We start from the raw sequence: 56146 nt of genomic DNA on the forward strand, positions 1-56146 counted from the left end.
TCTATTTCTACTCTGCCCCCCCGTCCCGCGGGGGCGCCTCGCCGCGGGGGCGGGTCGGCGGGTCGGGCTGGGGGGCCCGCGCCGCCCCCCCCCCCCCCGCGACTACGGCATCGTGTAGCCGCCGCTCACGCTGAAAAGCTGGCCGGTGACCTGCCGCGCGGCCGTCGGCGACGACAGGAACACCACGCTGTTGGCGACGTCCGCCGCCGATGTGAGCCGCCCGAGCGGCGTGTCCTTGAGCAGGTACTCCGCCTGGTCGTCGTTGAAGACGGCATCCTTCCCGACCGACCAGAGGCTGGACGCCCCGACCGCCTCCGGGCCGTCGGGTACCACCAGGCCCGGGCAGACGATGTTGCTGCGGATGCCGTGTCGTCCGTGCTCGCGTGCCGTGGTGCGGGCGAGCGCGACGACGGCCGCCTTCGTCGCGCCGTACACGCCCTGGCGGATCTGGCCGAAGGCCGACTCGCTGGAGACGAAAACGATCGATCCACCGCCGTCGGCACGCATGGCATCGATCGCTGCCTGGGTCGCGGCGATCGCGGTGTAGAAGTTCACCTCGACTGTCTTTTGCCAGTTCGCCCGGTCGCGGTTCTTCGCGATGAACCCTGGGACGCTCCAGCCGGCGTTGTTGACCAGCACGTCGAGCCCACCCCACGCGTCCACTGCTGCGGCGACAGCGTCATCGGCCACGTCCGGCTGGGTGAGGTCGCCGATCGCAAGCCGCACTTCTGGCGCTCCAAGGTCGATCGCCTCGGCCTGCACACGCTGTGCCTGTGCGCCGTCGACGTCGCTGAGAACGATGCGGCACCCTTCGCGAGCGAACGCGTGCACGATGCCCCGGCCGATGTTGGACGCGCCTCCGGTGACCAGCACACGGGCATCCCTGAGCCCCAGGTCCATGTGTATACCCTCTCGTCAAATTTGAAGTCAGATTAGATGAATCGCCGGCGGAGTGCGAGCGCCAGCTACCATGGCGCGCCGCCAGCGCCGCCAGCGCCGACACTCGATCCGGCCGGCGCACAGCAGCATTGGCTCCGGCTGCCACGTTCGTGCCCCACCTTGGAGCCGGGAACAGCACTCCCCGAAGTCGGGCTCCGGGACAAGCGCTGCAGGACAAAGCTGCCGGCTTCGGGCTAGCCTGGTCCTGGAGGCAGGCATGAGACCACACCACGACGATGGCGAGAGCCCTGATTCGGGTGGGGAGGCTCAGTTCAGCGCGAGCTATGACGAGCGGGACGGCCAGACCCAAGCGCGCACCCGGAAGGGCTGGGACGCCGACATCGAGGCCGCCATCGCTGATCTCGACCTGTCCGCTGAGTTCCGCGCGGCCGGACGGACCTGGGCCGAGGCTGACGAGAAAGGCCAAGTGTTCCGCCGACGCTGACCCGAAGCCGGGTTCTTCATGCCCGGTTAGTGGAAGCTGTGGCCTGTCCCGGCCCGCGGACGGAGCATCCCCAACCCCTCGTTGTCCGTGGTGAGTTGTCGACGGCGGCGGTCGGGACGATGAGCTCGCGCCCGATGCTGATCGCCTCGCCGGCCAGGCCGCTCAGCAGCCGTTCCGAATCGGACGCGGCGGCGTTCTCCGATCGTGTCGGGTGGCTTCCTTAGCGACACCGCTTGCCGGGATGGTTGCGGCCGCGACGTTCCAAAAAGGTCGCGACACGTTCCCGTATGCGGGCACCGCCGCGGCACCAAGAACGCGTTTCGCCTGAATAGAACTACTGTCCGCATGTCCCAGAGGCCCGGGACGGGCGGACCCGTCGGTCCGGCCATCGGAGGGCTGTCACCAGCCCGGCGGGCCCATCATGCCCGAGCCTCGGCGGCAGTGCTCGGACGGGCGGCCGTGGCGGCGCCGGGCCACACCCGTCGGCTTTCGGGACCCGCCACGAAGCCAGCATCCTTCGCGGTCCGTCACCCGCCGCGCAGTCGGCCGGTCCTATCGTCCGATCGTCCAGTGGCTGCGGAACCACCCGGTCGTGTGGGCCTCGCCGTCGAACTCGTAGAGATAGCGGATCCTGGAGGCCCGTCCGGGGCTCTCGCTGGTCCTCCTGACGGTGATGCCGGTCTCCTCCCACGCCGGGTCGGCCGAGCCGCCGTCCTCCTGGCACACGCGGTCGACGGTGTAGTCGTCAGCCGTGAAACCCATGTGCTTGCTGTCGAGACGGCCGAGGTGGGATCCGTAACCGCCGTACTCCGGCGGGCGCGCGCGGACATCGACGATCTCGAGCCCGGTCGATGCCGGGTCGAACTCGGCCCCGGTCAGGGTGGCGACTCCGGGCTTGGTCAGGCACAGGTGCTTCGACACGAACGAGTACAGCTGGCCGGGTTCCACCGAGGTGTCCCGCTCGCGGATGACGGCGGTCTCCCCATCCGGGACGGACAGGACGAGGAGCCCGTCCCGGTCGGGCCGGGCCGGACCCGGCGTGTCCGTCTGGCAGGCGCCCAGGAGAAGCCCGGCGCCACTGAGGATCGCCGCCAGGGCGACCGCGTGGTTCCGTGCGGTACCGGTTCTCCTCGAGCTGGGCTCCACTCGAGGCATCCAAGCCATTCACGAGACGTACGGCGAGTGGCGTCTCACACCACGGAGCCCGGCGGCAGTGCTCAGGCGGGCGCCGGCGCCGGTCACCGCCGCAGGTGGTCGAGCAGCACGTCGGCGAGCTGGTCGCCGGCCTCCTCGGCCATGTGGTGCCCGGAGTCGATGACGGCGGACCGCACCGGGAGTCGGCACCACGACTCCCACACCCGCGCGGGGTCGCCGTACAGCTCCTCCATGTCGTCGTGCCGCGACCACGCGACGAGCGTGGGGCACTCGACGAGCAGCCCGGCGGCGCGCGCCTCCTCGTCGTGCCGACGGTCGGTCCGGAGACCGGCGCGGTAGTCGGCGACCATCGCGTGCACCGTGCCCGGCCGCTGCAGCGCGCGGAGGAGGTCGGCGTGGTTCTCGGGCCCCATCGCCTGGGGGTCGGGTCGGTACCACGCGAGCGGGTCGGCGCTGATCACGCGCTCCGCGTGCGGCGACGCACCCAGGAAGAACCAGTGCCACCACGCCTCGGCGAAGCGGGCGTCCGCGCGCTCGAGGGCCTCGAGGACCGGGACGCTGTCGAGCACCGCGAGCCGCGTGACGCGTTCGGGGTGGTCGAGCGCGGTGCGGTACGCGACGTAGCTGCCCCGGTCGTGGCCGACGACGGCGAAGCGCTCGTGACCGAGAGCGGCGGCCAGGGCGACGGTGTCGGCGGCCATCGAGCGGTCGCAGTACGTCGTGTGGTCGGCGTCGTCCGGTGGTGCCGAGGACTGGCCGTACCCGCGGAGGTCGGGGCAGATGACCGTGCGGCCGGCGGCGGCGAGGCGGGGCGCCACGACGTGCCAGGTCGTGTGCGTGCGGGGGTGGCCGTGGAGGAGCACGACCGCCGGTCCGGAGCCGCCCACCCGCACGCGCAGGTCGATGCCCGGGGCGACACCGACGGTGCGGAGCTCGAAGCCTGCGAACACACCTCCAGCCTGCCAGGCACCAGACCGCGTCCGAGTCGACGAGCTCCGGGGATCCGTCGCCCGGGCGCTGCGCGCTCCTCGTCGCCGCAGGGCTCAGTCGGTGTTGGGCGCAGTCGCCGCAGACCTCGACCCAGGGACACCGGCGGAGGTCGAACGACGCGACCGGTCGCCGAGCACGGCCCCTACGTCCCGTCGACGTCACGGCCGCGATGTCGTGCGTAGCCCGGGCTGGGCCGGCCGGTCAGGAGTACCGGTGGTTCTTCTCCGCGTGGCCGAGCGGGCGGGTGCAGGTCCGGCCGCTGATGGCCCGGTGGCCGCACGCGGACTCCGACGGCGCGGCTCCGCCGGCGGGATCGGCGGCGGGCTTCCGGGCCGCCGGCTTCTTCCTGGCGGGCACGACGGCGCCCGGCACCCCGGTCGGGCGGGCGGTCCTCGGCTCCGCCGGCGCGCGCACGGCACCGTCCGCCGACCCGGCGCGGGCAGCGCGGTCCTGCTCGTAGCGCGCCTCACGGAGGGCGCGCAGGTTGTCCATCTTGCTCATCGGCGATCCACCCCAGGGAGCCTAGGTGGAGCCACCGACGATCCGCCGCAGCCCGCGCGCGGGGCCCCGGCTCAGTCCGCGACCGGCTGCCAGCGCTCGTCGGTCACGAAGGCGAACGCCCGGTCGCGGGGGAGGACCGTGTCGTCGACGGGGTTCCACGTCACCCGCACCTCGTACTCCGGACCTGTGCGGACCACGTCCCAGCCGCCGCCCCACTGCGCGCGCAACCGCCCGACGAGCACCTCGGTGTCGCCGTACGGCACCAGTCGGCACGCCGTGTAGCGGTCCGCCGGGCACCGGTCGGCCGGTGTGTCCGCGGCGACCGGGTGGGCGTCCCACGAGAGGTCGCCGCGGTAGTCCTGGCCCGACATGAGGGTGCCGCGCACCGACGGCAGGGCGGTCCCGGCGCCGACGACCGCCATCGCGAGCTCCTCGCCCGCGCCCACCAGGACCTCGCGGCCGACGTCGGCGAACGACTCGGCGTCGATCGGCGCCGCGGCAGCGCCGACCGCCTGGCCCGGCAGGCTCAGCCGCGGATCGGCCGCCGCAGCCAGCAGGTCGTCGGCGTCGACGTCGAAGGTCGGGACCGGCACCGTGGAGTTGTTGCCGAACAGCGGATCGGCCGTCACGACGACCACCTCGCCGTCGGCCTGCCGCAGGGCGACCGACGTCACGCCGTCCCGCTCGCCGACCCGGGCCTCGTCCGCGCCGGGGACCTCGGCCGCCCGGCAGGTCCAGCCGTCCCGCGACGGCCCGCGGCAGGGGTAGAAGGCGTCGCCCCAGCCGGTGCTGACCGAGACGACGAGCATCCCCAGCCCGTCCTCCCCGGGGACCCGCCACCCGAAGCGCGAGCCCAGCGACGTCAGGCCGGCCCGCCCGCCGGCCGACTGCTCGTTGGCGTTCTCGTCGCTGAAGCGGACCAGGTGCTCCCACCCGGGGTCGACGTGCTCCGCGAGCACCTCCTGCCAGCCGGCGAGGGTGTCGCGGTGGTCGTCGGCCACGTCGAACGGGTTGGTCGAACGGCCCTCGGTGCGGGCGACGCGGCGGCCGGCCTCCGGCGAGGGGGTGACGGTGGTGTCCGCGACGTCGGGCGTCCGGCCGGCCTCGGCGCCGCCGCTCGGCAGCACGGTGGCCCCGAGGCCCACCGCGCCGGCGGTGAGGAGGGCGGCGCCGCCGACGACCAGCCGACGGTGGCGCAGGCGCCGGCGTCCGCGGCGCAGGTCGTCGCCGGCGGGGACGCCCGGCAGCGGCGCGGCGTCCGCGAGCTCGTGCAGACGGCCGTCCAGGCCCGGCAGGCCCGGGTCGGCAGGGCCGTCACGGTGGTCGGTGCTCATCGGCACCCGCTTCCGCTCTCGTGCCCGGACGGCCTCAGGGCGGCGCGCAGCCGCGCCAGGGCGTCCGAGGTCTGGCTCTTGACCGTGCCGGGGCTGATCCCCAGGTCGGCCGCGGTCTCCTCGACCGAGAGGCCCCAGTAGTGCCGGAGCACCACCACGCGCCGCTGGCCGGGGGCGAGGCGCCGCAGCGCGGCCCACAGCTCGTCGCTGTCCGCGCCGACCGGGCCGTCCTGGCCGTCCTGGCCGGCCGGCTCGGGGCGGTCCAGCAGCCCGTCCTCGGTCGGTCGCTCGCGGTGCCAGGGGCGCCGCACGTCGTCGAGGTGGCTGTTGACCACCACCCGCCGGGCGTAGGCGTCCAGGGAGCCGCTCCGCGCGGCGCGCGGCCACGCGACGTACAGCTTGGCGAGCGCCGTCTGCACGACGTCCTCGGCCCGGTGGGGGTCGCCGCACAGCAGGTACGCCGTGCGGTACAGCTGCGCCCGACGCGCCACGACGTACGCCGTGAACGCCTCGTCCCGCGATGTGCGCATGGTCCCCGTCCGTGTCCGATGGGTGGTCGATCCGGGCCTCCCGGGCCTCTGCACACCAGACGCGGCCGGGCCCGGATCGGTTGGGTCGCAGGTGCCCTCCAGCCCCGCCGGACGGCCCCGCGGAGGGCCGCTCCGGCGGTGCCTGTCACGCGCGCGTCGCAGAACCTTCATGCCCCGGTTGCACAGATCTCGGTCCGAGGGGTTTGCAAGCGGCCTGAGGTTGGTACTGTCGTGCCTGCAACAGGTGCAAGTTCCAGCTGGTCTGACGCCCGCGGAGTTTGTGATCCAACGGCGTTTTCGGTTTGTGGTGTAACCAATCACGGGTCGGAGCGACGTGTCACCGCATCTGGTGCGGGCCGCCGAGGTGGCGGCTCTCGCCCCGACGAAAGAGGATTGAGCACAATGGCTCAGGGCACCGTGAAGTGGTTCAACGCTGAGAAGGGCTTCGGCTTCATCGCGCAGGAGGACGGCGGCGACGACGTCTTCGTGCACTACTCGGCGATCCAGACCCAGGGCTACAAGTCCCTGGACGAGAACCAGAAGGTCGAGTTCGACGTGACCCAGGGCCCCAAGGGTCCCCAGGCCGAGAACGTCCGCCCCGTCTGATCCTTCGAGCCTGACTCGAAGCTGACGAGAGCGCCGGGCAGCACCTGCCCAGGTCTCATCGCGAGGCCCCACCCGTTCCGGGTGGGGCCTCGTGCCGTTCCCGGGCGACCTCGCGGCCCGGGTCCCACGGCCCCCAGGCCGGATGCACGAGGGGGGTGGCGGGAACCACCCGTCCGGGCCACGGTCAGGCTGGAGGTTTGACCGTAGACTGGGAGGGGAAGGTTGGAGCGGATGAACGAGGAACCGCGGACCGCGAGCGAGCTGAGGGAGTCCGGCGTGCACGACCAGTTCGACGTGACGCTCGAGGACGCCGACCTGCTCGGCGAGGTCGAGCTGACGACCAACCTCATCATCGCGGCCAGCGAGTCCGAGGAGCACCTCAGCAACGAGGAGATCGACCGGATCCTCGGCGTCACCCCCCGACCGCGACACGAGGGCTGAGCCCCGCCCAGCGACGTACGCGCACCCGAGCCCGCCCGACAGCGATGTCCGGCGGGCTCTCGTCATTTCTGCAGCAGTGTCGTCCGACTTGATACCACTACCCCCTAGGGGTACCGTTGGAGGTGTGGACGACCAGACCGCCGCTCCGGCGCAGCACCAGCACGGCTACATCTCCCAGAAGGACGACTACCTCAAGCGGCTGCGCCGCATCGAGGGGCAGGCGCGCGGGCTGCAGCGGATGGTGGAGGAGGAGCAGTACTGCATCGACATCCTCACCCAGGTCGCCGCCATGACGAAGGCCCTCCAGGCCGTCTCGCTCGGGCTGCTCGACGAGCACCTGCACCACTGCGTCGTCGACGCCGCGCGTGCCGGGGACGCCGAGGGCCGGGAGAAGGTCGACGAGGCGATGGCCGCCATCGCCCGCCTGGTGAAGTCCTGACCGGACCCACCGCACACGCGCACACCCCGCCGAGAAGGAGACAGACCCGATGAGCACGAGCACCACCTGGACCGTGACCGGCATGACCTGCGCCCACTGCGAGGCCTCGGTCCGCGAGGAGGTCGGCGAGATCCCCGGCGTGGAGTCGGTCACCGCCGACCACACCACCGGCGAGGTCGTCGTCACCAGCGCCGAGCCCGTCGAGCGGTCCGTGGTCGCCGCTGCGGTCGCCGAGGCCGGGTACGAGCTCGGCTGATGCGTACGTCGACGCGCGTCCTCGGCTTCGTCCTGGCCCTCGTCCTGGTGCTCGGCGCCGGGTGGGCGGCCGGCCGCTGGCTCGGCTCGGACGAGGAGTCGGTGACCGCCGCCTCCGACCACGGGCACGAGGCGGGTGCCGGTGAGGCGGCAGCCGGTGGGCACGGAGCGCACGGCGCGACCGCGTCGGCCGCCGCGCTCGGCGGGCTGCAGGTCAGCGAGCACGGCCACAGCCTCACCCTGGCGCGGAGCACGCTGCCCACGGGGCGCCAGGAGGTGGCGTTCACGATCGAGGGCGAGGACGGGCCGGTGACGGCGTACGACGTCGAGCACGAGAAGGAGCTGCACCTCGTCGTCATGCGGCGCGACCTGACCGGCTTCCAGCACGTCCACCCCACCCGGGACGCCGACGGCACCTGGCGGGTCGACGTCGACCTCGAGCCCGGCCCGTGGCGGGTGCTGGCCGACTTCAAGCCGACCGGCGGCGAGGCGCACGTCCTGGGCGCCGACCTCTTCGTGCCTGGCGACTTCGAGCCCGAGCCGCTGGGGGAGCAGGAGCTGGCGGCGAGCGTCGACGGGTACGACGTGAACCTCGGCGGGAGCCTCACCGCGGGCGCGGCGACCACCCTGACCGCGACCGTGAGCCGCGACGGCGAGGTCGTCGACGACCTGCAGCCCTACCTCGGCGCGACCGGTCACCTGGTGGCCCTGCGCGCCGGCGACGTCGGCTACCTGCACGTGCACCCCGAGGACGGCTCCTTCCACACCGAGTTCCCCTCGGTCGGCACCTACCGCCTGTTCCTGGACTTCAAGCACGAGGGCGTCGTGCGCACCGCGGCGTTCACCGTGCAGGTCGACGGCGCCGGTCACGACCACGGCACCCACAGCCACGAGAACCCTGACGAGAACCCTGACGAGAACCCTGACGAGACCTCCGGCGGGACCGGGAGCGAGGACGGCCACAGCCATGACCACTGACGTCGAGCTGGCGATCACCGGGATGACCTGCGCCTCGTGCGCGAACCGGATCGAGCGCAAGCTCAACAAGCTCGACGGTGTCGAGGCGAGCGTGAACTACGCGACCGAGAAGGCCCGCGTGCGGTTCGCCGAGACCGTCACCCCGGAGGACCTGCTGCGCACGGTGGAGGCGGCCGGGTACTCAGCCGCGCTGCCGCGGCGCGACGGCGACCCGGAGCGCCCGGAGGACGACCGCGACCCCGAGCTGGACGCGCTGCGCGACCGGCTGGTGGTCAGCGCGCTGCTGACCGTGCCGGTCATCACGATGGCGATGGTGCCGGCCCTCCAGGTCGACTACTGGCAGTGGCTCTCGCTCACCCTCGCCGCGCCGGTCGCGGTCTGGGGGGCCTGGCCCTTCCACCGCGCGGCGGTGACCAACCTGCGGCACGGCGCGACGACGATGGACACCCTCGTCTCGCTCGGGGTCCTGGCGGCGTTCGGGTGGTCGCTGGTGGCGCTGCTCGCGGGCACGGCGGGCGAGCCGGGGATGACGCACGCGTTCGAGCTCAGCGTGGACCGGTCCGACGGGCTCTCGAACATCTACCTCGAGACCGCCGCCGGCGTCACCACGTTCCTGCTCGCGGGCCGGTGGTTCGAGAAGCGCTCCAAGCGGCGGGCCGGCGACGCGCTGCGGGCGCTGCTCGACCTCGGCGCCAAGGACGTCGTCGTGCTGCGCGACGGCGTCGAGACGCCGATGCCGGCCGACCGGCTGGCGGTCGGCGACGTGTTCGTCGTGCGGCCGGGGGAGAAGGTCGCCACCGACGGCGTGGTCGAGACCGGGACGTCCGCGGTCGACGCCTCGATGCTCACCGGCGAGCCGGTGCCGGTGGAGGTCGGGCCCGGCGACGCCGTCACCGGGGCGACCGTCAACGCCGGCGGCCGGCTCGTGGTCCGCGCGACCCGCGTCGGCTCCGACACCCGCCTGGCCCAGATGGCGCGGCTGGTCGAGGACGCCCAGAGCGGGAAGGCGCGCGCCCAGCGGCTCGCCGACCGCGTCTCGGGGGTCTTCGTCCCGGTCGTCGTCGCGCTCGCCGTCGGCACGCTCGGCTTCTGGCTCGGCACGGGCGTCGACACCTCCGCGGCGTTCGCCGCCGCCGTCTCGGTGCTGATCATCGCCTGCCCCTGCGCGCTGGGCCTGGCGACGCCGACCGCGCTGCTGGTCGGCACCGGCCGCGGCGCCCAGCTGGGCATCCTGGTGCGCGGTCCCGAGGCGCTCGAGCAGACCCGGCGCGTCGACACCGTCGTGCTGGACAAGACCGGCACGGTCACCACCGGCCGGATGGCCCTCGTCGACGTCGTCGCCGACGAGGACGTCGCGCCCGGCGACGTACGACGCGTGGCGGGGGTGCTCGAGTCGGCCTCGGAGCACCCGGTGGCGCGGGCGCTGGCCGAGGGCCACTCCGGCACGGTCGAGGACTTCACCAACGTCCCGGGCCGCGGGGTCCGCGGCGCGGTCGAGGGCCTCGACGTGGTGCTCGGCCGGCCGGCGCTGCTGGCCGAGAGCGGGATGCCGCTGTCCCCGCGCCTGACCGAGGCGGTCGACCGGGCGGAGGCGTCCGGGCGCACCGCGGTCGTCGTCGGCTGGGACGGCCGGGCCCGCGGCGTGCTGGTCGTCGCCGACACGGTCAAGGACACCTCGGCCGAGGCGGTCGAGCGGTTCCGGGCGCTCGGCCTGTCGCCGGTGCTGCTCACCGGCGACAACGAACGGGCCGCCCGCGCGGTCGCCCGGGAGGTCGGCATCGACGACGTCGTCGCCGGTGTCCTGCCCGAGGACAAGGTCGAGCACGTCCGCCGCCTGCAGCAGCAGGGGCGCGTCGTCGCCATGGTCGGCGACGGCGTCAACGACGCGGCAGCCCTCGCGCAGGCCGACCTCGGCATCGCGATGGGTGCCGGCACCGACGTCGCGATCGAGGCCAGCGACCTCACGCTCGTGCGGGGGGACCTCCGGGTCGCCGCGGACGCCGTACGGCTCTCCCGGCGCACGCTCGGGACGATCCGCTCGAACCTGGTCTGGGCGTTCGGCTACAACGTCGCGGCGCTCCCGCTGGCCGCCGCGGGGCTGCTCAACCCGATGCTGGCCGGTGCGGCGATGGCGCTGTCGTCGGTGTTCGTCGTGGCCAACAGCCTGCGGCTGCGGACCTTCCGGTAGCGGCGGTCCTCAGCAGGTGGCGAAGAGGACGGGGCCGGTCGAGAGGTCGGAGAGCACGTAGCTGCCCTCGACCGGCGCCAGGTCCATCGTCACGACCTCGTCCTCGGCGACGACCCGGCCGAGCTCGAAGCGGTCGGCGAAGTCGCCGCCCTGGCCCGGGGCGGGCCCGGCGGCCAGCGTCGCCCGGCTGTCGGCGTCCTCCCGCGCCTGGTCGGCGGACTCCAGCGCCATCGCGACGCGTACGTCGCCGCCGGGCTGCACCGCCATGACGAACCCGGTCAGCGGGTGCACCCCGCCGGCCTCGTCGACCAGCCGCTCGCCCTCGGCCGCGTCCGTGGGGTCGGCCTGGGACATCGCCAGTGCGCTGCAGACGTTGTCGGCGGTGTAGACCGCGGCGGCAACCGGCTCGCCCGCCTGCGCGACCGCGTCGTCGAGGTCCTCGTCGTCGAGACCCTCCAGGACGGCCCCGTCGCCCCCGAGGAGCCCACGGAGGTACTCGACGTTGTCGCTGGCGACCACCAGGCCGGCGTCGGCGTCCAGCGCGACGTGGGCCAGCTCCGGCGTCACGTCGCCGATCCCCGCCAGCAGGGTGTCGCCGCCGGTCCAGACGCCGTCGTCGTCCTCGGGCTCGGTGTACCCGATCTCGCGGAGCCGGTCGGCGACGTCGTCGGTCCCGGCGTCCTCGCCGAGCCGCATGACGACCGCGGCCCCGGACGCCCCCTGGCTGAACAGCTCCCACTCCAGGCTGGCCGGGGAGAAGCCGTACCGGCTCTGCAGCTGCTCGCTGCTCTCCACCAGCGCCGACGTCGCCGCGAGGTCGGCGTCGAAGGCCTCGTCGAGCATCGCCCGCACGTCGCCGGCGGGGGAGTCCGCGTCGACGTCGCTCCCGAGCTCGGCGCGCACGGCGGCCCAGTCGGTGAAGGAGAACCGCTCGCCGTCGCTCGGCGCCACGGCCATCGCCTGCTGGAGGTCGGTGCGGTCGCGGGCGGACCACCAGCGCCAGCCGGCCACCGCGACGACGGTCACCACGGCGAGGGCCAGCACGGCACCCAGGACCTTCCACCGCGCCGGCACGGTGTGAGACTAACCGCCATGGACGTGCAGTCCGCGGGAGCGGTCGTGCTGGGGCGAGGGCCGGACGGCACGCGCTCGGTGCTGCTGGTGCACCGGCCGAAGTACGACGACTGGTCCTTCCCGAAGGGCAAGCTCGACCCGGGCGAGCACCGGGCGGTGGCCGCGGTGCGCGAGGTGGCCGAGGAGACCGGGCTCGCGGTGCGGCTCGGCCCGGCGCTCAGTGCGCAGCGGTACCCGGTCGCGGGCGGGCGGATGAAGACCGTGCACTACTGGACCGGCCGGGTCCTCCCCGACGCGCCCACCGACGTCTCGGGCTACGCCTACGGCGACGAGATCGACCAGGTGGCGTGGGTGCCGCTGGCCGACGCGCCCGCCCGCCTCTCCTACCCCCACGACGGCGCCACCCTCACCGAGGCGCTCGCCGCGCCCCGCGGCACGACCCCGCTGCTCGTCCTGCGCCACGGCCAGGCCCACCCGCGCAAGCAGTGGCGCGAGGACGACCGGCTCCGCCCGCTCGCGCCCGCCGGCCGGGACGAGGCGCTCGCGCTGGTGCCGCTCCTCGCGGCGTACGGCGTCCGGCACCTGGTCAGCTCCTCCAGCACCCGCTGCCTCGAGACCGTCCTGCCGTACGCCGGCGCCGCGGGCCTCGCCCCGCACGAGGAGCCGCTGCTCAGCGAGGAGGACGCCACCCCCGCCGCCGTGCGCCGCGTCGTCGCCGACCTCCTCGACCGCCGCGACCCCACCCTCCTGTGCAGCCACCGGCCCGTCCTGCCGCACGTCGCCGCCGCCCTCGGCCTGCCCGACCCCCGCCTCGCCCCCGCCGGCCTCCTCGTCGCCCACCACCGGCGGGGTGCCGTCGTCGCCTCCGAGTCGCTGACCCCCTGACCGCTCGCCTGCGGCTGGTCGCTGTGCTGCGGTAGTCCGGCACGTGTGGGCCCTTGGGCGGCTGTCTTGCGATAGTCCGGCACACGGCGGCCCTTTCGTGCGGGGATGAGGGCCCCTCCGTGTCGGACTACCTCGGCCATGGCCTCCGCCCGCAAACCTCCACAGGGACCACGTCGGGCGAGCTGTCCCCAGACGGCTCGCTTGGCCCGCCCACTGGTGGGATCGCGAGGCGAGCGTGGCCGGGTGCCTCGATCAAGCCCCCGACCCCTGCGCCTCCATGCGGGCCACCCTGCCGCTGTCACGCCGGTGCGGGTGGATGCCGACGGCCGGTCGGGTCCCACTCCCAAGCAAGCGCGGGGTCCTGCCTGGCGACGGACTGCCAGCGGGCTCTACGTGCCGTCCGTCGTCGATCCCGACCTGCCGGTCCAGCGCATCGTCGAGGCCGCTGCTGTCCTGCCCGCCTATGGCGGGGTGACCGGCTGGGCAGCGTTGCACTGGCTCGGCGCACGGTGGTTCGAGGGCGTCGAGGACGACGGGCGGACACTGCGCCCGGTCGCGCTGGCCATCGGTCCGGGCAACCTGCGCCAGGACCGGCTCCGCGCACCGACGAAGGAGCGACTTGCTCCGGACGAGCTCCTCACCGATGACGGGCTGCCGATGACGACGGTGCTCCGCTCGGTGTGCTTCGAAGTGCGGCACGCGCGCGACGTGCGTGCGGCGGTCGTGGTGCTGGACATGGCATGCCGTGCAGACCTCGTCACTGTGGCGGAGGTGAGGACCTACGCAGCCGAGCGGCTGGCCTCGTGGACGGGGGTGCCGCAGACGCGGGCCGCCCTCGACTTGGCCGACGAGAACGTGTGGTCACCTCAGGAGAGCCTCATGCGTCTCCAGTGGGTGCTCGACGCCGGTCGGGCCGCGCCGCTGACGAACCGACCGGTGTTCGGCCTGGACGGTCGACACCTGGCCACGCCCGACCTGATCGACCCCGAGGCGGGAGTGGTCGGCGAGTACGACGGCTCCGGTCACCTCGGCGGCCCGCAACGTCACCGTGACCTGATCAGGGAGGAGCGCTTGCGAGCGGCTGGGCTCGAGCTGGTGGTGCAGGTGGCTGCGGACCGACGCGACCCGATGGGCTACCTCTGGCGGCTCCGCTCGGCGTACGAGCGCGCCGCACGGCGACCCGCCGCGGATCGTCGCTTCACCCTTGAGCTGCCGCCCGGCTGGGTGCCGACCCACGCGGTGGAGCAGCGTCGGGCGCTGCGCCGTGCATCCGCTGCCTGAGCCGCCCTCGACGGGTGGCTGGCCGGCGTCGGGGTAGTCCGTCACGAGCGCGCCCCTCAGGTCGACTGGAAGGGCGCGCTCGTGCCGGACTACCCCCTCCCGAAGTCAAGCAAGCAGAGGAACGAGACCTACGGCAGCTGGAAGACGTACCGGCAGATGAGGTAGACCGCGGCCGCCATGGCGCCGGCGGCGGGGAAGGTCGACACCCAGGCGACGACGATCGAGCGGGCGACACCCCACCGCACGGCGGAGAACCGCTTGGTGGCACCGACGCCCATGACGGCGGAGGTGATCGTGTGGGTGGTGGAGATGGGGGCCTCGAAGGCGTAGGCGGTGGTGTAGAGCACCGACGCGGCGACCGACTCGGCGGCGAAGCCGCGGGCGGGGTCGAGGTGGATGATCCGGCGGCCCAGGGTGCGCATGATGCGCCAGCCACCGGCCCAGGTGCCGGCCGAGATGGCGGCGGCGGCCGCGAAGATGACCCAGAGCGGCAGGTCGTCGTCGGCGCCGACGTACCCACCGGCGAGGAGGGCGAGGAAGATGACGCCCATCGTCTTCTGGGCGTCCTGCAGGCCGTGGCCGAGCGCCATGGCGGCGGCCGAGGCGGTCTGCGCCAGCTTGAAGCCGCGGTGGGCCTTGTGCGGGTTGACCCGGCGGAAGATCCACATGATCGCGAGCATCATCAGGAAGCCGAGGCCGAAGGCGAAGACCGGCGAGATCAGCATCGGCAGGACGACCTTGTCGATGACCGTGGACCAGGAGACCGAGACGCTGGCGGCGAGCGCGGCGCCGACCAGGCCGCCGATGAGGGCGTGCGAGGAGGACGACGGCAGGCCGTAGTACCAGGTGATGAGGTTCCAGGTGATGGCGCCGATCAGGCCCGCCATCACGATGACGAGCCCGTGCGAGCCGTCAGGTGGCGTGATCACCTCGGAGACGGTCTTGGCGACCTTCTGGCCGAGGAAGGCGCCGATGAAGTTCATGACCGCCGCGAGTCCCAGGGCCACCCGCGGCGTGAGCGCGCGGGTCGAGACCGAGGTCGCGATGGCGTTGGCGGCGTCGTGGAACCCGTTCGTGTAGTCGAACACGAGGGCGACCACGACCACCGCGATGATGATCGCGAGCTCCACCGGTCAGGACTCCTTGACGGCGATCTGCTCCACCGTGTTCGCGACCTTCTCGAACGCGTCGATGGCGTCCTCGAGAGCCTCGACGATGTCCTTGAGCTTGAGGACCTCGATGGTCTTGTAGTCGCCGCTGAAGAGGTTGGCGAGGATCCGGCGGTGGTTCTTGTCGCCGGCGTTCTCGAGACGGTTGATCTCGATCCAGTACTCCTCGAGCGACTGCATCGAGCGCAGGTTCGGCATCGCGGCGGAGGTGAGGTCGGCACAGCGCTGCAGCAGCTCGACCTGGCCCGAGACCTCGGCCGGCATGTGCCGCACCTCGTAGAGCAGGATCATGTCGACGACCTCGTCCATCATGTCCATGACGTCGTCGAGGCCGGAGGCGAGCGAGTAGATGTCCTCGCGGTCGAACGGCGTGATGAACGTCGAGTTCACCTTCCGGATGATCGCGTGGGTGGTCTCGTCGGCGCCGTGCTCGGCGTCTCGCATGCGCTGGGCCACGGCTTCGTGGTCGGCGCCGTCGGCGAGCATCTCGGCGAGGATCCTGGCGCCGGTGACGAGGTGGTTCGCCTGCTCGGTGAACTGGTCGTAGAACGTGGCCTCGACCGGGCGGAAACGCAGTCCCACGGAGTGACTCCTGAACGACGGGTGAACGACGCCTGACAGACTAGGGGCACGGTCGCGAGATCACGCAAGCGAGGACCGCGTCGCTCCGGTCACTCCGGTCAAGACGGGGTGGAAGCGGTACCACGCGGTGCTGCTCAGCCCGTCGTACGCCGCCTCCGCTGCCGCTCGATCAGCGTCTCCTGCAGGTGCACGGGGCCGCGCGAGCGGTCCCACCCGCCGTCGGGCCCGAGGGTCCAGGCGTCGGTGTCGTCGTCGAAGGCGAGGGTCAGCAGGTCGTCCACGGCCTGCCGGCTCGACTCCTGCGGGAGCCGGACCAGCACCTCCACGCGACGGTCGAGGTTGCGGTGCATCATGTCGGCCGAGCCGATCCAGGCCTCGGCGTCGCCGCCGTTGTCGAACCAGAAGATCCGGCTGTGCTCGAGGAAGCGCCCCAGCACCGAGCGGACCTCGATCGTCTCCGACAGCCCCGGGACCCCCGGCCGCAGCGCGCAGATGCCGCGGACCAGCAGCTGGACCGGCACGCCCTCCTGCGAGGCGAGGTAGAGCGCGTCGATGACGGCCTCGTCGACCACGGAGTTGGCCTTGAGCCGGATCCGCGCCGCGCGCCCAGCCCGGTGGTGGGCGATCTCGCGGTGGATGCGCTCGACCAGCCCGGCTCGCAGCGAGTCGGGCGCGACCAGGAGCTCCTCGTAGGAGGCGTTGCGCGACCAACCGGACAGGTTGTTGAACAGGTGGGCGACGTCCTCGCCGATCGTGTCGTCGGTGGTGATCAGCCCGAGGTCCTCGTAGGTGCGCGACGTCTTCGGGTTGTAGTTGCCGGTCCCGATGTGGGTGTAGCGCCGGATCCCGTCGGGCTCCTCGCGCACCACCATCGAGAGCTTGCAGTGGGTCTTCAGCCCGACCAGGCCGTACACGACGTGGCAGCCCGCCTGCTCGAGCTTGCGGGCCCACCGGATGTTGGCCTCCTCGTCGAAGCGGGCCTTGATCTCGACGATGACCAGCACCTGCTTGCCGGCCTCGGCGGCGTCGATGAGGGCGTCGATGATGGGGGAGTCGCCGGAGGTGCGGTAGAGCGTCTGCTTGATCGCCAGCACGTGCGGGTCGGCGGCGGCCTGCTCGAGGAAGCGCTGCACCGAGGTGGCGAACGAGTCGTAGGGGTGGTGCAGCAGCACGTCACCGCGCCGGGCCGCCTTGAACACGTCGACCGGCGCCGCGGACTCCACCTCGGCCAGCCGGGCGTGGGTGGTGGGCACGAAGGCCGGGTACTTCAGCTCCTCGCGCGCGAGGTCGGCGATGCTGTGCAGCCCGCGCAGGTCCAGCGGGCCGGGCAGGCGGAAGACCTCCTCCTCGGCCACCCCGAGCTCGGAGACGAGCAGCTCGAGCACCGCGGGGGTGATCGTGTCCTCGACCTCCAGGCGCACCGGCGGCCCGAACCGGCGCCGCAGCAGCTCCTTCTCCAGCGCGGCGAGGAGGTTCTCGGCGTCGTCCTCCTCGACCTCGAGGTCCTCGTTGCGGGTCACGCGGAAGCTGTGCGCCTCCAGCACGTCCATGCCCGGGAACAGCCGCTTGAGCCGCTCGCGCATGACGTCCTCGAGCGGCACGAACCGCTGGTTCCCCAGCGGCACGAAGCGCGCGAAGATCGGCGGCACCTTCACCCGCGCGAAGTGCTGCTTGCCGGTGCCGGGGTCGCGCAGGACGACGGCGAGGTTGAGCGAGAGCCCCGAGATGTAGGGGAAGGGGTGCGCCGGGTCGACCGCCAGCGGGGTCAGCACCGGGAAGACCCGCTCCTTGAACAGCTTCTTGCAGTGCTTCTGCTCCTGCTCGTCCAGCTCGTTCCAGCGGACGATCTCGATGCCGTGGTCGCGCAGCGCGGGGTTGATCTCGTCACGGAACAGGCACACCTGCCGCTCGCTGAGCTCCCGGCTGGTCAGCCAGATCCGCTCCAGCACCTCGCGCGGCATCAGCCCGGAGGCGGCGCGGACGGCCAGCCCGGCGGCGATCCGGCGCTTGAGGCCGGCCACCCGGACCATGAAGAACTCGTCGAGGTTGCTGGTGAAGATCGCTAGGAACCGGACCCGCTCGAGCAGCGGCAGGTCGGGGTCCTCCGCGAGCTCGAGCACCCGCTGGTTGAACCGCAGCCAGGACAGCTCGCGGTCGAGGAACCGGTCGTCGTACTTCTCCACGGCGGCGAGCGCCTCGTGGTCGGGGGTGTACGGCGGCTCCACGTCGAAGGAGTCGTGCGGCGCCCCGTCACGGGGCAACACGTCCTGCGCCGGTCCGGTCTCCAAGGTCACCTCGCCAGTGTGGCACCGCCGGGTGAACGGCAGGTGTCGCTCACGGCGGCTGTGCGGACGCGCGCCCGGGGTCGTCGTGTGGACGGTTAGTGTCCGGGCCGTGGGTGCGAGGACGGTCGTCGAGGTGGCAGCGCTGCGGGCGCTGATGGGGCTCCCGGAGCCGGTGCAGCGGGTGCTCGCCGGACCGCGGCTGGAACGGGACGGGCAGGTGCTGGCCGCGGACCTCCAGCTCATGCTGCGGATCCAGCGGCTCGTCCGCGAGCCCGCCATCGAGACCCTCGAGGTCGAGCTCGGCCGGCAGGCCGCGGTTCGACAGACCGGGCTCACCGGCGGACGCCAGCCGATCGGGTCGGTGCGCGAGGTGAACGTCGCCGGGCTGCTCGGCCGGCTCTACACCCCCTCGGCGGCCGGGGCGCCGGTGGCGACACCGGGGCCGCTCCTGCTGTTCTTCCACGGCGGGGGCTTCTTCTTCGGCGACCTCGAGACCCACGACGCGACCTGCCGGTTCCTCGCCGAGCGGGCCGGCGTGCGGGTGCTCGCCGTCGACTACCGCCTCAGCCCCGAGCACCCCTTCCCGGCCGCGCACGACGACGCGCTCGCGGCGTACCACTGGGTCCTCGAGCACGCCGGGTCCCTCGGCGCCGACCCCTCGCGGATCGCCGTGGGCGGCGACTCCGCCGGCGGCAACCTCAGCGCCACGGTCGCGATCGACGCCGCCCGCGCGGGGCTCCCGCTGGCCTGGCAGCTGCTCGTGTACCCCGCCACCGACGTGGCGGGGGAGACCGAGAGCAAGCGGATGTTCGGGTCGGGCCTGTTCCTGACCCAGGAGTTCATGGACCTCGCGGTCGCCTCCTACACCCCCGACGCCGCCACCCGCACCGACCCGCGGGTCGCCCCGCTGCGCGCCGAGCTGCCGGCCGGGCTGGCGCCGGCGTACGTCGTCACCGCGGGGTTCGACCCGCTGCGCGACGAGGGCGAGGCGTACGCCGCGAAGCTGGCTGACGCGGGCGTGGAGGTGGAGCTGCGCCGGTTCCCCGACCAGATCCACGGCTTCCTCAACATCGTCGGGGCCGGCCGCACCTCGCGCGCCGCCTGCGCCGAGATCGCGGACAAGCTGCGCGCGGTGATGAACCCGACCGGCTGACGCCGCTCACTCCTTGCGGCTGCCCGCTCCCGCCCAGCCGACCAGGAACGCGAGCGTGACGACCACGCCGACGGCGAGCAGCACGTGGTCGTCGTACCCCTCGACCCGCGCCAGGACCGTCAGCGCCGCGGCGACCAGCGCGGCCACGAGGTAGAGGGCGCGGGGCATGCCGCCACCGCGCTCCTCGGGTGCGGGTGCAGGTGCGGGCGCCGGCGACGCAGCGCGTGGCTGCGGCTCGACCGGGGGCGGGACCTGGGCGACGGGCCGCGGCGCCGCCTGGCCGCCGCGCGCCTCGACCAGCTCCTGCGCGAGCTCGGCGGCGCGTCGCTCGGCGACCAGCCGGTCCTCGAGCGCGGCCTCGACGAGCTCGGCCTGGTGGCGGACCGACGCCTCGACCGCGCTGCGCTCCATCGCCCGCTGCTCGGCCTTCTCCTCCGCCACCAGGCGGGCCGCGGACTGCTCGTCGGCGGCGCGCTCGGCGGCCAGGCGGGCCTCGTGGGCGGTGGCCAGCTCGGCGGCCAGCTCGGTGACGCGACGCTCGGCCTCGACGCGGGCCGCCGCGGCCTCCGCGGCGAGCCGGGCGTGCTCCTCGGCGTCGCGCTCGGCGGCCTCACGGGCCTCCACGGCCAGCCGGGCGGCCTCCTCAGCGGCGGCACGGGCCTGGTGCGCCTCGGCGGCGAGCCGGGCCTGCTCGGCCGCCTCGATCTCCGCGACGGCACGGGCCTCGGCGGCCACCCGGGCGGCCTCGGCCTGCTCCTCGGCGGCGACCAGGGCGCCGTGCTCGGCCTGGGCAGCGGCCGCGGCCGTCGTGGAGGCGTCGTACGCCGACTCCGAGGCCGCCGCCGCCTCGGCGGCGCGTTCGCGGGCGGACTGCTCGGCGGCGGCGCGTGCCTCGTGCGCCTCGGCGGCGAGGCGGGCGTGCTCGGTGGCGGCCTCGTCGGCGAGTCGGCGGCCCTCGAGGGCCTCGGCGGCGGCGCGGGCGTGTTCAGCGGCGATGTGGTCGCTGGACTCGCGCTCCTGCGCGGAGGTCCGGGCGGCCTGGGCCTGCTGCTCGGCGGCGAGGAGGGCGGTGTGCTCGGCGGCTGCTGCGGCGGCGGCGAGCGCGGCCTGGTCGCGGGCGTCGGCCAGCGCGGCCTCGGCCTGCTCGGCGCGTTCGCGGGCGGCGGTCTCGGCGACCTCGCGGGCGGCGTGGGCCTCGGTGGCGAGGCGGGCGTGCTCGGTGGCGGCCTCGTCGGCGAGCCGGCGGCCCTCGAGTGCTTCTGCGGCGGCGCGGGCGTGTTCAGCGGCGATGTGGTCGCTGGACTCGCGCTCCTGCGCCGCGGTCCGGGCGGCCTCGGACTGCTGCTCGGCGGCGAGGAGGGCGGTGTGCTCGGCGGCTGCTGCGGCGGCGGCGAGCGCGGCCTGGTCGCGGGCGTCGGCCAGCGCGGCCTCGGCCTGCTCGGCGCGCTCGCGGGCGGACGTCTCGGCGACCTCGCGGGCGGCGTGGGCCTCGGCGGCGAGGCGGGCGTGCTCGGTGGCGGCCTCGTCAGCAGTCTGGCGGCCTTCGAACGCCTCCGCGGCGGCAGCGGCGTGGGCGGCCGCGGACTCGTCCGCCATCGTCCGCGCGTGGTCCGCGTCCCGGGCGGCCTCGGCCTGCTCCTGGGCGGCCGTGAGGGCAGCGTGCTCGGCGGCCGCTGCGGCGGCGGTGAGCGCGGCCTGGTCACGGGCGTCGGCCAGCGCGGCAGCCGCCTCCTCGGCGCGCTCACGGGCGGACGTCTCGGCGGCCTCGCGGGCGGCGAGGGCCTCGGCGGCGAGCCGCGCCTGCTCCGCCGCCGCCTCGTCGGCGGCCGCCCGGGCGGCGGCGAGCTCCGTGGCGCGTGCGGACGCCTCCTCGAGCGCGGTGCCTGCGGCGGCGGCCGACTCCTCCGCGCCGCGGCGGGCGTCGGTGGCCTCGCGGTTGGCCTCGGCCAGCTCGGCGGCGCGTGCCTCCGCGAGCGCCAGCTCCCGGGCGGCGTCGGCCGCGGACTCCTCGGCGGCCAGCCGGGCCGCGTGCGCCTCGGTCGCGAGCCGCGCCTGCTCGGCGGCCGACGCGTCCGCGGCCTCCCGGGCGGTGGCGGCCGCGGCGGCGAGCGACGCCTGCTCCGCGGCGTACGACGCCGCCTCCTCGTGGCGGCGGGCCGCCTCGGCGGCCGCGACCTCGGCCTCCGCGCGGGCGGAGACGGCCTCGTCGAGCCGGGCCTCGGCCGCCTCGCGTCCCTCCGCGGCGGCGAGGGCGGCCGCGGCCTGCTCGGCCAGCGCGGCAGCCGCCTCCTGCGCCTCGGTCGCGGCACTCGCCAGCTCCGTGGCGCGACGGTGCGCGACCTCCGCCTCCGCGGCGGCGGCGCGGGCGGACTCCTCGGCGACGATGCGTTCCGCGGCCTGCTCGGACGCGGCGAGCTCGGCGGCGCGGCGCAGGGCGGCGGCCTGCTCGCCCGCGGCGGTCTGCTCGGCGAGCCGGGCGAGCGCCTCCTCGTGGGTGAGCGGGGGCGGCGGGGGAGCGGTGGTGGGACGCTGGCGACGGCGCCAACCGCGTGCGGACGGGCCTTCCTCAGGGGGTGGCGCGACCGGGCTCATGGCGCCGGATCGTATCGGGAATTCAGTAGACGAGCGCCTGCGCCTCCGGCTGCAGGACCTCCTCGGCGAACGACGCCGCGCCGCGGATGACGACGCCGTCCAGCAGATCCGCCCCAGTGATGTCACGCCGCGCGGCGCACTGGCTGCAGACGGTCACCGTCCCGCCGGCGACGACGGCCGCGAGGAGGTCCGCGAGGGGCGTGGCGAGCGGCAGGTCGAAGGCCTCGGCGCGACCCGGCACGCCGTACCAGGCGGCCTCCCCGGTCAGCCACAGCGAGACCTCCGCACCGGCGGCCACCGCGGCCGCGGCGACGGTGAACCCCTGGTTGCAGCGCTCGGCGTCGGCCGCGCCGCAGGTCACCTTGACGACGAGTCGGCGGGTCATGGCGGTGACTCTAGGCCGCCGTTCCGCTGGTCCTGGCCGGACATCTCAGGAAGAACCGGTACCTCTCAGGGAGTGCGTCGGCCGAGAAGTGCCGGAATCCCCGGGGAGCCGGGGATTCCGACAATCGGGCCCGCAACCGCAGACGCAGCAGCCCGCCGACCCCCCTAGACTCGACAGGTGCCTTTCCAGATCCCCGAGAACCTCCACCCCGACTGCGGCCCGGTCGCCTGGATGCTCGGCACCTGGCGCGGCAACGGCCGCGGCGACTACCCGACCATCGAGCCCTACCAGTACGGCCAGGAGCTGGTCTTCCAGCAGGACGGCCGCCCGTTCCTCCACTACTTCGCCCGCTCGTGGGTCATCGACGAGGAGGGCAAGACGCTGCGCCAGGGCGCGCAGGAGACCGGCTTCCTGCGGTGCCGCCCGGAGGGCAAGGTCGAGCTCGTGCTGACGCACAACACCGGGTTCGTCGAGATCTGGTACGGCACCGCCGAGAACGGCAAGCTCGAGCTGGCCACCGACGCGGTCGCGCGCACCGAGTCGGCCAAGGAGGTCACCGCGGGCCACCGGCTGTACGGCAACGTCGAGGGCGACCTGCTCTACGCCTACGACATGGCCGCCGTCGGCCAGCCGCTCCAGCCGCACCTGTGGGCCCGCCTGCAGCGGGCCTGAGCGCCCGATGACCGAGCAGGACTGGCGCGAGAAGCTCCGCGGGCGCGGCTACCGGCTGACCCCGCAGCGCGAGATGGTCCTGCGCGCGGTCGACGAGCTCGGTCACGCCACCGCCGACGAGGTGCTGGCGAAGGTCCGCGAGCACTCGTCCTCGGTCAACATCTCCACCGTCTACCGGACGCTCGAGGTGCTCGAGGAGCTCGGCCTGGTCCGGCACGCGCACCTGAGCGACCGCTCCCCGACGTACCACTCGATCACCGACCACGAGCACTTCCACCTGGTCTGCCGGAATTGCCAGAAGGTCGTCTCGGTTGACCCTGACGTGCTCCGGCCGCTCACCGACCGGCTGGAGGCCGACGGCTTCGTGGCCGACGTGGGCCACCTGACGGTGTTCGGCCACTGCACCGACTGCGAGGAGACCGCACCCCGATGACGAACCCAGCCAGCCCCCTGCTCGACCTCCCGGGCGCCGTCGCCGGGAACGGCATCGACGCCCCCGTCGCAGCGCACTACGGCTCGTTCAACGGCGAGCAGCGCACGCTCGAGTCGGGCGAGGGGTTCGTCGACCTCTCCCACCGCGACGTGCTCCGCATCGAGGGGCCCGAGCGGCTGACCTGGCTGCACAACCTCACCACGCAGCACTTCCTCGACCTCCCCGCCGGCACCTGGACCCAGGCGCTCGTGCTCAGCCCGCAGGGGCACGTCGAGCACGCCTTCGAGGGGTACGACGACGGCTCGGCGTTCACCGCCCACACCGAGCCGGGCGCCGGCGCGGCGCTCGTGGGGTGGTTGGAGCGGATGAAGTTCATGACCCGCGTCGAGGTCTCGCTGGTGACCGACCTCGCCGCGGCGTGGCGCTCGTCCTCGACCCGCGGCGGGTACGAGCTCGTCCCGCGCGACCGGCTCGCGTCGTACGCCGCGGCGGCCGGCCCGGCCTGCGGGGTGTGGGCGTTCGAGGCACTGCGCATCGCCCGCGGCGAGCCCCGGCTCGGCCTGGACACCGACCACCGCACGATCCCCAACGAGGTCGGCTGGATCGGCCCGGCGGTGCACCTGGACAAGGGCTGCTACCGCGGTCAGGAGACCGTCGCGCGGGTCCACACGCTCGGCCGCCCCCCGCGCCGGCTGACCCTGCTGCACCTCGACGGCAGCGAGAACCGGCTCCCCACCCACGGCGCCGAGGTGCTGCTCGGCGAGAAGTCCGTCGGCTTCGTCGGCACCTCCGCGCGCCACCACGAGCTCGGCCCGATCGCGCTCGCGCTGCTGAAGCGGAACGTCGCCACCGACGCCGAGCTCCTCGTCGACGGGATCGCGGCCGCCCAGGAGGTCGTCGTCGACCCCGAGGTCGGGCTGCACGTCCGCCCGTTGCGCTAGCCACCGCCCGCACCGACGTTTGCCGGGCCGACCTGCGGAAACCGGCTCGACATGTCCCGCCACACGAGCGCCTCCCCCAGCGCAGACCGCAGCTCAGGTCGCAGCACCGATCCCAAGGACCACCCGGCCAAGCCGGACTCTCCCGACGACCTGACCAAGCGGTCGTGGCTCTACGTCGCGCGCAAGACGGCCCGGGAGTTCTCCAAGGACCAGTGCACCGACGTCGCGGCGGCGCTGACGTACTACGCCGTCCTCGCGCTCTTCCCCGCCCTGATCGCGCTCACCTCGATCGTCGGGCTGGTCTCCAACCCGCAGAAGACCGTCGACCAGATCCTCCAGGTGATGCGCGACATCGGTGCCGGCTCCCAGGCCGACACCCTCGAGCCGACGATCAACCAGCTCGCGTCGTCCCAGGGCGCGGGGCTCGCGCTGATCATCGGTCTGCTCACCGCGCTGTGGTCGGCGAGCGGGTACGTCGGGGCGTTCGGCCGGGCGATGAACCGGATCTACGAGATCCGCGAGGGCCGGCCCTTCTGGAAGCTCCGCCCGGTCATGCTGCTGCTCACCCTCGTGCTGGTGGCACTCGTCGCGATCGTGCTGCTCGGGCTCGTGGTCTCCGGCCCCGCCGCGGACGCGGTCGGCAAGCAGCTCGGCCTCGGCTCGACCGTCATCACGGTCTTCAACATCGCCAAGTGGCCGGTCCTGCTGCTGATGGTCGTGATCATCGTGGCGCTGCTCTACTACGTCACCCCGAACATCAAGCAGCCGAAGTTCCGCTGGATCTCCGTCGGCGCCCTGCTCGCGATCGTGGTGTGGGTGCTGGCCTCGGTGGCGTTCGGGTTCTACGTCGCGAACTTCTCCTCCTACTCCAAGACCTACGGCTCGCTGGCCGGCGTCATCGTCTTCCTGCTGTGGCTGTGGATCACCAACCTCGCGCTGCTGTTCGGCGCCGAGCTCGACTCCGAGCTCGAGCGGGGCCGCGAGCTCCAGGCCGGCATGCCGGCCGAGGAGCAGGTCCAGCTCCCGCCGCGCGACGACCGCAACATCAAGAAGGCCGACGAGAAGCACGCCGAGGACGTCGCCAAGGGCCGGGAGATCCGCGAGACCCACGGGCGGTCCGACGACCCGGGGTCCGGCTCGCGCTGACCCGTTGCTGATTCCGCGGCCGACCCGGCTGCGCCGACACCGACACGATCCGTGGTGCACCAATTGTTGGTGCACCACGGAACCGTGCCAGACTGCGCCGCATGGACGCGCCCCTCGAGATCCCGCTCGACGACCGGCTGTGCCTCGCGCTGCACGCTGCATCGCGAAGCATGGACGCGGTGTACCGCTCGCTGCTCGCCGACGTCGGGCTCACCTACACCCAGTACCTCGCCATGTCGGCGCTCTGGGAGGAGGGGCCGCTCACCGTCGGCGCCCTCGCCAGCCGGCTGCACCTCGACCCCAGCACGGTCTCGCCGCTGGTGCTGCGCCTGCAGTCCCGAGGCCTGCTGAGCCGCGAGCGGGACGCCGACGACGAGCGCCGGGTGACCGTCGTGCTCACCGTCGCCGGCGAGCAGATGCGCGCCGACACCGCCGCCGTGCCGCGGGGCGTCTGCGACGCGATCGGCCTCCCGGTCGACGAGCAGGCGGACCTGGTGGCCCAGCTGAAGGCGCTCGCCACCGCGCTCGGGGCGGAGCGGTGAGACCGGCGCGCGCCTCGGCGCACGCGACGGAGGAGTGAGGTCGCCGTGCCGGTCTTCGAGCTGAACGGCACGCGCCGCGGTCGTGTGCGTGCCTTCTCCCGTGCGCAGCTGCCGCTCGCGGCGGGTGCCTTCTTCGTGACCCTCGAGGGAGTCGTCGCGATGCCCGACGCGGTCGGCTCCACGTCGGCGTTGCTGGGCGCCGCGCTCGTCGGCGTGGCGAGCGTCCTCTTCCTGGCCCTGCCCTGGGAGCGGTGGCCGGTGTGGTGGCTGCTGTCGATCGCCCTGGCCGACGTGGTCGCCGTGGCGTTCCTCCGGCTGGCGTACGTGGAGCAACTGCCGACGGTCGGCCTGCTCGCGATCTTCCCGGTGGTGTGGCTGGCCTACGCGTTCGGCCGGTGGGCCATCCTGCTCGCCGTCGGCTCGGCGTTCCTCATCAGCTCGATGCCCGCCATCGCGGCCGGGGAGCCGCCGACCACGGCGATCGAGGTGGTCCGGATCGTCACGCTGCCGGTGATCGTCACCGGGCTCGCCGTCGCCGTCGGTGAGGCCGCCCGGCAGCTGGCGTCCAGCCAGCAGCGGACCCGCCTGGCCAACCGCGAGCTGCAGGAGTCGCTGCGGCGCGCCGAGGACAGCGCCCACCTCTCGCGCACGATCTTCGAGACCGTCCCGGTCGCGCTGGCGTTCTACGACACCGACCAGCGCCTGGTGATGGCCAACTCCCTCGCCGAGCAGGCGGTCACGCTCGCCGGGTTCCGGCTCGACCGCCCGCCGCACGCAGGCGCGGAGGTACGGCGCGCCGACAACCGGACGCTCATCCCGTTCGAGGACCAGATCGTCCCGCGGGCGCTCCGCGGCGACCTGGTCGACCACGAGATGGAGTGGATCGGGCCGGTCGGTCACCAGATCGCGATCGTGGCGACCGCGCAGACCGTGCGTCGTACCGACGGCAGCACGTGGGGGACGCTGATCGCCGCCCACGACGTCACCGACCTGGCCCGGTCGCTGCGGGTCAAGGAGGACTTCATCGCGACCGTCTCCCACGAGCTGCGCACGCCCCTGACCTCGATCATCGGGTACCTCGAGGTGCTCGACGGGGAGGTCGACCGCGGCTCCCCGCTGCTGGTCAAGGCGCTGGACACGATCGCGCGGAACGCCGCGAACCTCGAGGAGCGGATCACTCAGCTCCTCGACACCGCCGACCAGCGGCGCAGCCTGGTGCTGCGGCCGACGGACCTCACCGAGCTGGCGACCCGCAGCGGCGCGCCGTTCCTCACCCAGGCCGCCGGCGCCGGCCTCGAGCTCCGCGTCGACGCGCCCGAGCCGCAGTGGGTCGCCCTGGACGCGGAGAAGGTGGAGCAGGTGGTCGAGAACCTGCTCTCCAACGCGGTGAAGTACACCCCGCCCGGCGGCCGGATCGACCTCCGGGTCGCCGGCGACGACGACCGCGTCCGCCTCTCCGTGCGCGACAGCGGCATCGGGATGAGCCCCGACGAGGTGGCCCAGGCGTTCGACAAGTTCTGGCGCGCCGACTCCGCCCGCCACGAGGCGGTGCAGGGCATCGGCATCGGTCTCGGCCTGGTGCGCGACATCGTCGGCGCCCACCGCGGCACCATCGACATCGACAGCACCCCCGGCACCGGCACGACGGTCACCGTCACGCTGCCCCGGCACGCCTGAGCACTCCTGGGCGATACCGTCGGCGCGTGCCGTCCCGCTTCCTCGCCGTCGTCCTGGCCGGGGTGGTCACGGCGCTCGCCGGCTTCTCGGTCGCCGGCGTCGGGCCCTACAGCGGGCCGCAGATCGCGACGCTCTCGACGAACCACGGCGTGCACCTCGGCGACGTGCCGGTGTTCCTCCTCTGGCTCAGCGGGATCCTGTGCTGCGCCGTCCTCGCGCGCCGGCGCTGAGGCGCCTCTCGCGGTGTCGCGGTCAGCGACGAGCCGTGCGAGCGGCGAAGGCGAGGGACGTCACCATGCGAACCGCCCGTGACGTGGTGCCTCGCCGCACGATCGGCGACGGCGCCTGGGGGGGCTTCCAGCACGAACGGGACCATCGACTCGTCCATGCCCATCCAAGCCATGACGTCGAGGGGGAGCGGCTTCGCGACCATGACCGTACTGTCGGCTGGTCGCGACCGGTCCTGAGTACGACGCCGGACTGGTTCGCCGATTTGGGTACCCCCGGCCTACGCGCCGCGCCGGTACTGCACGTGCGTGTCGCGGGCGGCGTGCTCGAACCCCAGCCCGCCGTACACCGCGACCGCCGGCGCGTTGTCCGACTCGACGTACAGCAGCACCTCGTCGACGCCCTTGCCGGCGAGGTGGTGCAGGCCGGCGAGGGTGAGCAGCTTGCCGAGCCCCCGGCCCTGGGCGGCGGGCGAGATGCCGACGACGTAGACCTCGCCGAGGGCGGGGGAGTGCTGCTTGGTCCAGTGGAAGCCGAGCAGCTCGCCCGTGGCGCCGTCGACGGCGACCAGCAGGCCGGCCGGGTCGAACCACGGCTCGGCCATCCGCTCGGCCAGGTTCGCGGCGTCCATGGCGCCCTGCTCGGGGTGGGCGGCGAACGCCGCGGCGTTGACGCGCACGACGTCCTCGGCGTCGGTCGGGAGGTAGCCCCGGACCGTGACGCCCTCCCGCACGGGAAGCCCGGGCAGCGGGAGCGACGCCGGCCGGCGCATCACCCACAGCTCACGTGCCCGCTCGAGACCGTGCCGGGCGGCGATCCTGCCGGCGGCCGGGTGGTCGCCGTGCGACCACGCCTCGACCGGGCCGGAGGAAGGGACGGCGTCGGCAGCCAGCGCCGTGCCGACGCCGTGACCACGGGCGGACGGGTGCACGACGAGGGTCAGGTCCGCACCGACCAGCAGGGCGACCCCGTCGTCCCGCGACCACGACAGCACCGTCTCCGGTCGGTTCCGCAGCGCCAGCCAGGTGGCCTCGTCGAGCGGCGCGGCGCCGTCGGCCTCCTCGGCGGCGTCGGCGATGCGGCGTACCAGCTCCAGGTCGATGCTCACCCCTGGAGTCTGTCAGGCGTCCTGCCGACGCTCCTCGACCGTGCGGGCGTCGTCGGAGGCGGCCTTCTCCTTGGCCGGGACCACGAACCGGTAGCCGACGTTGCGGACGGTGCCGATCAGGGTCTCGTTCTCGGGGCCGAGCTTGGCCCGCAGCCGCCGCACGTGCACGTCGACGGTGCGCGTGCCACCGAAGTAGTCGTAGCCCCAGACCTCCTGCAGCAGCTGCTGGCGGCTGAAGACGCGGCCGGGGTGCTGGGCGAGGAACTTGAGGAGCTCGAACTCCTTGAACGTCAGGTCGAGCGTGCGGCCGCCGATCTTCGCGGTGTACGTCGCGTCGTCGACGACGACCTCGCCGGAGCGGATCACGTGCGCGTCGGGGTCGGCGGCGTCGCGCTGGGCGTTGAGCCGGCCGATCGCCAGCTTGATCCGCGCCTCGAGCTCGGTCGGTCCGCAGGTGTGGAGCACGACGTCGTCCATGCCCCAGTCGTGGTTGACGACGGCGAGCCCGCCCTCGGTCACGATGAGCAGGACGGGCACGTCGGTGCCGGTCGTGCGGATCAGGCGGCACAGGTCGCGGGCGTGCGCGAGGTCCTGGCGACCGTCGACGAGGAGGAGGTCGGAGTCCGGTGCCTCCAGCAGCGCGCTGCCCTCGGCGGGCAGGATGCGGACCTGGTGACCGAGCAGTGCCAGACCGGGCAGGACCTCGGCTGACGGCTGCAGGGCACTGGTCAGCAACAACAAGGTGCTCACAATGGTCTCCTCCCGAAGGCGGGCGGGGACCGGGACGCAACACTGGGCCTCGGTCGTGAAGTTCCGGGAAGGATAGCGAAACGTGGCGGACACAGTGGATCGATCCAAGGGAAATGAGACCGACACCATCCGGGTGCGCTACTGGGCGGCGGCCAAGGCTGCGGCCGGCACGTCGGAGGACGTGCTGCCGGTCGACGGTCCGTTGACCCTCGCCCAGGTCCGCGACCGCGCCCTCGACCTGCATCCGGGGGCCGACCGCCTCGCCGACATCCTGCGCACCTGCTCGACCCTGGTCGGTGACCGCCCGACCGGCACGAACGACCCGGACGCGACGGTGGTCGCGCCCGGGTCGTCGGTGGAGTTCCTGCCGCCGTTCGCCGGCGGCTGAGAGCGGGGCGGGACCCGAGCGGTCAGGCCGCGCGGACCTGCGTGCGTGCCCGCCCGATCGCCAGCGCCAGCACCACGGCGACGACGATGCCGACCAGCGGCGGGATGCCCACCTCGTAGTGGTCCGAGAGCCACGCGAGCAGGCCGGCGACGGCGTACGCCGCGAGGTTGCGGCCGTCGACCGCCGGCAGCGCCTGCCCCTCGGGCATGCCGCTGCGCCAACGCGCCAGGTAGTCGCCGATGATCACGCCGCCCAGCGGCGGGATGAGGATGCCCAGGAGCACGAGGTAGTCGACGAGGTGGTCCTGGACGCCGACGAGCGCGAGCACCGTGCCGATCACCGATCCGCCGATGACGAACGGCGTCTTGCTCGGCCTGCCGAACAGCTCCGCCCCGGCCACGCCGAACGCGTAGGCGGTGTCGGCGTTGCTCTTCCACAGGTTGCCGAAGAGCAGCGCCACGCCCCAGCCGACGAGGCCGAGCTGGTAGAGCACCAGCACGAAGTCGCCCTCGCCGAAGGTGATCGCACCGATGGCGCCGAAGAGGATCATCAGGCCGTTGCCGACGAGGAAGCCGATGATGCTGGCGAGGACGGCGTCACGCCCGCTGCGGCCGAACCGGGTCCAGTTCGGCGCCTGCGTGCCCGCCGAGACGAACGTGCCGACGACGGTGGTGATCGCGACCGCCAGCGTCATCGACGTCGACGGCTGCGCGTCCACGAGGCCGCTCCAGCCGCCGACCTCGTCGAGCGAGCGGGACACGACCCACACCGCGAGCAGCAGGATCAGCGGCGTGGAGACGACGGAGACCCAGTACATCCCGCGGTAGCCGTAGCAGGCGGTCAGGCACATCAGCACGCTCGTGGCCACCATGACGGTCGCCTTCGCGCCGTAGGAGTTCCAGTCGAAGGCCTGCGCGGTCAGCTCGCCGATGGTCCCGATGATGACGCCGTACCACCCGATCTGGGTGCCGCCGAGCAAGATCGAGGCGAGCTTGGACCCGCTGGTCCCCAGCGAGTAGCGCGCCATCACGACCGTGGTGAGGCCGGTACGGGCCCCGATCCAGCCGAGCACGGCGACGTACGTGCCGAGGATCGCGGAGCCGGCCACGATCACCAGCAGCAGGTCGCCGAAGGTGAACGCCGTGCCGAGCGCAGCGCCCGCCAGCATCGTCGGCGTGAAGATGGTGAAGCCGAGCAGCACGACGGCGAGGGAGAAGAAGGACTTGCGGGCGTACGCCGGCACCGGGGTGACCGGGAAGTCCTTGTCGACGACCTCCTGCACCGGACCGGTCGATCCGGTCGGCTCGCACGGGTGCACGGGCTCCGGTGCGCGGACGCCGGTGCTCACGCCTCCTCCCCGATGTCCTCGGCCCAGATCTCCGGCCGCTCGGCCAGCATCTTCTGCATGAGCGCGTGGCACTCGGGGTCGTCGACGACGTCGATCTGCACGCCGCGCGAGCGCAGCCACTCCTCCGAGGCCTCGAAGGTCCGGTTCTCGCCGACCACGATGCGCGGGATGTCGTAGAGCACCGCGGTGCCGGCGCACATGAAGCACGGCGAGAGGGTCGTGTAGAGGACGCTGTTGCGGTAGACCGAGGCCGGCTGGCGCCCCGCGGCCTCGATGCAGTCGGTCTCGCCGTGGCGGATCGCGCTGCCCAGCTGGACGCGGCGGTTGCGTCCCACGGCGAGCACCTCGCCTTCGTGGACGAGCACGGCGCCGATCGGCACCCCGCCCTCGTCCCAGCCCGCGCGGGCCTGCTCGACGGCGAGGTCGAGGAAGCGGCGGTCGTCCGTCGAGTCGTGCGTGCTCATGGGGGCCTCCGGGTCGTGCGGTGTAGTGGCAGGACGTGACGTGGCCCACTCGACCACGCACGCGGCGGCTCGGAAAGAGACATACTGACCGTCGACGGGCACCAGGTGTCGGTCGCTCCGTCAGTCAAGCCAGGAGGAGACGGTGCTCGTTCCGCTCGAGGAGGTGCTGGCGCTCCCGTCCTTCCGGGCCGCGAGCGCCAGGGTCGTGACCGGCGAACCCGATCCGGTCCTGGTCCGGTGGGTGCACTCCTCGGAGGTCTACGAGATGGGCACGCTGTTGGCCGGGGGCGAGGTCCTGCTGAGCACCGGCCTCGGCCTGCACGGGCGGTCGGCGGAGCAGCTGGGGTCGTACGTCGAGCAGCTGGCCGACGCCGGCTGCGCCGCACTGGCGCTCGAGCTGGGCCGGTCGCTCTTCGCCGTGCCGGAGGCGATGCTCGAGGCTGCGCGGCGACGCGGCCTGGTGGTGCTCGCCCTGACCTCGGTCGTGCCGTTCGAGCGGATGGTCGAGGACTTCCACTCCCTGCTCCTGCGGCGCGAGCTCGGGGCGGCCGGCTCCGACGAGGCGCTGTGGCGCGACCTGCTCGCCGTCGTGGTCGCCGGCCAGGGCCTGCGGGCGCTCCTCGATGCCGCGGCCCGGGCCGCCGGCTGCCAGGCCGAGCTGCTCGACCTCGAGGGGCAGGTGGTCGAGCGCAGCGGCATCAGCGCACCGACGTGCGCCGGCACGACGGCGACGGAGGTGCGCACCTCCTCCGGCGCGGTCGGCACGCTCCTCCTGCGCTCGAGCGGGTCGCCTACGGCCGCTGTCGCCGAGCGCGCCGCCGTCGCGGTCGCCCTGGAGCTCGGCCGCCACCCTGCACTGGGGCAGCGGCCCTCGCTGGGCCAGGCCGTCGTCACCGACCTCGCCGCCGGCAACCTCGTCGGTGCCCCGGAGGTGCTGCGCCGGCTGCAGGAGGCGGGCTGGCGGCTGCCCGACGGCCAGGCCGCGGCGGTCGTGGCGGTCGAGGGCGACCCGCGGACCCCGGCCGCCGAACGGCTGCCGGCCGTCGAGCAGGCCTTCACGGCGGCCACCGGCCCGGTGCTGGCCGGCGTGCTGGGCGCGGACGTCGTCGTGCTGCTGCGCGCGCCCTCCTCGGCGCAGCGCCTCCGCGCCCTCGTCGAGCAGGCGGCCGCGGGCCTCGCGGAGGCCGCCGACGAGGGCCCGGCGCTGGTCGGGGTCTCGGCCGCGACGTCGGACCCGGCCGCGCTGCCGGGCGCTGTCGTCCGCGCCCGCGACGTGCTGCGGCACGCCCGCCGGGCCGGCATCGCGACCGGCGTGCTGCTCGCCCGCGACACCGGCCTGGCCCGCCTGCTCGTCGACGTCGAGCCGCAAGCGCTCGGCGACCTGGTCCTCGAGCAGCTCGGCCCGCTCATCGACCACGACCGCGCGCACGCCGCCGACCTGGTCCGCACCCTCGACGCCTACCTCGCCGCCGGCGCCGCCAAGGCGGAGGCGGCCCGGCGCCTGGGCATCCGCCGCCAGTCCCTCTACGCCCGCCTCGAGCGCATCGAGCGCCTCCTGGGCGTCGACCTCGCCAGCGCCCACCACGTCGCCGGCCTCACCGTCGCGCTCACCGCCTGGCGGCTGCGCACGGGCCTGGACCCGCAGGCCGCGTTCGCGCGGTCGTCGCGCACGCGGTGAGTGGGGCCGGCTAAGCCCACGGCATCAGGTACCGGGGGTGCTCCTCGACTCCCGACCGCAGTCGTTCGAGGTCGGTGTCGACCATGTGGCCGATGAGCCGCTCGAACGACACCGTGCGCCGCCAGTCCAGCAGCCGGTCGGCCTCGCTGGGGTCGCCGACCTGGACCGGCACGTCCGCCGGCCGCGCGAGCGCTGCGTCGGTGGCGACGTACGACGCAGGGTCACTGATCCCGACCGCCGCGAACGCCAGCCGGACGAGGTAATCGAGGGTGTGCGGCACACCGGTGGCGAGGACGACGTCCTGCGGCTCGTCGAGCTCGAGCAGGTCGGCCATCCCGACGGCGTAGTCCCCGGCGAACCCCCAGTCCCGCGTCACGGCGGTGTTGCCCAGGGTCAACCGGTCGAGCCGGCCGAGTGAGATCTCGGCGACGGCCCGGGTGATCTTGCGCGTGACGAACTGCGGACCCCGCACCGGGCTCTCGTGGTTGTAGAGCGTCGCGACGCAGGCGTGCAGCCCGGTAGCCCGCGCTCGTCCGACGGCAGCCCTGGCGCGGGCCTTGCTCCGCGCGTAGGGGCTCCAGCTCGCGGGGTCGACGAGCTCCTCGGCCGACGACGCCTGGAAGAACCGCGTCGCGGGCTGCGAAGCCAGCACCTCGAGCATCCGCTCGACAGCCGCTCCATTGACCTCCTCGGTCAGCTCCGGCTCCCGCCAGCTCTGACCCACCGAGCTGAGGCCGGCCAGGTTGAACACCCGGTCCGGCCGGGCGTCCTCGACGAGTGCCCGGAAAGCCGCGGTGTCGCGGAGGTCCAGCGGCCGCAGGTCCACCCCGTCGAGGTACGTCGCCATGCGGCTGTCCTCGGAGCTCGCGGGCCGGACGGTGCCGACGACGCGGTGGCCGCGGGCGAGCAGCTCGCGGGCGAGGTAGATGCCGTCCTGGCCGGCCACGCCGGTGACGAGCGCGGTCAGCACGGCCGGCTACGCCTTGAGCAGGCGGCCGAGCTGCTCGAGGTCCGCCTCCACCATCAGTCGGGCCAGGTCGTCGGCGTGGGTCTGGGCCTGCCAGCCGAGCAGCTCGCGCGCCTTGCTCGCGTCCCCGATGAGCGCGTCGACCTCGGTGGGCCGCTCGTACTGCTTGTCGTGCACGACGTGGTCCTCCCACGACAGCCCGACGTGGGAGAACGCCGCCTCGCAGAAGTCGCGCACGGTGCGGCCGGTCCCGGTCGCCAGCACGAAGTCGGTCGGGGTGTCGTGCTGGAGCATCCGCCACATGCCCTCGACGTACTCCGGCGCGTAGCCCCAGTCCCGCACCGCGTCGAGGTTGCCCAGCTCGAGGCGGTCGGTGACGCCGAGCTTGATCGCAGCGACGCCGAGGGTGATCTTGCGGGTCACGAAGCTCTCGCCACGCCGGGGCGACTCGTGGTTGAAGAGGATCCCGGAGACGGCGAAGAGGTCGTAGGCCTCGCGGTAGTTCACCGTCACCCAGTGCGAGTACAGCTTCGCGGCGCCGTACGGCGAGCGCGGGTAGAAGGCGGTGCCCTCGTGCTGGGGCGGGGGAGTCGCGCCGAACATCTCCGAGGTCGACGCCTGGTAGTAGCGGCAGTCGATGCCGGACGCGCGGATCGCCTCAAGCAGCCGGAGCGTGCCCACGGCGTCGGTGGACGCGGTGTACTCCGGCATCTCGAACGACACCTTGACGTGGCTCTGCGCGCCCAGGTTGTAGACCTCGTGCGGCTCGATGTCGCGGACCAGGTTGACCAGGCTGACGCCGTCGGTCAGGTCGCCGTAGTGGAGGTGGAGGCGCCGGTCCTCGTGGAGGTGGTCGATGCGCCCGCGGTTCAACGTCGAGGCGCGCCGCACTAGACCGTGGACCTCGTAGTCCTTGGACAGCAGCAGCTCCGCCAGGTAGGAGCCGTCCTGGCCGGTGATGCCGGTGATGAATGCACGTCGAGCCACGCGCGCACTCTAGACGCACGGCGAGCGGCCCGGGTGTCTCATGTCGCGGACATGGGGTCCACCATGCGGGATGGCGATGCGGATCGGTCGCCGCTGGGCGTCTACATTGGTCTGCATGTCCACGACCATGCTGACCCGCCGCCGCGCAGTGGACCACTGCCGCGTGCGCTCGTCGCTCTGTCGTACCTCCTGACGTTCCCGCCTGCTCGGCTCCGCCGACCCCGGGAACGGTCCATCCGTCCCGTCAGGTCAGCAGGAGCGACATGTCCGTCAGCACCGAACCCGGTGTGCGCGCGCCGAGCGGCGTCGACCCGCGCGGCCCGCAGTTCGCCGCCGCTGTCACCGCGGTCGTGCTCGCCGTGGCGCTGCTCGTCCCGCCGGCTGCGGCGACCCTGATCCTCGGCGTCCAGGCCGTGCTGTTCGCGGTCGGCGCCCTGGGCGGGGTGCAGCGCACGCCGCACGCGTGGGTGTTCCGCCGGGTCGTCCGGCCGCGTCTGTCCCCGCCGAGCGAGCTCGAGGACCCGCGTCCGCCGCAGTTCGCACAAGGGGTGGGGCTCGCCTTCACCGCCGTCGCGTTCGTCGGCTTCCTGCTCGGCGCGACGGTCGTCGGCCAGATCGCGGCCGGGCTCGCGCTCGTCGCCGCCCTGCTGAACGCGGTCTTCCGCTTCTGCCTCGGCTGCGAGCTCTACCTCGTCCTGCGCCGGCTAGCGCCAGCCACCCGAACCGCTGGTTGAGCAGCGAGCGCCAGCGAGCGTCGTCGAAACCCCCGCAAGCCACGTACAGCCCGCACCACCACCCTGACCCGAAGAAGAAAGCAAGGAGCAGCAATGAGCCGCGAGAACTCACTCGTCTCCACCCAGTGGGTGGAGGACCACCTCAACGACCCGAAGGTCGTCGTCATCGAGGTCGACGAGGACACGACGTCGTACGACAAGGGCCACATCCGTGGTGCCATCAAGCTCGACTGGACGACCGACCTCCAGGACCAGGTCCGCCGCGACTTCGTGAACCGCGACCGCTTCTCCGAGCTCCTCTCCGAGCGCGGCGTCTCCAACGACGACACCGTCGTGCTCTACGGCGGCAACAACAACTGGTTCGCGGCGTACGCCTACTGGTACTTCAAGCTCTACGGCCACCAGGACGTCAAGCTCATGGACGGCGGCCGCAAGAAGTGGGAGCTCGACTCCCGCGAGCTCACCGACGAGGTCCCCACCCGCGAGGCGGCGACCTACACCGCGCAGGACCCCGACCTCTCGATCCGTGCGTTCCGCGACGAGACCGTCGACGCGATCGGCGTCAAGAACCTCATCGACGTCCGAAGCCCCGACGAGTACGCTGGCCGCCTCCTCGCCCCGGCCCACCTCCCGCAGGAGCAGGCCCAGCGTGCCGGCCACATCCCGACCTCGCTGAACGTGCCGTGGAGCAAGAACTGCAACGACGACGGCACCTTCAAGTCCGATGAGGACCTCAAGGCGCTGTACGCCGAGGTCGGCATCGACGACTCCAAGGACACCATCGCGCTCTGCCGCATCGGTGAGCGCTCCTCGCTGACCTGGTTCGTCCTCAAGGAGCTGCTCGGTCATCAGAACGTCAAGAACTACGACGGCTCCTGGACCGAGTACGGCTCCCTCGTGGGCGTCCCCGTCGCCCTCGGCGACGAGCCCGGCAACGCCTGAGCCCCAGCACCACCGCGGGTTGAGCAGCGAGCGCCAGCGAGCGTGGTCGAAATCCAGTGACTGAAGGCAGGGCCTGACGAGCCGATCAGGCCCTGCCGCCAGCCCCGCTGGTTGAGCAGCGAGCGCTAGCGAGCGTCGACGAAATCCAGTGACTCAAGGCAGGGCCCGACCCACGACCGGTCAGGCCCCGCCGCCCCCACGAACCAAACGAAGGAAGGAAGTAAGAACATGTGCGGTGCCACCGAGGGCGGTCTCCCGCTCGACGGCGTGAACCTCGCCAAGGAAGCCATCGTTCAGGGTCAGGTTCTCCGCGCCGGTGAGCCGGTCGGCAACGCCTACGTGCGTCTGCTCGACCGGTCGGGCGAGTTCACCGCCGAGGTCCCCACCTCGGCCAGCGGTCACTTCCGGTTCTTCGCCGGCGACGGCGAGTGGACGCTGCGGACACTCGCTCCCAGGTCCGAACCAGTCGACAAGAAGGTCTTTGCTGCGCTCGGCTCAGTCGCCGACATCACAATCACCTTGTGACCCCACCCTGCTTCGACGACAGCACGTCTAGGAGCCACCCGGCGAGCCCCGACGGCCGTCTGTTGACCACCCCGGCGTCGCGAGCACGCAGTTCGCTGGTCACAACCAGTTGGCGGACGACGGAGCCCGACATGATTCGACGAAGCATCTAGTTGCTGCGGGTCGAGCGTCTCGTCGCGAACAGCCGAAGGGAGGGCGGAGCGATAGCGCAAGCCCCCGTTGGAATGGTCACCGAAGCCGACATTGCTTTTAGATCGGGCGCTGAGTCGGCAGTCGAGCGAACCGACTTCGAGGTTACCTGCGCGGTGCGATGCCGCTTTGACCGACGGTATGCGGTAACTCTGCCGCAGAGGGCGTTGGGCGATCATCGGTGGACAGCGTTTCGGCTCCTGTAGTTATTGATGCTGTTAGCCGCCTGCCAGAACCAGATCAATTGACTGTGGTCTTCGCGACCCTGCTCTGCGCAGGTTCGTGAACGCTTCATCAAGGTGGTGGTAGCGGGGCATGACTCGGACTTGCACTCGAGTTTGTTCTTCCGGGCTTCGGGACCACGCGGGATCTTATAACCGAACTTCGACAAAGGAATACTTACGTAACAGCCGGTGTCCCGTTCTCCATGCACTTGGCGCAAGGGGCGCTAGCCTAATCCTTGGTGTATCGCTCTAGTTGCGCATTAAGACGGCCTGCACTGCCTATCTCAGTCGCATCGACCGTGATCGGTGGGTATTTCCCCGCACGCCGACGGCCAAGGGAGATACCTCGCGCTCCTGATCCTAGTGGTCGCCGTTGACGCACCCCCCCCAGGCCTCTTGTTGGCAACCCCTCTGATTACCGTCTGGGTCGGCCGGTAGTGTGAATTACGTGCTAAGCGGTCGACCTGCGTTCAAGAGCAGTTCTTGAATAGCTCCTTCATGTCTCATCTAGTTCTGTCATCTACGGTTGGAGCGTACGGGTTTCCCATCAACTACTCCCACCTTCATCTGCTGAGCCGCGGCGGACCTATCAGCGCGACGGTCTTCTTCGTCTTGATGACTCGTGCCATCATTCAACTCGTGGCTCGGATCGGACCGCTGACGGCGCCTTCCCAATCGCGTGCTCGGCCTACTTCATCTCCGGAAGACCGCTCATGGGCATCGAACTTCCTTTCGGCCTTCATGTGGTATTCGCTATTCCGGCACGCCGCCCCGGGGCGCGACTGAATGAGAGCAACGCTTGTCACTTTAGCGGGCCGCCTGAACGGCGCCCCACGATCGACCGGTGGCCGACCCGCGACGGAAGTCTCCGTGCGAATTCTCAGTCAAGACCTGGTGATACAGGGGCGTCGAGATCGGGATGAACTGACTCAAGGAACTCGTCATACGAGCGGATGTAGTCTTGGGGATCGTAAGCGTGCGATGCCCAGACAGCTAGCACTGCGTCGGGGGAATAGTTGTACTGGGTCCCCCATGTGAGTGGGGGCATGTGAAGACCTAGGCTTGGGTCGCTTAGGACGACTTCCCGACGAGAGAAACCATCGTCTACTAAGCAAGAAACCGTTCCCGCGACACAGACCAGAAGTTGGTGACACACTCGGTGCGCGTGCTCACCGCGAACTTCCCGCGAAGGTACGCGCGAGACGAAAAATGTTCGCCGTGGCTCGAACGGGATGGAAGCGAAGTCGATCACACTGAGATCGCCCCGCATGTCGCGCGCGGTCGTGAGCTGAATCAAGCCCGCGGCCCCCGCCGGTGCCACCGAGTGGGGCGAATCATCGAAAGTGTCCGACGAGGCCGCGCCCGAATAGCCGACTATCCTCGCTGGGTTCCCAGCAACGATAGCATTGGCGGGAACGTCCTTAGTTACTACGGCACCGGCGCCGACCATCGCGTTTCGGCCGACCCGCAGGCCAGGAAGAATGGTGGCGCCCCCGCCGATGGAAGCGCCGGTTTCGACGACAGTGTTAGGAAACGATGCCGGGTACTGCTTGCTTCGGGGAAATGGGTCATTCGTGAAGGTTACGTTCGGCCCAACGAATACGTCGTCGTGAAGTCGTACACCGTCCCAGACCTGGACGCCGCACTTGACCGTGACGCGATCGCCAAGAATCACATCATTCTCAATGAAGACGTGGTCGCATATGTTGCAATCCTCTCCCACGGAAGCACCAGGAAGAATGTGCGCAAACGCCCACACGTTAGTTCCCGATCCGACTCGGTCGGTTTCGCAGATACCTTGCGGGTGAACAAACCAAGTCATTTCGTACTCCCGAAAATCCGACGGATAAAATGAAGCAAGTTTACGGCACTTGCCGCTGCACTCTTCGCAACACCTTGTAAGTGTCCATAATTCGTTCTCAGAACTCGACCATCCAGCGCTTTGGATTCACGTACGGCCGCCTTAGTTGCACGCAAGTAGAGATCGCGGTGAGAGTTATCCGGCTCCAAGTAGGCTCCCTCCGCCCACTCGTTCCAGGCGTTGATGAAAACAAGGCCGTCTTCCCCTCTCGCCGCGCTCTCGGCCGCTATCGCCTGTGAGAGCCAGCGCTGGTACTCCTCCGGCGTCGAGTTCATATAAATGGTGGCGGATGACCCGCGTCGGGCGGTGTTATCCCATCCTGGCGCTACCCCGCGATGACGCACGAAGACCGACTCACGACGACAGGCGAAGCGGTCAGCGAGTTTGTTGTAGTCGAAGAGGCGACCCCGAAACTCAGGAAGGAGCCCCGCAGGCGCCCGAAGCCGTGCGGAACGGAGGCTGTTAGCGCCTACGGGCGGGAATTCCGCGGCGGCGTCGAAGCCCAATAGCCGTGGGTCTAACCCCCACCGCGTTTCGGCCGCGATAAGGTATAAGCCCTCGAAACCGGAACTAACGGCCAACCTGCGCCACTCCCGAGTGACGGCGTTTGGGTCAGGAAGGTCGTATGCCCGATGGACCAGCAGGATCGGCTTGTTACGGTGACGTAGATAGTGCGGGCTCTGGAAGTACGGCAAAGTGTCTTCGAAGAATTGTTTATGCCAGCCCTCGCCGTATGTCTGTGGCATCAGGATGTCATGTTGCTTCCCGTCCCATCGGCGTGACCAAGGCTCGTTGGCCCAGGCGAGACAGAAGGGAATATTCCCCCGCGAGTCCCTGTAGTAGTCAACGGGGCGCTCTAGGAGTCGCCGCCCATCGAACCAATAGTGATAGAAACAGAAAGCGTCAACGCCGTTCTCGGAAGCGAGCTCCGACTGACGTTCCATGATGCCTTGTTCTGGGAGTTGATAGTAGCCGAGATTTGCTGGAGTGCGCGGGTGGTTGTGTGCAATGAATTGCGGGCGCGCATTCGAAACATTGGTCCACTCGGTGAATCCGACGCCCCACCACTCATCATTTTCCGGGATCGGGTGGAACTGAGGAAGATAAAACGCGATCGTTCGAGTCATTCCGATTCTTCCGGTAGCTACCTATATCATTGCGGAAGGCCCGCTCGTTGCGGGCGCTTTGCTCAAGATTAAGCTGCGGTCTGCCAAAGACGTTCACGAAGGGGATCGAAGCGATGCGGTAGAGGAATCCTGCGGCTGAGCAGGAACGGGTAGGCGCGATAGAATCGACTCATCGAAGACAATTCGAACTTCCAAGCTGCCGCGCTCATCTCCGCCGTGGCGCGTTGCCAGCTATGCGTCCACTTGACTCTCGGGTCTACGATGACCGCACCTCCTGCGCACCAGGACCGCAGCCCAAGGTCGTGGTCTTCGTAATAGAGGAAGTATTGGGAATCCCATCCGCCGAGATCCGAGAGATACTGCGTTCGGCCGCCCACAGCCGCCCCCATGGCCCACGCGATATAGGTGGGGGCCGTTAGGGGCGGGCCGGTGTATGCGTTAGGGACGGGGGAGGGACCGCGAACACCTCGGTTTGCTACCTTTGCTCGCAGGTATGGAAAGCCACGCGCATTTGACTGCAGGCTGCCGTCGGGGTTAAGTAGCTGAGGGGCAATGAGTCCCTTGCGACCCTCAAGGCTCTGCTCAAGAAGACCGAGCTCATGCCCAACTACTCGGACGTCTGGGTTCACGAACATTACGTAGTCGGTGTCCGCAATCTCAAGGCCCCTATTATTAGCACGGCTGAAACCTTCATTATCCTCTAAGGGGATCACATGAGCGCCTCGCTCACTCGCGACGGCGACTGACTCATCCGACGAAGCATTGTCAACGACGACCCACTGGGCGCCAGCAAGATCACTTGGTAACCAAACTGACAGATGTTTCGCGGAGTTGTGACTGACGGTGATTACGGTCCAGCGCTGCGCGTGCATATTGCTCCTTAGCGGTTGTCAGCACTCCGATGCGGCGAGGTTCTGAAGGAACGCCTGGCGCGTGCCCTTCGTGCGAGCGAGCAAAATGATTCGCTCAGGCGGCGAGCCCTGGCCATGGAGGCTGCCGGGACAATGAAGTGGATCATATGGGTTCGCCGAGAGGGCGGAAGCTGTCTCAGCCAGCGCAACCTTGCCAACAACCTGACATGTGGCGCCTGGGTCATCAATGCCGCATCCGGATCGACGTCGTATCCCCCGGCTTTGTGAACATCCATCGTTAGCACTTCGGCAGGCGTCAGATCAGCGACGCGCATCTTCAACTCGAGTTGTCGAGTTCTGACTGGGAACCCGGGCGACGCCACCAGTTTGTGATACATCCTGTCCAATTGCTGCGACCAGCCGCTTCCCGTGTGTGTGATGCGGATTGAGTCTGCGCTAGCCTCACCGAGCGCAAGCCGCATAGCTCGATCCTGCACGAGGGCATGGACTTGAGTCCGGTATAACTCTAACTCGCCGAAGTGGACAGGCAGTCGATCAAGCGCGGGATCGTCTGAGGTCATCACGTGCGGTTTCTCTGAAGCCGTGAAACTCACGCAAGGAATGGCTCGAGCCGCGGCGTCGAGAAGTGATGTCAAGCTTCCCATCGGGAAAGAGTCAAGATATATGTCAGTTCGTTCGTAGAAATCGCTAAGGCGGTCCTGCCTGCCGACAGCGCGTAGCCGTCCTTCAGTGCGACTTTCGGCCTCCCTCCACTCGCCGGACGGTTCAGGGCCGACTACGGTTAACCATAGTTCAGGGTTCTGATCGAGGAGCTCCTCGTGTACGCGAAGGTAACTATGCCCGTCCGTGGTCGCGAATTTGTACGAACTCGCAACTGTCAAGGCCTCGACCCTCGAAGAACTCTGGCGACGTGCCTGCACCGCAGGTCCCTCGTCTAGGTGGAGCGGTATAGGGAGTGTCAGGCACTCCCCGAACTCGAAGTCGCGCCGACTCGTAGAGAGGGCCGCACCCGATTCTCGAAGGTTGATCAGGAGGCGGCGGGATCGGCCACCCGCCCAGAATACATGGTCGGCGTGGTTCACCAGAGCGGACGGGACGCCCAGTTCGTTCAGAGCGCAAGGTGCGACAATGTCATGCGGATGAGTGTGAAGGATTACGGCGCCCGCGCGCTCACACAAAGTTCGAAGTTCAGCGGCTCGTTTCGAGAGGGACGACGATCTCGATGAGAGATCAATTATATGTCCGCCTCGCTTTTGGACTGCGTCAATCAGTGCTGGCGGAATGCGGATCCCGCGCTGATTCGTTATCACGACGGCAGGTACACGCGAATCTGCGTCGATCCAGCGCCACGCCAATCTCGTGTGTCCGCCGATCTGGCTAGCCTCGGTGAGGATGTGTAAGGTTTCGATAGTCGGCGGCCTTGCGGCTTTTGAGCATTCCGGCGCGCGGACATGATGCGAGCAGTTCTCTGCGAGGTCCTCCGCGAGCGGGTGGTAGTAGAAGCCTGGGAACCTGCGCCAAGCTAGGAGGCAGGCGGCTTGGCCGATCGCGAGTGCTGAATCAACTGCTCCACGATCGGCATGCTCAAGAGCGCGCTCCAGTAGAGACGTCACCTGGATTGCGTTTTCCTCAATGGTCACGCGCTCGCTCCAAACTCAGCACTCGCGCGGGTGCGCAAGAGTCCATTCCGATGCCATCGTTTCAATGCTAGTAGCAGAACTGCTACCGAACCGATCGCTTGTACGGCAACGATAGCCGCTATCGGGGCTAGGAGTGCAACAGATACGTAAACGGCGGCGCCGGACACGAAAAGCCAAGAGGCCCGCGTCAGCTGCACGCCAACCTTTCTAGCCAAGACCAGTGCCATGCTGGCGTAGGCGACGTAAGCGAGCGTGTAGGCAGCGCCCGTAAGTCTAGGCTCCCCCAAAATGCCCGATACTGAAATTCCTATGAGGTATGTGATTCCCCAGACGGCTTCAAGGAGGAGGTATCGAGGCCCATCCGCGCGTGCGAGCAGCACGTAAGCTACGGACCAGCCGAGGAGTTTGAACAAATCGCCAAGCAATTGGAGCCTCAGGATACTGGCCGCGACTCCGAAGTCTCCAGTATAGAGGGAATGCATTAGGGGCTCGCGCAATGCTGCAAGGATAACGATTGCCGGAACCATGATCGCGAGCGCGAAGTGCAACTGGAAGTTGACGGTCCTATTTAGTTCGAGGGGGTCCCTTGTTCTAGATAACTTTGGAAGGTAATCGACGGCGAACGTAGTGAATAGGAAACCTAGGTATGTCGCGCCAATCACCCATGCAGCCTGAAACTGACCGGTCGCTTCGAGTCCCTGCGTACTGGAGGTCACGAATCGAGCTAGAAACTGAGCGCCCGAACTAACGCATGCTGCCGCAGTAACGTAGCCGCCCAACCGCATAGCTCGAGCGAAGTGTGTCGCGGAAACTCTCCAGCTGATGTTGCTGACTGCTTTCCCCGGTACGCGATCGGCGAGGAGGGCTAGTGCCATCGTAATGGCGGGCGGAGAAGCAACTGCCACAGCTATAATGTGGGGCGAGTCAGCGAGGATCAACGCCGCCGTGAGCAGGGTCCCCAAGGCGGGCCCGAGGGCAGTTGCCGCGGCTAGCGCGAGTATGCGGCCGGCTGCGTTGAGAACGGCGAGACGGCTACCGCCAAGTATTGCCGAAGCGGTCGCGATCGCGACGGCTACAATTTCGTCTTGTTGAATGGCGAAAAAACGGGAGACTGTTCCTGCGCCGATCACCACCGGCGTGAAAATTGCACCGCAGGCGAGCGTGAGGACAAGTGCTCCCCTTCGAACTGCGACCACTGCGACCTGTCGATCGCGGCTTCCCTCGGGATGCGAAGAGATCGTAGTAACGCCGAGGATCGTTATTCCGAAGCCCAGTAGCGTAGTCGCGACCAAGGCGAGGGTGGTGATCGATCCGAAAAGACCGATGCCCTGAGGCCCATACTCAACTGCTATCAACTTTGAGCGCAACGCTGAGAATCCAAGCGCCATGGCAGAACTCAAGCCCATGACGATCAACGTGCGTAGCAAATCAATCAGTCTCGCCAAGCATTAACTGCCTCGATGATGCGCTCTGCGTCCGAGCGGGGCAGATGCGGCCCGATCGGGAGGCTAAGCAACTCGCGGTGGACCCTATCCGATACGGGGAAATCCTCATTGCGACCGAATTGCTCGCGATAAGCTTCCTGGCGATAGGGAGGCACCGGATAATGGATGAGCGTGTCGATGCCCGATTTCGAAAGATGTCGCTGCAAATCGTCTCGCGACTCGGTTCGAATCACGAAGAGATGCCAAACGTGCTGCTCCGGCAGTCCACGGTCTGGAAGAATGATAGGAGCGTCTATATGTTCAAGATATGCGTCTGCGATGCGCCGGCGCCGGCCGTTCCAGCTGTCTAGGTGCTTCAACTTGACCGAGAGTGCGGCTGCATGAAGTTCATCCAGACGACTATTGAAACCCTGCAGTTCATTCTCATATTTGATTCGCGACCCATAGTTCCGCAAGAGCCGCACGCGGTTCGCGATTTCAGGATCATTGGTCGTGACCGCGCCGGCGTCTCCAAAAGCGCCTAGATTCTTCCCGGGATAGAAACTCCACGCAGCGGCGTGTCCCATGCTTCCGACTGTGCCCGAACCGTAGCGGGCCCCGTGAGCTTGAGCGGCGTCTTCGATCACGAAGACGCCGTACTTGTCTGTGATTTGGCGGAGTGAAGGGATGTCGACCGCGCGTCCATAGAGGTGTACCGGTATGACCGCCTTAGTTCGAGGAGTGATTGCCTCCTCGACCCGTTGCAGATCCAGATTGTAAGTCTCGAGATCGGGCTCGACGGGCACGATCGCAGCTCCCACCTGGGAAACAGCAAGCCAAGTGGCAATGTACGTGTTGGCTGGCACGATCACTTCATCGCCAGGGCCGACCCCAATCGACCTCAGAGCGAGGTGTATGGCATCAAGGCCGTTTGCTACGCCGACGCAGTATTTGGAGTCGGTGAATATAGAATAGTCGGTCTCGAAAGTCTCAACTTGGCTACCTAGAATGTACCACCCGCTATTTAAGGTGGCGATCAGGGCCGAGTCGAGTTCGGGTTGCAATTCTCTATAAGACGCCAAAAGGTCAAGGAAAGGGACCCTGTCAGGAGCCATTTAGGATCATCCCAGCGCCGACAGTGACGCCGGTGGCTTCGTCGATGAGGATGAATGACCCGGTCGTCCGGTTCTGCGAGTAGGGGTCGCACAGCAGCGGCACCGTGGTGCGCAGCTGGACGCGACCGATCTCGTTGACGCCGAGCTCCTTGGTCTCCTGATCGCGGTGCAGCGAGTTGACGTCCAGGCGGTACTGGATGTCCTTGACCAGCGCGCGAGCCGTACGGGTGGTGTGCTTGATGGCCAGCTTCTGCCGCGGCTTGAGCGGGGTGGTGGTCATCCAGCAGACCATCGCGTCGATGTCCTGGCTGGGCTGGGGTGCGTTCTTGACGCGGGCGATCATGTCGCCGCGCGAGACATCGACGTCGTCCTCGAGGCGGACCGTCACCGACATGGGCGGGAACGCCTCGGTGATCTCCCGGTCGAACAGGTCGATGCCGGCGATCTTCGAGGTCATCCCGCTGGGGAGGACGACGACCTCGTCGCCCGGCTTCAGGACGCCGCCGGCCACCATGCCGCCGTACCCGCGGTAGTCGTGGTGCTCGTCGGACTTGGGGCGGATGACGTACTGCACCGGGAAGCGCGCGTCGATGAGGTCCCGGTCGGAGGCGACGTGGACGTTCTCGAGGTGGTGCATGAGCGTGGGTCCGGAGTACCAGTCCATGTTCTCGGAACGGTTGACGACGTTGTCGCCGGCCAGCGCCGAGATCGGGATGACCTCGAGGTCCGGGATGTTGAGCTTGGTCGCGAACGCGGTGAACTCGGCGTGGATCTTGTCGTAGACCTCCTGGGAGAAGTCGACGAGGTCCATCTTGTTCACGGCCAACACGAGGTGGGGGACCCGGAGCAGCGAGAGGATCACCGCGTGGCGTCGGGACTGCTCGGTGAGGCCCTGGCGGGCGTCGACGAGCACGAGGCCGAGGTCGGCGGTGGAGGCGCCGGTGACCATGTTGCGCGTGTACTGCACGTGGCCCGGGGTGTCCGCGATGATGAACTTGCGGTTCGGCGTCGCGAAGTAGCGGTACGCCACGTCGATGGTGATGCCCTGCTCGCGCTCCGAGCGGAGGCCGTCGGTCAGCAGCGCGAGGTCGGTGTAGTCGTACCCCTTGGACTTGGAGGTCGACTCGACGGCCTCGAGCTGGTCAGCGAAGATCGACTTCGAGTCGAGGAGTAGCCGCCCGATGAGGGTGGACTTGCCGTCGTCGACGGAGCCCGCGGTGGCGAAGCGGAGCAGGTCCATCTGGGTGCTCTTGACGGTGCTCATCAGAAGTAGCCTTCCTTCTTCCGGTCCTCCATGGCTGCCTCGGAGAACCGGTCGTCGCCACGGGTGGCGCCTCGTTCGGTGAGCGTCGCGATCGAGATCTCGTCGATGATCTCGTCGACGGTGGACGCGGTGGACTCCACGCACCCGGTGAGCGTGATGTCGCCGCAGGTGCGGAACCGCACGGTGCGCTCCTCGACGACCTCGCCGGGGCGCGTGGGGTTGAGCGGGGTCTCGCTCATCAGCATGCCGTCGCGCTCGAAGACGCGGCGCTGGTGGGAGAAGTAGATCTGCGGGATCTCGATGCCCTCGCGGCCGATGTAGTCCCAGATGTCCAGCTCGGTCCAGTTGGAGATCGGGAAGATCCGCATGTGCTCGCCGGCGTGCAGGCGGCCGTTGTACAGGCTCCACAGCTCGGGGCGCTGGTTCTTGGGGTCCCACTGGCCGAACTCGTCGCGGTGCGAGTAGACGCGCTCCTTGGCGCGGGCCTTCTCCTCGTCGCGGCGGCCGCCACCGAAGGCGGCGGTGAAGCCGTTCTCCTCGATCGCGTTGAGCAGGGTGCCGATCTGCAGCCGGTTGCGGCTCGTCTTGCCGTCGTCGACGACGACGCCGTTGGCGATCGCGTCGTCGATGCTCGCGACGACGAGGTTCACACCGAGGCGGTTGACCCAGTTGTCGCGGGTGGCGAGCACCTCGGGGAAGTCCAGACCCGTGTCGACCTGGAGCACCGGGAAGGGGATCTTGGCCGGGTAGAACGCCTTCTCGGCCAGCCGGAGCATGACGATGGAGTCCTTGCCGCCCGAGAACATCAGGACGGGCTTCTCGAACTCCGCAGCCACCTCGCGGAAGATGTGGATCGACTCGGCCTCCAGCTGGTCGAGCTGGCTCAGCCGGTAGTCGGCGTGGGTGTCGGTCATGACGTGCAGGGGACCTCTCGTCGGGACAGCAGCCGTCATCGTAGCCATCGGGAGCGGCAGGGGGCGAAGCCGTGCCGCATGGTGGGTGAGGCACGCCATACGGCCGTCGACGCAACGTCCGTCGTTCGTCGCTGGGTCGTCACGTGAGGGCCGCGCGGAGTGGACCGCTGGCACCTAGGCTCCGACCGTGAAGATCGCGGTCGTGGGGCTCGGGTACGTCGGACTGTCGAACGCTGTCGTCCTGGCGCAGCGGCACGAGGTCCGTGCCCTCGACCTCGACGCGGCGCGGGTGGCGACGGTCAACCGTGGCGAGTCCCCGGTCGAGGACACCGAGATCGAGGAGTACCTGAGGAAGCGGCCGCTCGACCTCGTCGCGACGGTGGACAAGCGCGCGGCGTACGACGGGGTCGAGCTGGTGGTGGTCGCCACTCCGACTGACTACGACGAGCGGACCAACTACTTCAACACGCGCTCGGTCGAGTCGGTCGTGGCGGACGCCGTTGAGGCGGCGCCTGGCGCGACCGTCGTCATCAAGTCCACGGTGCCCGTGGGCTTCACCGTCGGGCTGCGCGAACGGCACCCGGGCGCGGCGATCATCTTCAGCCCGGAGTTCCTCCGGGAGGGGCGGGCCCTGCACGACAACCTGCACCCCTCGCGGATCGTCGTCGGCGACCGCGGCGAGCACGGACAGCTGTTCGCCGGCCTGATGGTCGAGGGGGCCGAGGCCCGCGACGTCCCTGTGCTACTGACCGGGTCCACCGAGGCGGAGGCGATCAAGCTCTTCGCCAACACCTACCTGGCGCTGCGTGTGGCGTACTTCAACGAGCTCGACACCTACGCCGCGACGCGAGGGCTCGACAGCGCGCAGATCATCGAGGGCGTCGGGCTCGACCCGCGGATTGGGGACCACTACAACAACCCGAGCTTCGGGTACGGCGGGTACTGCCTGCCCAAGGACACCAAGCAGCTCCAGGCGAACTACCGCGACGTCCCGCAGAACCTGATCAGCGCGATCGTCGAGGCCAACACCACGCGCAAGGACTTCATCGCCACCGACATCCTCCGTCGCGGCCCGCGGACGGTCGGGATCCACCGGCTGATCATGAAGGCGGGGTCGGACAACTTCCGCATGTCGTCGATTCAGGGCGTGATGAAGCGGCTCAAGGCCAAGGGCGTCGAGGTGCTGGTGTATGAGCCGGCGCTCGAGGAGGACCTGTTCTTCAACTCGGAGGTCATCCGGGACCTGGACGAGTTCAAGAAGCGCTCGGACGTGATCGTGGCGAACCGGCGCACCGACGTGCTGGCGGACGTCGCGGACCGGGTCTACACGCGCGACATCTACGGGAGGGACTGAACCCCGTCCTCGTGGCCGGGCCGTCAGCGGCAGCTGCTGCGGGCAGTCGAGCCGTAGTCCTTCGCCTCGATGCCGGGCGTCACCGAGACGTCGACGTCACCGGTTTGATCCTCGCCCGAGGTCATCCGCCACTCGACTGTCCCGTCCCGGCCCGGCTCGAGCAGGGCGATCACGGTGGTGATCGGTCGCCCGTAGACCTCGCCCAGAATGGCGTTGTCGATCGGCTTGCCGTCGTAGGTGATGGCGCCGATCTCGCCGCCGACCGGCCCGAGGATCCGCATCGCCACCAGCTGGGATCCGGGGTCGGTCCCGTAGGCGCCGCCCGAGGTCACGTAGTCGGGGAGCGATGCGGCATCGGCCGGGGCGTCGGACCGCAGCACGGCCCGGGCGGTGATGCGCTGGACACCATCGGCGCACGATGTGGCGGTGGCTCGCACGCCGTACCGGAGGAAGTAGGACATCTTGCCGCCGGTGGAGTCCTGGAAGTACGCGCCGACCTGGGGCCGCTCGGCGTTCGGGTCGGTGACGAGCTCACCGGCGATCGGGCGGCCGTCGAGAGCGGCCTGCTCGGACCCGTCGAAGGAGTGGACGAGGATGCGCCCCTCGGCCGTGGCGCGAGTCAGCGCGCGGACCAGCGTCTCAGCGTCGCCTACGCCCGAGGACACGCGGTCGAAGATCGCGCGCGCGGCGGTCTGGAAGAACAGGTCCTGGGCGCGGGGGTCCTCGTAGCGCAGGTACGCCTGGTGCAGCAGCTCGTCCACGACGTTGTCCGCGCTCAGCTCGACGTCGCCGACCTGCACCGGGCCGGTCGCGCCGAGGACGTAGCCGAGGGCGACCGGGTCGACGGCCAGCACGCCGTCCAGGCTCTCGGGGTACGACGCCTCGTAGTGGGCTCGGATCGCCTCCGCGACCCGTGGGAAGTCCGGGGTGACGTTGGAGTTGAGGGCCAGGTAGCCGAACCCCGGAAAGGCTGCCTTCTCGCCGTCCTCGAGAGGGACGATCGGTTCGGACGTCGCTGGGATCGTCTGACCAGGGACCTGCCGGGCCAGCTCGACCTTTCCGCCCTCGGCACGCACGAGCGACAGCGCACCCGGAAGGCCGCCGGTGGAGCGGACCTCCGCGTTGTTCTGGAAGATCATCAGGTGGTTGCGCGGGCCGTCGGCGCCCAGCATCGAGGGCATGACATCGAGCGCCGTGCTGGTGCTCGACATCAGGTCGCGGGCGTCGACGACCTTGTCCTCGAGGTCGTCGTAACGGATCGCGAGCCGGTCGACGAAGCCGTCGGAGTCCAGCTCGGCCAAACGTGCCGCGGCGGCGTCGAGCGCGGCACGCGCGCGGCCGACCGGTTCGCGCAGGTCGACGAGCGCGTCGGTGTCGACCCGCCCGCCCTGCGGCTTGAGCGCGTCCAGACGGTCGGCGGCATCCGCCAGAGGCTCCAGGCCGTCGGCGGACAGGTCGCTCAGCACGTCGCTCACCACGGCGATGCCCTCGGCGTCGTCCCCGACCACGGGGACGTGGGTCAACGCCGACCACGTCCAGGTGTCGGTCCGGTCGGCAGCCTCGTCGCTGTGGGTCCGCAGAGCGGCGAGACGGTTGTCGACCGCCGTAGCGTCGCCGGCCGTGACGGCGTCCTGCAGCGCGGATGCGTCGTCAGCGGCCCTCGCGAGGGAGTCGTTGACCCGCCAGGCGGTCCACCCCGCCCACGCGGCGCCTGCCAGGACCAACGTGAGGGCGAGCAGTCCGAGGAGGCGCCCACGGCGCAGACGCGGCATGCGCCGACCCTAACGGGGCGGCGGACCGGAAACGACGAAGGACCCCGGCGCTGAGCGCCGGGGTCCTTCGAATGCAGTTCTAGGTCAGCGGACGACCGTGAACGAGGCGCTGCTCGAGGAGCGCTTGTAGGTCGAGCCCTTCTTGGGGATGAACTTGACGATCACCTTGTAGGCGCCGGTCTTGTTCAGGCGGGGGCTGATGGCGGTCTTGTTGCCGCCGCTGTAGCTGTAGAGCTTCTGGGCGAAGAACCCGCCCTTGGTCCGCCGCCAGATCACCTTGATGGTGCCCTTGGCCGCGGCCTTGCCGGCGACCGGCTTGGCCGAGCCCGCGACGTCGATGTTGAAGCTGGTCTCCTGCTTGGTGCCGGCCTCGACACGCTTCTCCACCTGGCTGAAGTCCGGGGTGGTCGTGACGCAGTTCGGGTAGCACGGGGCAGCGGTCGCGCTGCCGCCGGTGAAGGCCACCAGGCCGGTGCCCATCAGGAAGGCCGTGAGCAGGCCAGCGAGAATCTTCTTCATGGTCATGGTCTCCCCATGGTTGCCCGGCGGGGGCCGGATCGGTGTAGGTCTGGGCGATCTTTACACACGTTGCCCCGGTGAGGCACATCTCAAAAGGATGGGATGAGACGAGCCGGAAAATGTAACACCGCCGTCACGCGTCTCGGACACGTGGCTACCGCCAGGTAGCGGACCTGTTGTGCGAGGACTCAGCCGTCCTGGCGCTGCCGCTCGTGGTTCCACGCCGCGGCGTTGTTGTCGAACGCCGGCAGGCCGCGGGTCTGGCGCACGAAGCCCCAGGCGAGCGGGCCGAGGAGCAGCATGCCGGCGCCGATGATGCCGACCGCCTCGGGCGGGACGCCGAGCATCTTCAGGCCGGTGAGGCTCAGCACGATGACGATGCCCCGGCGGATGACCGACTGGCTGACCCAGCTGGCCATCCGGGCGCCGAGGAAGGTGCCGGGGGTGCCGCCCAGGATCAGCGGGATCAGCACCTCCCAGTCCACGCCGCTGGTGACCACGTGGCCGATCGCCGCGGCCAGCACGAGCGGGACCGCCTGCACCAGGTCGGTGCCGACCAGCTTGAGCGCGGAGAGGGTCGGGTAGAGCAGCAGCAGCGCGACCATGATCAGCGACCCGGAGCCGACCGAGGTGATGCCGACGAGCAGGCCGCCCACGGCCCCGACGAGCAGGGTCGGGATCGGCCGGATGTTCGGCTCGCCGGTCGGCGCCTCGTTGCCGGAGGTGACCAGGCGCAGCTGGAGGTACATCCGCAGCGCGTAGCTCGCGGCGGCGAAGAGCAGGGCGATGCCGATGGCGGTCACGAGGAAGTCCTCGGCGTTCTCGCCCCCGATCTCCTGCACGATGAAGCCGCCGGCCAGCGCGAACGGCACCGAGCCGACGATGAGGTACGTCGCCAGCCGGAGGTTGGGAGAGCCCTTCCGCCAGTGCACCGAGGCGCCGACCGTCTTGTTGACGGAGGCGGCCACGAGGTCGTTGGCGACGGCGGCGGTCGGCGAGATCCCGAGGAAGATCAGCGCCGGCGTCATCAGGGCTCCACCGCCCATGCCGGTCAGGCCGACGACGATGCCGACGCCGAAGCTCACGGCCAGGACGGCCAGGGCAGCAGTGGTGAAGAGGTCGTCCACGGGGTGAAAGCCTAGTGCTGCCATCGTGAAAGGCAGGATTTGTCACCGGGCGCGCCGCGGGGCCGTGGAAGACTGCCGGACGTGACGAAGCGGGCGTTGATCACGGGGGTGACGGGCCAGGACGGGTCCTACCTCGCCGAGCTGCTGCTGGCCAAGGGCTACCAGGTCCACGGGCTCGCGCGGCGTACCTCCAGCGTCAACACCTCCCGGGTCGCCCACCTCGTCGAGGACACCCACCACCCGGACTGCCGCTTCTTCCTCCACCGCGGCGACCTCTCCGACGGTGGCCGGCTGCTGGCGCTGATGCAGCAGGTGCAGCCCGACGAGGTCTACAACCTGGCCGCGGAGTCCTACGTCGGGGCCAGCTTCGACGAGCCCGAGCACGCCGGCGAGGCGGCCGGCATCGGCGCGGTGCGCCTCCTCGAGGCGCTGCGCATGTCGGGGGTGGGAGCGCGCTTCTACCAGGCCGGCAGCTCGGAGATGTACGGCGCGGAGCCGCCGCCGCAGCGCGAGGAGACCCCGCTACGGCCGCGCTCGCCGTACGGCGCGGCGAAGGCGTACGCGCACTGGCTGACCACGACGTACCGCGAGAGCTACGACCTGTACGCCGTCAACGGGATCCTCTTCAACCACGAGTCGCCCCGCCGCGGGGAGGTGTTCGTGACCCGCAAGATCACCCGCGCGGTCGCGCGGATCCAGGCGGGCCTGGACGACTTCGTCTACCTCGGCAACCTCGACGCGGTGCGCGACTGGGGCTACGCGCCTGAGTACGTCGAGGGCATGTGGCGGATGCTGCAGGCCGACGAGCCGGAGGACCTCGTGCTCGCGACGGGGGAGAGCGCGACGGTGCGCGACTTCGTCGAGGCGGCCTTCGACCACGCCGGGCTGGACTGGGAGAAGCACGTGCGCTTCGACGAGCGGTACGTGCGTCCGGTCGAGGTCGACGCGTTGGTCGGCGACGCCAGCCGGGCGGAGCAGCGGATCGGCTGGAAGCCGAGCGTCCGCTTCCCCGAGCTGGTCCGGATCATGGTCGACGCCGACATGGAGGCCCTGCAGCACGAGGGGCGCCACTGGATCGACCGGCCGGCGCTGCCCGCCTGGCAGGGCTGAACCCTCCCGGAGCCGCGAGTCAGACCTGGACGCCGCCGATCGCGACGCGGCCGTGCCCGTCGATGCGGACCGGGCCGTCGGCGTCACCGACGAACACCGTCTGGCCGCGCGAGGCGGTCAGCGTCTCGTGCCCGGTCAGCAGGTCCACCTCGCCGTCGAGCACCACGATCGTCCGCGGGCCCGACGCCGGCGCGGTCACGCCGGGGACGTCGCCGACCGTGAGCGCGAAGTCCGGCACCGGCGGCTCGAGGTGGCAGTGGTGGCTGGCGTTGACCGACGGCAGCCACTGCGGGCCGGGCATCGGCGTGAAGTTGGTGACCGACAGCAGCTCGGGCACGTCCAGGTGCTTCGGCGTCAGCCCCGCCCGCAGCACGTTGTCCGAGGACGCCATGATCTCGACACCGAGCCCGCTGACGTAGGCGTGGATGACGCCGGCGTCGAGGAACATCGCCTCGCCGGGCGCGAGCACCACGTGGTTGAGCAGCAGCGTGACCAGCACACCGGGGTCGGACGGGTACTGCGCGATCAGCTTGCCGACCATCGCGAAGACCCGGGTGGCCTCGCGGTTGATCCGCGCCGGGTCGACCCGCACCGGGTTCGCCCGCATCTCCTCCCGGTGGCCGCGCTCCTCGGCGTGCCGCGCGGCCTCGCGGATGTCCGAGAGCAGCGACTCGAGGTCGGGGCCGGTGTGCGCCAGCATCTCGGTCACGATCGCGCGCAGCGTCTGGAACGCCGGACCCGACTCCAGCCGGTGCGCGACGTCGTCGGCCCACGGCAGGTCGAGCATCCGCAGGATCTGCGCCGACTTCTCGGTGTCGCGGAACCCGGCCATGCCCTCGAACCGGGTCAGTGCGTAGATCATCTCCGGCTTGTGCGAGGTGTCCTTGTAGCTGCGGTGCGGGGCGCCGAGCGGCACGCCGGCGGCGTCCTCGCGCGCGAAGCCGATCCGCGCACGCGAGCTGCTCGGGTGCACCTGCAGCGAGAGCGGCTCGGCGACCGCCAGCACCTTCATGAGGTACGGCAGGCGCGCGCCGAAGGTGTCGCACACGGCCTGGCCGAGCAGCTCGTGGGGTGCGGCGGCGATGACGTCGTTGAGCGCGCGGCCGTCCGGGAGGTACGACGGGTCGCCGTCGTGGGCGCCGATCCACAGCTCCGCCTGCGGGTCGCCGGTCGGCTCGGTCCCGAGGAAGCGCGGCAGGTGGGTGCTCGATCCCCAGGCGTACTCCCGGATCGGGTTGCTCAGGACGAACATCAGTGGTTCCCGGGTGCCCCGGTCAGCCGCGGCACGACCACCCGCAGCAGCTCCTCGATCCCGGCCGCGGCCGTCTCGGCCGCCTCGGGACCGCGACGGTAGGGGTCGGCGACGTCGAGCGCGGGGTCGGCCGTCCCGCGCCGCTGCCCGACGGCCTGCACCAGCTCCCGGCCCTGGAGGCCGCCGCCCGCGGTGCGGACCGCCTCGGCGAACTGCCCCAGCGTGAAGACCTTGCGGAACGCCGCCGGCTGCTCGTCGAGGATGAACGTGCGGTGCGCCGCCTCCGCGGTCAGCACCAGGTCGGCCTCGTCGACCAGCTGACGGGTCACCGCGCGGCTGGCGAAGTCGCCCACCTCGGCGCCACGGGTGGCCAGCGTCCCGCTCATGACCTCGTCCATCGGGTGGTCCTTGAAGCCGTGCGTCCCGGCGCTGGCGAAGGTGACCGTCGCGTCCGGGCCGGCCAGCCGGCGGGCCACGAGCTCCATGAACGGGGACCGGCAGATGTTGGCGGTGCAGACGAAGAGGACGTGCAGGGGGCGCTCGGGGCTCCCGGGTGGTGGGGTCTCGACGACGCCCGCCTGCACCGGCTGGTCGACCAGCGGGTCCTCGACCCCGGACGACAGGTCCAGGTGGCCGGACTCGCGC

Annotated in this window: 54 protein-coding genes (1 of these 54 cut by a window edge); 24 read left to right on the forward strand and 30 right to left on the reverse strand. The window is 70.5% G+C overall.

Annotation, left to right across the window (positions count from 1 at the left end):
* Nucleotides 1-102: 102 nt before the first annotated feature.
* On the reverse strand, nt 103-900 hold the full coding sequence (locus AB0N29_RS19950) for an SDR family oxidoreductase (protein WP_364869758.1): 798 nt from the start codon (nt 898-900) through the stop codon (nt 103-105).
* A gap of 256 nt (nt 901-1156) precedes the next feature.
* Here AB0N29_RS19950 and AB0N29_RS19955 point away from each other — a divergent pair, with 256 nt between their 5' ends.
* The gene (locus tag AB0N29_RS19955) at nt 1157-1384 is read left to right on the forward strand and encodes a hypothetical protein (protein WP_364869761.1); all 228 of its coding nucleotides are present in this window, start codon (nt 1157-1159) and stop codon (nt 1382-1384) included.
* 552 nt (nt 1385-1936) lie between these two features.
* On the opposite strand, the gene AB0N29_RS19960 is transcribed toward AB0N29_RS19955, so the two are convergent.
* The 5 genes from AB0N29_RS19960 to AB0N29_RS19980 form a co-directional block, all read right to left on the reverse strand.
* Nucleotides 1937-2530 carry a hypothetical protein gene (locus AB0N29_RS19960; protein ID WP_364869764.1) on the reverse strand — a complete coding sequence of 198 codons (594 nt, stop codon included), beginning with the start codon at nt 2528-2530 and terminating at the stop codon, nt 1937-1939.
* A 92-nt stretch (nt 2531-2622) separates the two neighbouring features.
* Nucleotides 2623-3489, reverse strand: a complete 867-nt coding sequence (locus tag AB0N29_RS19965) for an alpha/beta hydrolase (RefSeq protein ID WP_364869767.1) — start codon at nt 3487-3489, stop codon at nt 2623-2625.
* 241 nt (nt 3490-3730) lie between these two features.
* The gene (locus AB0N29_RS19970) at nt 3731-4030 is read right to left on the reverse strand and encodes a hypothetical protein (protein ID WP_364869770.1); all 300 of its coding nucleotides are present in this window, start codon (nt 4028-4030) and stop codon (nt 3731-3733) included.
* Nucleotides 4031-4101: 71 nt separating this feature from the next.
* Nucleotides 4102-5364, reverse strand: coding sequence for a hypothetical protein (locus AB0N29_RS19975; protein ID WP_364869773.1), 1263 nt, complete (start codon nt 5362-5364; stop codon nt 4102-4104).
* Nucleotides 5361-5894 (reverse strand): SigE family RNA polymerase sigma factor, encoded by a 534-nt coding sequence (locus tag AB0N29_RS19980; RefSeq protein ID WP_364869776.1) that lies wholly within the window; start codon nt 5892-5894, stop codon nt 5361-5363. Before AB0N29_RS19980 ends, AB0N29_RS19975 begins: the two co-directional genes overlap by 4 nt.
* Nucleotides 5895-6296: 402 nt before the next feature.
* Between AB0N29_RS19980 and AB0N29_RS19985 the strand changes: the two genes are divergently transcribed.
* From AB0N29_RS19985 to AB0N29_RS20010, 6 genes are all read left to right on the forward strand, one after another.
* Nucleotides 6297-6500 carry a cold-shock protein gene (locus tag AB0N29_RS19985; protein WP_056863399.1) on the forward strand — a complete coding sequence of 68 codons (204 nt, stop codon included), beginning with the start codon at nt 6297-6299 and terminating at the stop codon, nt 6498-6500.
* A gap of 231 nt (nt 6501-6731) precedes the next feature.
* A complete protein-coding gene (locus tag AB0N29_RS19990) occupies nt 6732-6941 on the forward strand; it encodes a hypothetical protein (RefSeq protein WP_364869780.1) in 210 nt (69 codons plus the stop codon).
* 124 nt (nt 6942-7065) lie between these two features.
* Nucleotides 7066-7380 carry a metal-sensitive transcriptional regulator gene (locus AB0N29_RS19995; protein ID WP_302268315.1) on the forward strand — a complete coding sequence of 105 codons (315 nt, stop codon included), beginning with the start codon at nt 7066-7068 and terminating at the stop codon, nt 7378-7380.
* Between the two features lie 49 nt (nt 7381-7429).
* Complete coding sequence (locus AB0N29_RS20000; RefSeq protein WP_302268314.1) at nt 7430-7636, forward strand: heavy-metal-associated domain-containing protein; 207 nt, start codon at nt 7430-7432, stop codon at nt 7634-7636.
* Entirely contained in the window at nt 7636-8613 is a 978-nt protein-coding gene (locus tag AB0N29_RS20005) for a hypothetical protein (protein ID WP_364869785.1), read from the forward strand. Before AB0N29_RS20000 ends, AB0N29_RS20005 begins: the two co-directional genes overlap by 1 nt.
* Nucleotides 8603-10801, forward strand: coding sequence for a heavy metal translocating P-type ATPase (locus tag AB0N29_RS20010; protein ID WP_364869788.1), 2199 nt, complete (start codon nt 8603-8605; stop codon nt 10799-10801). The genes AB0N29_RS20005 and AB0N29_RS20010 overlap by 11 nt, the downstream gene beginning before the upstream one ends.
* 9 nt (nt 10802-10810) lie before the next feature.
* Here AB0N29_RS20010 and AB0N29_RS20015 read toward each other — a convergent pair whose 3' ends face one another.
* On the reverse strand, nt 10811-11875 hold the full coding sequence (locus AB0N29_RS20015; RefSeq protein WP_364869791.1) for a hypothetical protein: 1065 nt from the start codon (nt 11873-11875) through the stop codon (nt 10811-10813).
* An 18-nt stretch (nt 11876-11893) separates the two neighbouring features.
* On the opposite strand from AB0N29_RS20015, the gene AB0N29_RS20020 reads away from it, so the two are divergent.
* Nucleotides 11894-12760: an NUDIX domain-containing protein gene (locus AB0N29_RS20020; RefSeq protein WP_364869794.1), complete on the forward strand. Its 867-nt coding sequence runs from the start codon at nt 11894-11896 to the stop codon at nt 12758-12760.
* Between the two features lie 393 nt (nt 12761-13153).
* Nucleotides 13154-14041, forward strand: a complete 888-nt coding sequence (locus tag AB0N29_RS20025; protein WP_364869797.1) for a hypothetical protein — start codon at nt 13154-13156, stop codon at nt 14039-14041.
* A gap of 128 nt (nt 14042-14169) precedes the next feature.
* On the opposite strand, the gene AB0N29_RS20030 is transcribed toward AB0N29_RS20025, so the two are convergent.
* The 3 genes from AB0N29_RS20030 to AB0N29_RS20040 form a co-directional block, all read right to left on the reverse strand.
* On the reverse strand, nt 14170-15171 hold the full coding sequence (locus AB0N29_RS20030; protein ID WP_302268307.1) for an inorganic phosphate transporter: 1002 nt from the start codon (nt 15169-15171) through the stop codon (nt 14170-14172).
* 3 nt (nt 15172-15174) lie between these two features.
* Nucleotides 15175-15792, reverse strand: a complete 618-nt coding sequence (locus tag AB0N29_RS20035; RefSeq protein ID WP_302268306.1) for a DUF47 family protein — start codon at nt 15790-15792, stop codon at nt 15175-15177.
* A 134-nt stretch (nt 15793-15926) separates the two neighbouring features.
* The gene (locus AB0N29_RS20040) at nt 15927-18017 is read right to left on the reverse strand and encodes an RNA degradosome polyphosphate kinase (protein ID WP_302271721.1); all 2091 of its coding nucleotides are present in this window, start codon (nt 18015-18017) and stop codon (nt 15927-15929) included.
* 169 nt (nt 18018-18186) lie between these two features.
* Between AB0N29_RS20040 and AB0N29_RS20045 the strand changes: the two genes are divergently transcribed.
* Entirely contained in the window at nt 18187-19230 is a 1044-nt protein-coding gene (locus tag AB0N29_RS20045) for an alpha/beta hydrolase (RefSeq protein ID WP_364869803.1), read from the forward strand.
* Nucleotides 19231-19236: 6 nt separating this feature from the next.
* Here AB0N29_RS20045 and AB0N29_RS20050 read toward each other — a convergent pair whose 3' ends face one another.
* Together AB0N29_RS20050 and AB0N29_RS20055 are read right to left on the reverse strand one after the other, a co-directional pair.
* Nucleotides 19237-21822: a hypothetical protein gene (locus AB0N29_RS20050; RefSeq protein ID WP_364869806.1), complete on the reverse strand. Its 2586-nt coding sequence runs from the start codon at nt 21820-21822 to the stop codon at nt 19237-19239.
* A gap of 22 nt (nt 21823-21844) precedes the next feature.
* A complete protein-coding gene (locus AB0N29_RS20055; protein ID WP_364869809.1) occupies nt 21845-22207 on the reverse strand; it encodes a DsrE family protein in 363 nt (120 codons plus the stop codon).
* Nucleotides 22208-22384: 177 nt separating this feature from the next.
* Between AB0N29_RS20055 and AB0N29_RS20060 the strand changes: the two genes are divergently transcribed.
* From AB0N29_RS20060 to AB0N29_RS20090, 7 genes are all read left to right on the forward strand, one after another.
* Nucleotides 22385-22879 (forward strand): FABP family protein, encoded by a 495-nt coding sequence (locus AB0N29_RS20060; RefSeq protein ID WP_302268302.1) that lies wholly within the window; start codon nt 22385-22387, stop codon nt 22877-22879.
* Nucleotides 22880-22886: 7 nt separating this feature from the next.
* The gene (locus tag AB0N29_RS20065; protein ID WP_302268301.1) at nt 22887-23312 is read left to right on the forward strand and encodes a Fur family transcriptional regulator; all 426 of its coding nucleotides are present in this window, start codon (nt 22887-22889) and stop codon (nt 23310-23312) included.
* Nucleotides 23309-24253, forward strand: coding sequence for a folate-binding protein (locus AB0N29_RS20070; protein ID WP_364869813.1), 945 nt, complete (start codon nt 23309-23311; stop codon nt 24251-24253). Before AB0N29_RS20065 ends, AB0N29_RS20070 begins: the two co-directional genes overlap by 4 nt.
* Before the next feature lie 51 nt (nt 24254-24304).
* On the forward strand, nt 24305-25399 hold the full coding sequence (locus AB0N29_RS20075; RefSeq protein ID WP_302268299.1) for a YihY/virulence factor BrkB family protein: 1095 nt from the start codon (nt 24305-24307) through the stop codon (nt 25397-25399).
* A gap of 101 nt (nt 25400-25500) precedes the next feature.
* Nucleotides 25501-25941, forward strand: a complete 441-nt coding sequence (locus tag AB0N29_RS20080; RefSeq protein WP_364869816.1) for a MarR family transcriptional regulator — start codon at nt 25501-25503, stop codon at nt 25939-25941.
* A 45-nt stretch (nt 25942-25986) separates the two neighbouring features.
* Nucleotides 25987-27618 (forward strand): ATP-binding protein, encoded by a 1632-nt coding sequence (locus AB0N29_RS20085; protein WP_364869819.1) that lies wholly within the window; start codon nt 25987-25989, stop codon nt 27616-27618.
* A 26-nt stretch (nt 27619-27644) separates the two neighbouring features.
* Nucleotides 27645-27848 carry a hypothetical protein gene (locus tag AB0N29_RS20090; RefSeq protein ID WP_364869822.1) on the forward strand — a complete coding sequence of 68 codons (204 nt, stop codon included), beginning with the start codon at nt 27645-27647 and terminating at the stop codon, nt 27846-27848.
* A gap of 278 nt (nt 27849-28126) precedes the next feature.
* Here AB0N29_RS20090 and mshD read toward each other — a convergent pair whose 3' ends face one another.
* Both mshD and AB0N29_RS20100 read right to left on the reverse strand, forming a co-directional pair.
* On the reverse strand, nt 28127-28954 hold the full coding sequence (mshD, locus tag AB0N29_RS20095) for a mycothiol synthase (RefSeq protein WP_364869825.1): 828 nt from the start codon (nt 28952-28954) through the stop codon (nt 28127-28129).
* 12 nt (nt 28955-28966) lie between these two features.
* Nucleotides 28967-29704: a response regulator transcription factor gene (locus tag AB0N29_RS20100; protein ID WP_364869828.1), complete on the reverse strand. Its 738-nt coding sequence runs from the start codon at nt 29702-29704 to the stop codon at nt 28967-28969.
* A gap of 82 nt (nt 29705-29786) precedes the next feature.
* Between AB0N29_RS20100 and AB0N29_RS20105 the strand changes: the two genes are divergently transcribed.
* On the forward strand, nt 29787-30092 hold the full coding sequence (locus tag AB0N29_RS20105) for a MoaD/ThiS family protein (RefSeq protein WP_364869831.1): 306 nt from the start codon (nt 29787-29789) through the stop codon (nt 30090-30092).
* Between the two features lie 22 nt (nt 30093-30114).
* On the opposite strand, the gene codB is transcribed toward AB0N29_RS20105, so the two are convergent.
* Nucleotides 30115-31440 (reverse strand): cytosine permease, encoded by a 1326-nt coding sequence (gene codB / locus AB0N29_RS20110; protein WP_364869834.1) that lies wholly within the window; start codon nt 31438-31440, stop codon nt 30115-30117.
* Nucleotides 31437-31904, reverse strand: coding sequence for a nucleoside deaminase (locus AB0N29_RS20115; RefSeq protein ID WP_364869837.1), 468 nt, complete (start codon nt 31902-31904; stop codon nt 31437-31439). The genes codB and AB0N29_RS20115 overlap by 4 nt, the downstream gene beginning before the upstream one ends.
* A 142-nt stretch (nt 31905-32046) precedes the next feature.
* Between AB0N29_RS20115 and AB0N29_RS20120 the strand changes: the two genes are divergently transcribed.
* The gene (locus AB0N29_RS20120; protein WP_364869840.1) at nt 32047-33582 is read left to right on the forward strand and encodes a PucR family transcriptional regulator ligand-binding domain-containing protein; all 1536 of its coding nucleotides are present in this window, start codon (nt 32047-32049) and stop codon (nt 33580-33582) included.
* Nucleotides 33583-33592: 10 nt separating this feature from the next.
* Here AB0N29_RS20120 and AB0N29_RS20125 read toward each other — a convergent pair whose 3' ends face one another.
* Both AB0N29_RS20125 and gmd (AB0N29_RS20130) read right to left on the reverse strand, forming a co-directional pair.
* Entirely contained in the window at nt 33593-34552 is a 960-nt protein-coding gene (locus tag AB0N29_RS20125; RefSeq protein WP_364869843.1) for a GDP-mannose 4,6-dehydratase, read from the reverse strand.
* Nucleotides 34553-34558: 6 nt separating this feature from the next.
* Complete coding sequence (gene gmd / locus AB0N29_RS20130; RefSeq protein ID WP_364869846.1) at nt 34559-35536, reverse strand: GDP-mannose 4,6-dehydratase; 978 nt, start codon at nt 35534-35536, stop codon at nt 34559-34561.
* A gap of 263 nt (nt 35537-35799) precedes the next feature.
* Here gmd (AB0N29_RS20130) and AB0N29_RS20135 point away from each other — a divergent pair, with 263 nt between their 5' ends.
* From AB0N29_RS20135 to AB0N29_RS20145, 3 genes are all read left to right on the forward strand, one after another.
* Nucleotides 35800-36270: a DUF4395 domain-containing protein gene (locus AB0N29_RS20135; protein WP_364869849.1), complete on the forward strand. Its 471-nt coding sequence runs from the start codon at nt 35800-35802 to the stop codon at nt 36268-36270.
* A 93-nt stretch (nt 36271-36363) separates the two neighbouring features.
* Nucleotides 36364-37212 carry a sulfurtransferase gene (locus tag AB0N29_RS20140; protein ID WP_364869852.1) on the forward strand — a complete coding sequence of 283 codons (849 nt, stop codon included), beginning with the start codon at nt 36364-36366 and terminating at the stop codon, nt 37210-37212.
* A gap of 228 nt (nt 37213-37440) precedes the next feature.
* Nucleotides 37441-37737 carry a DUF1416 domain-containing protein gene (locus AB0N29_RS20145; protein ID WP_364869855.1) on the forward strand — a complete coding sequence of 99 codons (297 nt, stop codon included), beginning with the start codon at nt 37441-37443 and terminating at the stop codon, nt 37735-37737.
* A 1293-nt stretch (nt 37738-39030) separates the two neighbouring features.
* Here the strand turns inward: AB0N29_RS20145 and AB0N29_RS20150 are convergent.
* The 7 genes from AB0N29_RS20150 to cysD form a co-directional block, all read right to left on the reverse strand.
* Nucleotides 39031-39972 carry a WxcM-like domain-containing protein gene (locus AB0N29_RS20150; RefSeq protein WP_364869858.1) on the reverse strand — a complete coding sequence of 314 codons (942 nt, stop codon included), beginning with the start codon at nt 39970-39972 and terminating at the stop codon, nt 39031-39033.
* Nucleotides 39969-41138 (reverse strand): glycoside hydrolase family 99-like domain-containing protein, encoded by a 1170-nt coding sequence (locus AB0N29_RS20155; RefSeq protein ID WP_364869860.1) that lies wholly within the window; start codon nt 41136-41138, stop codon nt 39969-39971. Before AB0N29_RS20155 ends, AB0N29_RS20150 begins: the two co-directional genes overlap by 4 nt.
* A gap of 68 nt (nt 41139-41206) precedes the next feature.
* Entirely contained in the window at nt 41207-42010 is an 804-nt protein-coding gene (locus AB0N29_RS20160) for a glycosyltransferase (RefSeq protein WP_364869863.1), read from the reverse strand.
* Nucleotides 42011-43646: 1636 nt separating this feature from the next.
* Nucleotides 43647-45038: a hypothetical protein gene (locus AB0N29_RS20165; RefSeq protein ID WP_364869866.1), complete on the reverse strand. Its 1392-nt coding sequence runs from the start codon at nt 45036-45038 to the stop codon at nt 43647-43649.
* Nucleotides 45039-45082: 44 nt separating this feature from the next.
* Nucleotides 45083-46189 carry a DegT/DnrJ/EryC1/StrS family aminotransferase gene (locus tag AB0N29_RS20170; RefSeq protein WP_364869868.1) on the reverse strand — a complete coding sequence of 369 codons (1107 nt, stop codon included), beginning with the start codon at nt 46187-46189 and terminating at the stop codon, nt 45083-45085.
* Nucleotides 46179-47453 (reverse strand): GTP-binding protein, encoded by a 1275-nt coding sequence (locus AB0N29_RS20175; RefSeq protein WP_364869871.1) that lies wholly within the window; start codon nt 47451-47453, stop codon nt 46179-46181. Before AB0N29_RS20175 ends, AB0N29_RS20170 begins: the two co-directional genes overlap by 11 nt.
* Nucleotides 47453-48367 (reverse strand): sulfate adenylyltransferase subunit CysD, encoded by a 915-nt coding sequence (gene cysD / locus AB0N29_RS20180; RefSeq protein WP_364869874.1) that lies wholly within the window; start codon nt 48365-48367, stop codon nt 47453-47455. Before cysD ends, AB0N29_RS20175 begins: the two co-directional genes overlap by 1 nt.
* Nucleotides 48368-48554: 187 nt before the next feature.
* On the opposite strand from cysD, the gene AB0N29_RS20185 reads away from it, so the two are divergent.
* A complete protein-coding gene (locus AB0N29_RS20185; protein ID WP_364869876.1) occupies nt 48555-49721 on the forward strand; it encodes a nucleotide sugar dehydrogenase in 1167 nt (388 codons plus the stop codon).
* A gap of 23 nt (nt 49722-49744) precedes the next feature.
* Here AB0N29_RS20185 and AB0N29_RS20190 read toward each other — a convergent pair whose 3' ends face one another.
* The 3 genes from AB0N29_RS20190 to AB0N29_RS20200 form a co-directional block, all read right to left on the reverse strand.
* A complete protein-coding gene (locus tag AB0N29_RS20190; RefSeq protein ID WP_364869879.1) occupies nt 49745-51493 on the reverse strand; it encodes a DUF4012 domain-containing protein in 1749 nt (582 codons plus the stop codon).
* A gap of 84 nt (nt 51494-51577) precedes the next feature.
* Nucleotides 51578-52012 carry a hypothetical protein gene (locus AB0N29_RS20195; RefSeq protein WP_364869882.1) on the reverse strand — a complete coding sequence of 145 codons (435 nt, stop codon included), beginning with the start codon at nt 52010-52012 and terminating at the stop codon, nt 51578-51580.
* A gap of 188 nt (nt 52013-52200) precedes the next feature.
* Nucleotides 52201-53139: a sulfite exporter TauE/SafE family protein gene (locus AB0N29_RS20200; RefSeq protein ID WP_364869885.1), complete on the reverse strand. Its 939-nt coding sequence runs from the start codon at nt 53137-53139 to the stop codon at nt 52201-52203.
* Nucleotides 53140-53220: 81 nt separating this feature from the next.
* Here AB0N29_RS20200 and gmd (AB0N29_RS20205) point away from each other — a divergent pair, with 81 nt between their 5' ends.
* Entirely contained in the window at nt 53221-54249 is a 1029-nt protein-coding gene (gene gmd, locus AB0N29_RS20205; RefSeq protein WP_302268276.1) for a GDP-mannose 4,6-dehydratase, read from the forward strand.
* A gap of 19 nt (nt 54250-54268) precedes the next feature.
* On the opposite strand, the gene manA is transcribed toward gmd (AB0N29_RS20205), so the two are convergent.
* A complete protein-coding gene (manA, locus tag AB0N29_RS20210; protein ID WP_364869889.1) occupies nt 54269-55501 on the reverse strand; it encodes a mannose-6-phosphate isomerase, class I in 1233 nt (410 codons plus the stop codon).
* Nucleotides 55501-56146: the final stretch of an adenylyl-sulfate kinase gene (cysC, locus tag AB0N29_RS20215; RefSeq protein ID WP_364869892.1), read on the reverse strand. 1175 nt of this gene lie beyond the right edge of the window; only the last 646 of its 1821 coding nucleotides appear in the window; its start codon lies beyond the right edge, outside the window; the stop codon is at nt 55501-55503. The genes manA and cysC overlap by 1 nt, the downstream gene beginning before the upstream one ends.

Origin of the sequence: Nocardioides sp. NPDC092400, assembly GCF_040684155.1 — a bacterium.
Taxonomy (GTDB): Bacteria; Actinomycetota; Actinomycetes; order Propionibacteriales; family Nocardioidaceae; genus Nocardioides.

What these genes read in the sequence shown, in the direction of transcription:
- AB0N29_RS20140 (WP_364869852.1), top strand. Translation starts at nt 36,364, where the DNA reads ATGAGCCGCGAGAACTCACTCGTCTCCACCCAGTGGGTGGAGGACCAC.
- AB0N29_RS20160 (WP_364869863.1), bottom strand. Translation starts at nt 42,010, where the DNA reads ATGCACGCGCAGCGCTGGACCGTAATCACCGTCAGTCACAACTCCGCG.
- AB0N29_RS20170 (WP_364869868.1), bottom strand. Translation starts at nt 46,189, where the DNA reads ATGGCTCCTGACAGGGTCCCTTTCCTTGACCTTTTGGCGTCTTATAGA.
- AB0N29_RS20000 (WP_302268314.1), top strand. Translation starts at nt 7,430, where the DNA reads ATGAGCACGAGCACCACCTGGACCGTGACCGGCATGACCTGCGCCCAC.
- AB0N29_RS20145 (WP_364869855.1), top strand. Translation starts at nt 37,441, where the DNA reads ATGTGCGGTGCCACCGAGGGCGGTCTCCCGCTCGACGGCGTGAACCTC.
- AB0N29_RS20150 (WP_364869858.1), bottom strand. Translation starts at nt 39,972, where the DNA reads ATGACTTGGTTTGTTCACCCGCAAGGTATCTGCGAAACCGACCGAGTC.
- AB0N29_RS20115 (WP_364869837.1), bottom strand. Translation starts at nt 31,904, where the DNA reads ATGAGCACGCACGACTCGACGGACGACCGCCGCTTCCTCGACCTCGCC.
- AB0N29_RS19985 (WP_056863399.1), top strand. Translation starts at nt 6,297, where the DNA reads ATGGCTCAGGGCACCGTGAAGTGGTTCAACGCTGAGAAGGGCTTCGGC.
- AB0N29_RS20135 (WP_364869849.1), top strand. Translation starts at nt 35,800, where the DNA reads ATGTCCGTCAGCACCGAACCCGGTGTGCGCGCGCCGAGCGGCGTCGAC.
- AB0N29_RS20075 (WP_302268299.1), top strand. Translation starts at nt 24,305, where the DNA reads ATGTCCCGCCACACGAGCGCCTCCCCCAGCGCAGACCGCAGCTCAGGT.
- AB0N29_RS20065 (WP_302268301.1), top strand. Translation starts at nt 22,887, where the DNA reads ATGACCGAGCAGGACTGGCGCGAGAAGCTCCGCGGGCGCGGCTACCGG.
- AB0N29_RS19980 (WP_364869776.1), bottom strand. Translation starts at nt 5,894, where the DNA reads ATGCGCACATCGCGGGACGAGGCGTTCACGGCGTACGTCGTGGCGCGT.
- AB0N29_RS20175 (WP_364869871.1), bottom strand. Translation starts at nt 47,453, where the DNA reads ATGAGCACCGTCAAGAGCACCCAGATGGACCTGCTCCGCTTCGCCACC.
- AB0N29_RS20010 (WP_364869788.1), top strand. Translation starts at nt 8,603, where the DNA reads ATGACCACTGACGTCGAGCTGGCGATCACCGGGATGACCTGCGCCTCG.
- AB0N29_RS20050 (WP_364869806.1), bottom strand. Translation starts at nt 21,822, where the DNA reads ATGAGCCCGGTCGCGCCACCCCCTGAGGAAGGCCCGTCCGCACGCGGT.
- AB0N29_RS20155 (WP_364869860.1), bottom strand. Translation starts at nt 41,138, where the DNA reads ATGACTCGAACGATCGCGTTTTATCTTCCTCAGTTCCACCCGATCCCG.
- AB0N29_RS19970 (WP_364869770.1), bottom strand. Translation starts at nt 4,030, where the DNA reads ATGAGCAAGATGGACAACCTGCGCGCCCTCCGTGAGGCGCGCTACGAG.
- AB0N29_RS19955 (WP_364869761.1), top strand. Translation starts at nt 1,157, where the DNA reads ATGAGACCACACCACGACGATGGCGAGAGCCCTGATTCGGGTGGGGAG.
- manA (WP_364869889.1), bottom strand. Translation starts at nt 55,501, where the DNA reads ATGTTCGTCCTGAGCAACCCGATCCGGGAGTACGCCTGGGGATCGAGC.
- AB0N29_RS19975 (WP_364869773.1), bottom strand. Translation starts at nt 5,364, where the DNA reads ATGAGCACCGACCACCGTGACGGCCCTGCCGACCCGGGCCTGCCGGGC.
- AB0N29_RS19950 (WP_364869758.1), bottom strand. Translation starts at nt 900, where the DNA reads ATGGACCTGGGGCTCAGGGATGCCCGTGTGCTGGTCACCGGAGGCGCG.
- AB0N29_RS20190 (WP_364869879.1), bottom strand. Translation starts at nt 51,493, where the DNA reads ATGCCGCGTCTGCGCCGTGGGCGCCTCCTCGGACTGCTCGCCCTCACG.
- AB0N29_RS20005 (WP_364869785.1), top strand. Translation starts at nt 7,636, where the DNA reads ATGCGTACGTCGACGCGCGTCCTCGGCTTCGTCCTGGCCCTCGTCCTG.
- AB0N29_RS19990 (WP_364869780.1), top strand. Translation starts at nt 6,732, where the DNA reads ATGAACGAGGAACCGCGGACCGCGAGCGAGCTGAGGGAGTCCGGCGTG.
- AB0N29_RS20080 (WP_364869816.1), top strand. Translation starts at nt 25,501, where the DNA reads ATGGACGCGCCCCTCGAGATCCCGCTCGACGACCGGCTGTGCCTCGCG.
- AB0N29_RS20055 (WP_364869809.1), bottom strand. Translation starts at nt 22,207, where the DNA reads ATGACCCGCCGACTCGTCGTCAAGGTGACCTGCGGCGCGGCCGACGCC.
- AB0N29_RS20165 (WP_364869866.1), bottom strand. Translation starts at nt 45,038, where the DNA reads ATGGCGCTTGGATTCTCAGCGTTGCGCTCAAAGTTGATAGCAGTTGAG.
- cysD (WP_364869874.1), bottom strand. Translation starts at nt 48,367, where the DNA reads ATGACCGACACCCACGCCGACTACCGGCTGAGCCAGCTCGACCAGCTG.
- AB0N29_RS20020 (WP_364869794.1), top strand. Translation starts at nt 11,894, where the DNA reads ATGGACGTGCAGTCCGCGGGAGCGGTCGTGCTGGGGCGAGGGCCGGAC.
- AB0N29_RS20195 (WP_364869882.1), bottom strand. Translation starts at nt 52,012, where the DNA reads ATGAAGAAGATTCTCGCTGGCCTGCTCACGGCCTTCCTGATGGGCACC.
- AB0N29_RS20070 (WP_364869813.1), top strand. Translation starts at nt 23,309, where the DNA reads ATGACGAACCCAGCCAGCCCCCTGCTCGACCTCCCGGGCGCCGTCGCC.